Raw genomic sequence first — 56,677 nt, 5'->3', positions numbered from 1 at the left:
CGGTGTCGCGAAACTGCGCGTAAGGCGCTGGCTTGAAGCAGATGACGATTTCCGTGTCGCGCACGCTCATGCGCTTGCCGGTACGCAGGTAAAACGGCACGCCGACCCAACGCCAGTTGTCGATCATGACCTTCAGGGCGACGTAGGTCTCGGTGCTGCTGTCAGGCGCCACGTTGGCCTCCTGGCGATAGCCATTCACCGCCTTGCCGCCGACCTCACCGGCCGTGTACTGGCCCCGTATGGAGTTGGCGCGCGCCTGCTCCACCGACCAGGGCCGAATCGCCCCGACGACCTTGGCCTTTTCTCCGCGCACGGCGTCGGCACCAAAGGCCGCTGGCGGCTCCATGGCCACCATCGCCAGCAGTTGGAAAAGATGATTGGGCACCATGTCCCGCAAGGCGCCGGTGTGTTCATAAAAGCTGCCACGGGTTTCCACGCCGACGGTTTCGGCGGCGGTGATTTGTACGTGGTCGATGTAGTGGTTGTTCCAGAACGCTTCGAACAGGCTGTTGGAGAAACGGCTGACCAGAATGTTCTGCACCGTTTCCTTACCCAGGTAATGGTCGATGCGATAGATCTGTTTCTCGCTCATGACCTTGAGCAGGCAGGCGTTCAGCGCTTCGGCGGTGTGCAGGTCGGAACCGAACGGTTTTTCGATCACCACGCGCCGAAAGGCCCCCTCCTGCTCCTGAAGCAGCCCGGCCGCACCGAGGCGGCTGACCACTTCACTGAAAAAGCGCGGCGCGGTCGCCAGGTAGAAAACCGCGTTGCCGGTGCCGCTGGCGGCGATTTTCGCCGCCAGCGCCTGGTAGGTGCCGTCATCGAGGAAATCACCCTGGACGTAACTGATGCCTCGGGCCAGCTTGGCCCACAGCAGCGGGTCGAGCGCACGGTTGGCATCACCGCCCTTGCTCGCCGCTTCGTTACGGATGAAGTCCTCGAGTTTCTTGGCAAAATCCACATCGCTGATAGCGTTGTGGTCAACCCCGATGATGCGCAGCCCATCGTCCAGCAGACCGTCGCGACTGAGGTGGTAAAGCGCCGGCATCAGCAGACGCTTGACCAGATCGCCATGGGCGCCGAACAGGAACAGCGTGGTCGGCGGCGCGGGTTCTGCCTTGGATTTGCTGCCGATCGAGGTCATTTTTTCGGTATCTCCACGTGGCCGCCAAAGCCGAAGCGCATGGCCGAGAGCATTTTGTCACCGTACGTGCTTTGCTGGCGTGAGCGGAAACGGGCAAACAGCGAACTGGACAGGACCGGAACCGGCACCGCTTGCTCGATGGCGGCTTCGATGGTCCAGCGCCCTTCGCCGCTGTCGGCGACTTCGCCGGAAAAACCGTCCAGTTTCGGATCGCTGGCCAGCGCATCGGCGGTCAAGTCCAGCAACCAGGACGACACCACGCTACCGCGACGCCAGACTTCGGCGATATCGGCCAGGTTCAGGTCGAAACGCTGCTCCGGTGGCAGGCTTTCGCTGGATTTGGTCTTGAGGATGTCAAAGCCCTCGGCAAAGGCCTGCATCATTCCGTATTCGATCCCATTGTGGATCATCTTCACGAAATGCCCCGAGCCGGCCGGACCTGCATGGATATAGCCACGTTCGGCGCGGTCATCGTCGGATTTGCGGTCACGGGTGCGCGGGATGTCGCCCATGCCCGGCGCCAGGCTATCGAACAACGGGTCCAGGCGCTGGACCACTTCGGCATCACCGCCAATCATCATGCAGTAGCCGCGCTCCAAGCCCCAAACGCCGCCGGAGGTGCCAACGTCGATGTAGCTCAGGCCTTTTTCCGACAGGACCTGAGCGCGACGGATGTCGTCCTTGTAGTACGTGTTGCCGCCATCAATGATCACGTCGCCTGGCTCAAGCAGTTCACTGAGGTCATTGATGGTGTCTTCGGTGGGTGCGCCGGCCGGCAGCATGACCCAGACCGCCCGTGGTTTCTCCAGGCCGGCGACCAGCGCCGGCAGGTCCGCGACGCCTGTGGCGCCTTCCTGGCGCAGGTTTTCGACAAAAGCGGCATTGCGGTCATAAACGACGGTGGTGTGCCCATTGAGCATCAGGCGCCGCGCAATATTGCCGCCCATGCGGCCCAGTCCAATAATCCCGAGTTGCATGTGCTGATGCTCCCTACTACAAATAAAGGTGTGTCAAAGATGAAACGCTATCGACTAGTGGAGGTTAGTCCAGAGCATTGCCGCATAGTTTCCGGGTAATTCGAGCGATCACAAGGGATAACGCTCACGATCCGGCCAAAGACACAGCGACCATGAAAAATAAAAAAGTTCCAATCACAAGCAAAAGAAATCAGAATCGGCGCCGATAGTAGAGGTGTCGACCAAATACTGGCGACATCTCTATAGTTGATGTACGCCATTTGCGAGGTGAGCAATGGGCCCTGTCGTTACCGCACGTCCTCCCCAAACCCTTTATGTGACCATTCGTCGCGATGAATTGCGCCTACTCAAGGAAGAACGCGATCTGCTGCTCGATGAAGTGATGCAGTTGCGCATGCAACTGCAGCACGCACAACTGCCCCACCAAAGCCAGTCCCTGGCGCGGTAAGCGCCCCAGAGGCACAGCGCCAGCAAGTGACACTGGCATTCCGGTGTCACTCGCCTGTAGGCCCGCCATGCGTACTTGTGGCGAGGGTTCTATCCGCGGCAGCAAAGCTTGCCTGCGATAGCCGCCCGGCGGTCGAAAGGCTGAACTTGCGGCATCGTTCATCGCGGGCCAGCCTTGCTCCCACAGGGCTTGCTCTCAGGTGAATACACGTCACAAATACCTCCCTCGCCTGGGTGCATTCGCGCCAAGTTACCGATTTGTATCCGAAAAACTCACGAACTTTTCACAACCGCCTCGCAATACTCCCCGCCCTATAGGTTGTTCGGCGTAATGCCTGCGGTCGCCAATCCGGTGCCGGCAGCTTCGTCGATAAGGGCTGGAGCGCTTGATGAGCTTGTTCAAACGCAGCAAAACGACTGCGAAAGGTTTCGACTGGGCCGGACTCGGCTGGCTGTTTCTGTTCTTCTGGTACTTTTCGGGCATCACCCAACTGCTCATTCTGCTGAGCGACACCTCCGGCTTCACCGGCTTTCGCCAAGCGTTCGTGATGAGCGCGGTATGGCTGGCGCCTATGCTGCTCTTCCCCGCCCGTACACGCTTGCTCGCCGCATTGATCGGCGTGGTGCTGTGGGCCTGCTCCATGGCCAGCCTGGGCTATTTCTTCATCTATCAGCAAGAATTTTCCCAGAGCGTCATTTTCATCATGTTCGAATCGAACGTGTCTGAAGCTGGTGAGTACCTGACTCAGTATTTTGCCTGGTGGATGGTGGCGGCGTTCCTGGCCCACACCGCCGTCGGCTATTGGCTCTGGACCCGCCTGCGCCCGGTGTACCTGCCCCGGGGCCAGGCCCTGGTCGCAGCAGTCGCCATTGTCCTGGCCGTGGTCGGCTATCCGCTGATCAAGCAGACCCAGCGTACCGGCAGCTTCGCCGGTGGCCTGGAGAAGTTCGAAGATCGCATCGAGCCGGCGGTGCCGTGGCAGATGCTGGTGGCCTACCGTCGCTACGGTGAACAGCTGGAGAACATGCAAGGCATGCTCCACAGCGCCAGCAAGATCGCGCCACTGCGCAACCTCAAGGATGCCATGGCCGACCAGCCCGCGACCTTGGTGCTGGTGATCGGCGAGTCCACCAATCGCCAGCGCATGAGCCTCTACGGTTACCCAAGGGAAACCACACCGGAACTGGACAAGCTCAAGGACCAGCTTTCGGTGTTCGACAACGTCATCACCCCGCGCCCCTATACCATCGAAGCCTTGCAGCAGGTGCTGACGTTCGCCGACGAACAGAACCCGGACCTGTACCTGAGCACGCCGTCGCTGGTGAGCATGATGAAGCAGGCCGGCTACAAGACTTTCTGGATTACCAACCAGCAGACCATGACCAAGCGCAACACCATGCTTACGACCTTTTCCCAGCAGGCCGACGAGCAGGTGTACTTGAACAACAACCGTAACCAGAATGCCGCGCAATACGATGGTGATGTGATCGAACCGTTCAACAAGGCCTTGGCCGACAGCGCTCCGCGCAAGCTCATCGTGGTGCACCTGCTCGGCACCCACATGAGTTACCAGTATCGCTACCCGCCGACATTCAACAAGTTCACCGACCGTCAGGGCGTACCGGCGAGCTTGCGTGACGATCAGGTCCCGACCTACAACAGCTACGATAACGCGGTGCTGTACAACGACTTCGTCGTGTCCAGCCTGATCAAGGATTACGCCAAGACCGACCCCAACGGTTTTCTGCTGTACCTGTCGGACCATGGTGAGGACGTGTTCGACTCGCCAGGTCACGGCACGCTGGGCCGTAACGAAGGCAAGCCGACCGCGCCGATGTACACCATCCCCTTCATGGCCTGGGCCTCGCCCAAGTGGCGCGAAAGCCATGACTGGAACTTTGCCGGCGACCTGTCACGGCCCTACAGCAGCTCGCACCTGATTCACACCTGGGCCGACCTGGCGGGCTTGAGTTTTGATGAGCTGGACCGCAGCAAGAGCCTGGTCAGCGATGACTTCAAGGCCCGTCCGCTGCTGATCGGCAACCCCTATCAAGCCCCGCGCAAGGCCCTGATCGACTTCAGCCTGATGCAGCCCAAGGCGCCGTTGGCTGAAGTCGTGCAGAAATAACCGGAACCGACCAGATGCCCGCTTTTACAGGGGCTTGATCCAGAACTGCATCGTGCCGTGGGCCGGGTCGAACATGCCGGCGGCAAAACCGAACTTGGTATAACTGCCTTGCGCCACGGCATTACCCTCGAGCACTTCCAGGGTGATTTTGCAGCAGCCACGCTGACGGGCGATGTCCTCGACCTTCTGCAGCATCTTCTGGCTCAGGCCCAGGCCGCGAAACTCCTTCATGACTATCATGTCGTGGATATTCACCAGCGGCCGACAAGCGAAGGTTGAAAAACCCTCGAAACAATTGACCAACCCCGCCGGTTCGCCATTGACGAAAGCCAGCACACTAAAGGCATGGGGGCGCTTGGCCAGTTCTTCAGGAAGGTGCAGCAGCACCTCGGGAGGCAGTGAATGACCACCACCCATCGGGTCCTCGGCATAGCCATTGAGCACATGACAGATCGCTTCGGCGTGGACCGGGTTGGTGTAGCTGGCTTGCAGAACAAGAATGCCCTTGGCTTCTTCCATGACCTTCCATCTCACTTCGGTAGTACCGGCGACTCGATGCCGCCGGCAAGATACAGTCAGCCTTGCTGACCAAAACGTTGCATTTGCATTTCCTGGAGGCGACTGAGAGTACGGCGAAACGGGAATTGCAGATAGCCCTGGGTGTACAACTCATCCATCGGTACCGCGGCCGACAGGTACAACGGCACCTTGCGGTCATAGCATTCATCGACCAGGGCGATGAACCGCCGGACACCGTCGTCGTGGATCGACAGCTGCGGCAACTCGCGATCACCCGCCTCGACCCGCGCCACGCCGTCTTCCGTGCCACGGGCGATGCGCCCTTCACGCTGTTCGGCACTCAGGCAAGGCACGTCACTGAGCAAGATAACGTTGAAGCGGTCACACAGGGCCATGAAATCAACGGCCGATAAAGGCTGCTCGCAAAGATCCGGATAACGGCTCCAGAGCACCGTGTCGCTGGCCCCGACCGGCTGGAGCCGGCGATGCCCCACTTCGATCGGCCCGCTGGCCAGTGCCTGGCCAACGGTCAACTGACCGAAAACCTCGCCCAACGGATCCGGTTGCCCGGGATCACGCAGCCAGTAACGCTGCTGCAATCTGCCCGGATGCTGGCGATGATCCTGCCATCCGTTTACCGGCACGACCTGCATGTGCTGCTTGATCGCCGTGATGGTCGACAGAAACCGCTCACGGTTGTGGCCGTTGGCATAGAGCTCTTCCGGCGGCAGGTTGGACGTGCTCACCACCACCATGCCCAGTTCGAACATCACCTGGAACAGGCGCCCGAGGATCATGGCGTCGCCAATGTCGGTGACAAACAGCTCATCAAAACACAGCACCCGCACTTGCTGGCTCAACTCCCGGGCCAGGGCTTGCAAAGGATCCGGCGTGCCGGTGAGCTGGAACGAACGCTGATGCACCCACGCCATGAAATGATGGAAGTGTTGGCGACGGGCCGGCACCTTGAGGCTTTCATAGAAACGGTCCATCAGCCAGGTCTTGCCGCGTCCCACAGGGCCCCATAGATAAACGCCCTTGATTGACTTGCGCCCCTCGTGCAACGCCTTGTGGCATTGCTCCAGCGTCATGATGGCCAATTCCTGGGCCTCGTCCTGGACGAAGCCGTGGTGTTCGATGGCATGCTGCCAGGCACTCAAGGGGGAGTCGAAAGTCATACGGCCCGGGTCCGGAAAACGAAGGTGGGGAGTATGCCATGACGGGCGACAGGCGAAACACTGCGCAGAGCTGTCTGGACCGGGGAGATGATGCCCCCCTCTGTGGCGAGGGGATTTATCCCCGCTCGGCTGCGCAGCAGTCGCAAACCAACCGGCGCGGTCTACCTGATGCACCGCAGTGCCTTTTGGGGTTGCCGCGCAACCCAGCGGGGATAAATCCCCTCGCCACAACAGGGTTCACATTACAGGACGCGCAACGCTAAACCGAGATATCCAGCCGACTGATCTTGCCCTGCTCATCGAGCCGGAAGGTGTAGCGCAACTCCAACGGGCTGCCGGGGAACGTCCCGGAGATCAGGTTTTGCACCAGCACCTTGCCAGTACGTTGCTGCACATTGAGGACTTCCACCCGTGGCTGGAAACGTTGGGCGGTGTCTTCCATCCATTGGGCGATGGCCTGGGTGCCTACACGGTGCCGGCCTTCATCGAACACGTTGGCATCCTCGGCGAAGTAACGCGTCACCGCCGAACTGTCACGGGCATTGGCGGCCGCAATGTAGCCGGCGATGGCCGGGGCCAGGGAAGAGACGGGATTGGACATGACATGGCTCCTTGTTTTATCGATCTGGCTCCATGCTAGAACAGCACTGTGTCAGTTTTTGTCAGGAGTGAAACGCCCGGTTTCGTCCAACTTCATCAGGGCAAACCAGTCCCGCAGCAAATCACTGCGCCGCCCCGGATAGCGCTCGCCCTGCTCAGTGGCAGCGGCAATCCGGTCGGTGCGAAAAGTCCGATAGGCGCCGCGCAACTCACACCAGGCCACCACCACCCGCGCCTCATTGAAAAAGCCCAGCGCCAGGGGCCAGATCAAGCGTTGGCTCGGGGTCTTGTTCACGTCGGCGTAATCGATGTGCAGCTTGGCCTGGGCGCGAATGGCCTGGCGGTAGACATTCAGTTCCACGGTGTTCTGCGGATAGCCATAACCCGGTGGGCCGGGCAGTACCGTGGGGTTGCGCAAGGCGTCCCGCACATCGGGCGCCAGCACCGCGGCGACCTTCGCCAGGGCGTCGGCGGCAGCCTTGCCCAGCACCTCGTCGGCGCGCTGATCGACGTAGCGCAAACCCAGCACAATGGCCTCGATTTCATCGGCGGTGAACATCAGTGGCGGCAGGAACAGGCCACTGCGCAACACATAACCGATGCCTGCCTCGCCCTGGATCGGCGCACCGAGGGCCGTGAGTTCGGCGATGTCGCGGTACAAGGTGCGCTCGGAAACATTCAGTTCGCCCGCCAATGCCGCAGCAGTGACTGGGCAACGCTTGCCCCGCAAGACTTGCAGCAAAGTGAGCAGCCGAGTGGTACGCGACACGATGGACAGTCCGTAAGGAAAAAGTTGACGCAGATTAGCAGAGGCTGGTGTCAGAAACTGTCAGGAGCCTTGGTTCACGGTCACCCCAGCAACATACTGGCTTTGTGGCGAGGGGATTTATCCCCGCTGTGGCGCGAAGCGGCCCCAAAATGGATGATCTAGCCCGACTCGACTGGTTGGATTCAGATTTTTGGGACTGCTGCGCAGTCCAACGGGGATAAATCCCCTCGCCACAAGGGTTCGTTTTTTCATTCTTTGAGAGTCTATCCATGCGCAGAATCCTCGGCTTTTCCCTTCTCCTGATGCTGCTCAGCCTGAGCGCCTGCGCCCTCTTTCCTCACCGCGATCCGCTGAACATCAACGTGGTCGGCATCGAGCCGTTGCCCAACCAGGGCCTGGAGGTGCGTTTCGCCGTGAAACTGCGCGTGCAGAACCCCAACGAAACCGCCATCGACTACAACGGCGTGGCGCTGGACCTGGAGGTCAACGGCCGTACGCTAGCGACGGGAGTCAGTGACCAGTCCGGCTCCATCCCACGCTTTTCCGAGGCGATCGTGAGCGTCCCGGTGAGCATTTCGGCGTTTTCCGTGCTGCGCCAGACCCTGGGCCTGAGCCAGACCCAAAGCCTGGACAACCTGCCCTATGTGCTCAAGGGCAAGCTCGCCGGTGGTGTATTCGGTACCCTGCGCTTCGTCGACCGCGGCACCCTCGACCTGCCGGGTTCCGCGGCCAACTGGTGAATCAAGCGATGAAACGCACACCGGGCTTGGCGCGCTCGTCCACCACCAGTTCGAACACATCCGGCCTGGCGTAGTGCCCCACCACGTCATAGTCGTAGCGCGCCCGTACCAGCTCATCGGTGTCGATTTCGGCGGTCAGCAACCCGGCGATGTCTTTCAGCGGCCCGGCCAACACATCGCCCATGGGGCCGACGATCACACTGCCGCCAGCAATCAATGCACGCTCGGCCGGCCAGTTCGCAACCTCGATGCCCAATGCCTGTGGCGAGGCCTGGACCTGACAGGCGCTGACCACGAAGCAACGTCCTTCGTGGGCAATATGGCGCATGGTCACCTGCCACATCTCCCGCTCATCCACCGTCGGCGCACACCAGACCTCCACGCCTTTGGCGTACATCGCGGTGCGCAGCAGCGGCATCATGTTTTCCCAGCACACCGCCGCGCCAACCCGGCCGACCTGGCTGTCGATCACCGGCAAGGTCGAACCATCGCCCTTGCCCCAGATCAGCCGCTCGGTGCCGGTAGGCATCAGCTTGCGGTGCCTGGCCACCAGGCCCGCCTCCGGCTCGAAATACAGCGCGGTGCAATATAGGGTGCTGCCGGCCCGCTCGATGACGCCCAGCACCAGGCTCGCCCCGGTGCGCGCCGACAGCCCGGCCAACGCCTCGGTTTCAACGCCGGGCACGTCGATGGCATTGGCAAAGTAACGGGCAAACGCCTCACGTCCTTCCGGCAGGCGGTAACCCAATTGAGTGCCGAAGCCTTCGCCCTTGGGATAGCCACCGAGCAAGGCTTCGGGCATCACCACCAAGCGGGCATCGGCCTCGCGGATGGCGTTTTCATAGGAAAGGATCTGCGCCAGGGTCGCGTCCTTGCCACCCGGCAACGAACCGATCTGCAGGGCAGCCACAATGGATTTGGGCATGGTCTTTCAACTCCTTGATCATCAGGTATTGCTGATTCTCAAGGAGCGGTCGATCATGAATAAAGCCCCGAATGCTGCTAAATGATATGAGCCTCATGAATATCGCCGATATCGACCTCAATCTGCTCAAGACCTTCGAAGCCCTGCATGACGAATCCAGCGCCAGCCGTGCCGCCCTGCGCCTGGGCGTGACCCAGTCGGCCATCAGCGCGGCCCTGCGCAGGCTCCGCGGTTTGTATGACGATCAATTATTCGTGCGCACGGGCCGGGGCCTGGCGCCGACGCTGCGGGCCAATCAACTGAAACCGGTGATCAGCGAAGCCCTGGACAAATGTCGCCAGAGCCTGGCAATGGTCGATCCGGGTGCCAGCCACTATGAGGGCCGCTCGGTCATCGTCGGCCTGTCGGACGATTTCGAGATTGCCCATGGGCGCCGCCTGATCGACGAAGTGGCCCGACGTGCGCCGGGGTTGCGCTTGATTTTCCGCCAGACCCACAGCCAGATCGTCGGTCGGGCCCTGATGGAGCGCAGCCTTGACCTGGCGATCACCGCAGGTGGTTTCGCGCAGCGCTTGCTCAGCCGCCAGGTGTTGGGCGAAGGCGATTACGCCTGCCTCCTGGACCCGGCGAGCCTGGCGCAGGGCCAACAAACCCTCAGCCTGGAAGCGTTCGTGGCCCGTGAGCATTTGCTGGTGTCTTCAGGGGGCTTCATCGGCATCACCGATGAAGGGCTGGCCGGGCTTGGCCTGAGCCGGCGGGTCTGCGCCTCGACCACTCACTTTGCCGCGTTGCCGTTCCTGCTCAAGGGCAGCCAGGCAGTGGCGACCATCCCGACCCATGCCGCCCGGGCCATCGCGGGCCTCAGTGGCCTGGCCTTGCTGCCCTGCCCCCTGGCGCTGCCCCGCTACCCCATCGAGCTGGGATGGCGAACCCACACACAAATGGACCCGGCAGTGCTCAAGGTTCGCGAAGCCATTGCGGCAACATTTGCCTAAGGCTTATTTGTTGGCAGCCATCAGTCGGTTGACTTCACTGCGCACCATGTTGGCGTATTCCGGCGGCGACATACCGTCCAGTTCGGCACGCACCCACTCGGCCCACTTGCCCTTGCGCTTGGAGCGCTCGCCGAACAGGCGGGCGGCATCGCCCTTGGCCTTGCCCAGGTTGTTTTGCCACAGTTCAAAGAGTCGGGATTTTTCGTCTTCCAGCGCGGCGCGCTCGGCCAGGGGCTTGTCAGCCAGATTGAAGCTCATGGGAATTACCTGTTGCGTAAATAGCCGCCATCTTACACCTTGCAGGGAAACGTCTTAACCACGATTTGTGTTGGGCTGCGCTGCCAAGGCCGAACGTGCAACTTTTGTGCAAGCGCAGCACTCCATTGTTCAACGCCATCTCAGCAAGGAGTACTTCAATGGCCCGTAAAAACACCGTGCAAGCGAATGGAGAGCAAATCAAGGATCAAGCTTTCAGCGAACTGAAGGCGTTGATCGAAGAGTCGGAGAAGCTGCTCAAAAGCAGTGCCTCGCTGGTAGGCGAAGACGCTGAGGACCTGCGGGGCCAGATCTCCCAGAAACTGCAGCAAGCGCTTGATTCGGTTGCCAGCGCGCGGGAACGCACCCGTCCCATGGTCGATGCCACCGAAGTCTACATCGGTGGCCACCCATGGCAGACCGTGGCGATTTCCGCCGGTTTCGGGCTGGTGGTGGGCTTGCTGCTGGGACGGCGTTGAGCAACAGCCCTCAGAACGCCCAAGAGATTTTCTGAGTGGTTAGTCCTGTGGGAGCGAGCCTGCTCGCGATAGCGATATGTCAGGCGACATTAGTTCTGCTGAACTACCGCTATCGCGAGCAGGCTCGCTCCCACAGGGGGGTGAGTAGGCATGCGATGTGTGCATACTCACAAGGCCTTGCCTCAGGCAGCAGGGTCCGCCCGCAGGATCGACGCATCCTCCCCTCGATACAACGCCTCGACTTTCCCTGCCCGCCACTGCAATACCGCCCGCTGGTTAATCGAGCCCTTGTCGGTGATTTCACCTCGATCAATGGACGCCGGTTCATCGAGCAAGGCAATCCACTCCATCCGACTGGCATTGCCGCTGGCTTGGCGGTTCAGGCGTTGCAACCAGTCGGCGAACCATTGGCGTACCGGTTCGCTGGCGAGAACCTCGGCATCGCTGGCATCCGCGCCCAGGCCTGAAAGACGTCGGCACTCAGCAAGCCGTGGAAACACCAGCGCGCCCAGGCACTCGCGATCCGGCGCGGTGATCACCAGGTCCTGGACGTAGGGCGTGCCCTCCAGCACCGCCCGGTTGCGCAGCGGCCCAACGCTGACGAACACACCGGAAGACAATTTGAAATCCTCGGCGATCCGCCCATCGAACATCAGTCCCAGTTGCGGATTGCCGGGATCGGCCAGCTTGATTGCATCCCCCGAGCAATAGAAACCGTCCTCGTCGAATACCTCAAGGGTCTGCTGCGGCGAGCGCCAGTAGCCAGGCATGATGTGCGGCCCGCGAAAGCGCCCTTCGAACTTGCCGTCCACCGGCACCAGGCGCACTTCGCAACCGGGGGCCGGAAGGCCAATGTAGCCGGCCATGGACAATGGCCCGGTGGTGAAGGTGCAGGACGGTGACGCCTCGGTCATGCCCAGGCCCGCCATCATGCGGATCCGTTCGCCGCAATGCTGCTCGGCAACCTTGTCGAGCCGGTCCCAGGTGCTTTGGGACAAACCTGCCGCGGCAAAGAAGAACAGGCTGATGCGCTTGAAAAAGCGCTCGCGCAACTCACCGTCCTGCTCCAGGGCGCTGACCAGTTCCTCCCAGCCCTTGGGCACGGTCAGGTAGGCAGTGGGCGAAATTTCCTTGAGGTTGCGCAGGGTTTCGGCGAAACCTTGGGCAGTGGGTTTGCCGTTGTCCAGGTAGAACGTGCCGCCGTTGTACAGCACGATGCCGACGTTATGACTGCCACCGAACGTGTGGTTCCACGGCAACCAGTCCACCAGCACCGGCGGCTCTTCGCCGAACACCGGAAAGGTTTGCAGAAGCATTTGCTGATTGGCGCAAAGCATACGCTGGGTGGTGATCACCGCCTTGGGCAACTTGGTGGAGCCAGAGGTAAACAAGAACTTGGCGATGCTGTCCGGGCCTGTGGCGGCGAACGCCTGCTCGGCCTCGACGCCGCCGGGTTGCGCCAGCAGGCTGGCGAAGCTTGTCCTGGACCGGCCGGCCATCTCGCCACGTACCGTAATCAAGGGAACATTCGCCGGCAGTACGGCAGTGATCGCACGTTCGAACGGTGCGGCTTCGCTGACAAACACCAGCCCCGGCTGCAATAGATCGCAGACGTGGCGCAGCTTGGCGAAATCCTGGGAGAGCAATGAATAAGCCGGCGATACCGGGCAATAGGGAATACCGGCGTACATCGCGCCGAGGGCCATTTGCAGGTGTTCGATGTCGTTGCCCGAGAGCAGCGCCAAGGGTTTTTCCGCCGACAAACCGTAACCGAGCAGGCTTTGGGCGATGGCCCGGACACTGTCGAGCATCTGCGCGTAGCTGACCCGGTGCCAGTCACCGCTGGCCTCACGGGCCGCGAGAAACGTCTGCTGTGGGCGCACCTCGGCCCAGTGCACCAGGCGTTCGAGCAAACGTGCCGGCAGCGGGGCCAGGGGCTCCAGGGAACGCATGTGCAAGATGCCACGTTCTTCTCGGACTTCGACGGCAGGATGACCAATCGACACCTGGCGATAGCGCCCGGCCTCGGGTCGGGAGGACGATCTGGACTCGGAACTCACGTACATTTCCTCCACCAAGGCACGCTCGGGTCGCGATACGAGCGGAGCGTGGCAGCGCTGGGCTGCGGCCTTGTCATTGTTATTCTGGCCTGCATCGGGGCGACGGCGTTCAAGGCTCGGCCCCCCAATGCGACGGATTTCAGATCGGGTAATGCCGGGGGCCGTTCTGCAAGGTCACCCAACGCAACTGGGTGAAATGCTCGATGGACGCCTTGCCGCCAAAGCTGCCGTAACCACTGGACTTGACCCCACCGAAGGGCATCTGCGCCTCGTCGTGCACGGTCGGCCCGTTGATGTGGCAAATGCCCGACTCGACCCGCTGGGCCAAGGCCAGCGCACGGCTCGTGTCGCGACTGAAGATGGCAGCCGACAGGCCGAACTCGGAATCGTTGGCCAGGCGCAGCAGCTCTTCATCGCCGTTACCGCGCAGCAACACTGCCACCGGCCCGAAGGACTCTTCGCGGTACAGGCGCATCTGCGCAGTGACGCCGTCGAGCAAGGTCGGTTGCAGGATGCTGCCTTCCAACTGCCCACCCGTAACCAGCCTTGCACCTTTGGCGAGGGCATCGTCGATCAGCCCCTTGATGCGCTGGCCGGCACTGGCATCGACCAACGAGCCCAGCACCGAATCACTGGCCGCCGGATCGCCAGCGCGCAGGGTGGCGATCTTGGCAGTCAGCCGGGCGACGAACTCATCCGCCACGCGGGCATCGACGATCAGTCGCTCGGTGGACATGCAGATCTGGCCCTGGTTGAAGTAAGCCCCGAAGGCCGCCGCTTGCACGGCGGCGTCCAGATCGGCGTCGTCCAGCACCAACAGCGGCGCCTTGCCGCCCAGTTCCAGCAAGGCCGGCTTGAGATGGCGCGCCGACAGTTCGCCGACAATGCGCCCGACGTGGGTCGAGCCGGTGAAATTGACCCGGCGTACCGCCGGGTTGGCGATCAACCGTTCGACAATGGCCGGCGCGTCCGCGGGTGCGTTACAGATCACGTTGACCACACCGTCACCCAGCCCCGCGTCCTGCAGTACCTGGCCGATCAACCGGTGCACCGCCGGGCTTATCTCGGAAGCCTTGAGCACCACGGTGTTACCGCAGGCCAGGGGCATGGCGATGGCCCGGGTGGCGAGAATCACCGGGGCGTTCCAGGGGGCGATGCCCAGCACCACACCGCAGGGCTGGCGCAGGGCCATGGCGAAACTGCCAGGCACGTCGGAAGGAATGATTTCGCCATTGATCTGGGTGGTCATCGACGCAGCTTCGCGGAGCATGTTCGCCGCAAGGTGCACGTTGAAACCGTACCAGTTGGCCATGGCGCCGGTCTCGCCGGCCGCGGCGATAAACTCACCGCTACGAGCCTGCAACTGCTCGGCCGCCCGCAACAGACGCGTGCGGCGCTCGTTGGGCGCCAGGGCGGCCCAGGTGGGAAACGCGGCTTGGGCCGCGGCCACGGCGGCGTCGGCATCTTCCAGGGTGGCGGCGGCCACGCGCGAGACCACTTCACCGGTCACCGGGTTGCAGCGCTCGAAGATCCGGCCGTCACGGGCGGGGCACGACTGACCGCCGATCAACAGGGGCACGTCCAGCATGGTGATTCCTCTTTATTGTCTTTATCGGGAATGCATCGCAGTGGTGTAACAGTAGCGTCAGGGCGACGCAGCGAACAGCGGGATGCGGCCCGCTATTCACTTGTCGACTCAGCGCTTATAGGTCTGCAAGCCAGGTTTGATGCTCTTGTCGTCGAGGAACTGCTTCATCCCCTGCTCGCGGCCACCCTCGGTGTCGAGCAGGCGCGACTGGTCGAGCTTGGCGTACAGGTAATCCTCGTTCTGCTCCCAGGTCAGTTCGCGGCAACGCTTGAAGCCATGCTTGGCGGCGCGCAGCACCACCGGGTTCTTTTCCAGCAGGTTGCGCGCCAGCTCCAGAGTGACTTCACGCAATTGCGCCAGGGGCACGCTTTCATTGACCAGGCCCATCTCGGCAGCTTTCTGCCCGCCGAAGGTCTTGCCGGTCATGATGTAGTACAGCGACTGGCGGTGGCCCACGGTGTCGGCCATGGCCTTGCTGACCAGGTTGCCGGGCGGGATGCCCCAGTTGATTTCCGAGAGACCGAAGGTCGCCTCATCGGCGCAGATCGCCAGGTCGCACGCCACCAACGGGCTGAAACCGCCACCGAAGCACCAGCCATTGACCATGGCGATGGTCGGCTTGGCGTACATGCGCAGCAGCTTCCATTGCCACTGCGAGGCTTCGCGACGGATTTTCTCCTGGAGGATTTCCGGCCCGGCGTCCACTTCGCGGAAATACTCCTTGAGGTCCATGCCGGCGGTCCAGGCATCACCGGCCCCGGTCAGCACCAATACGCCTGCGGCCGGATCCTGCTCCAGGGTCTCGAGCACATCGATCATCTCGCGGTTGAGGGTCGGGCTCATGGCGTTGCGTTTTTCCGGACGATTGAGGGTGACCCAGGCAATGCCCTCCTCGATATCGACCTTGACCGTTTTCCAGCGACCTTCGTAATTGCTCATGCTGCGTGCTCTCTTGTTCTGGGCTGTAGATGATCAAAAACTAAACCGGAAAATTAGTTATGTCAATTAACTATTAGCTAATTTACCTGTATTTCTTTCGCGGTCCTGGAGGAGCAGCAAATCAACAAATATGTGTTTCACCGTAGCCATGGCGCCCAAACCCCGGCAAACTGGATAGCCTTGTTAATTACTCACTTTGAGGATGCTTTCTGCGATGGCCAAGTCTTCCAAGCCTGCCGAACCCGCCGAACTCCTGGCTGCCGGCACCGAGGCGCAGGCGCCGCTGGACTCTGCGCTGGATGACCTGATCGGTTATGCCCTGCGCCGTGCCCAGTTGAAACTATTCCAGAACCTGATCGGCCGGCTCGCCGCCCACGATCTGCGGCCGGCCCAATTTTCGGCGTTGGCGATCATCGACCAGAACCCCGGCTTGATGCAGGCCGACCTGGCCAAGGCCCTGGCGATCGAACCGCCGCAAGTAGTGCCGCTGTTGAACAAACTCGAAAGCCGGGCCCTGGCCGTGCGGGTACGCTGCAAGCCAGACAAGCGCTCCTATGGGATATTCCTCAGCAAGACCGGCGAAACCTTGCTCAAGGAACTCAAGCAGATTGCCGCACAGAGCGACCTGGACTCCACGGCAGCCCTTTCGGGTGGCGAGCGGGAGGAGTTGCTGCGGTTGCTGAAGAAGGTTTATCAGCAGTAAGAGCCAGCGCGCTCAGGTCCTAAACTGTGCAACAGCCTCACGTAATTCATGTTCCAGACTCTCCAGGTCACCACACGCCAGCACCACCTGCTGATTAACTCCCGCGCAATGCTCGGCCTCGTTTCGCACCTGCCTGACATTGCGGCCCACCTCCTCGGCCACAACACTTTGCTGCTGAGCGCTGGCAGCGTTTTGCTGGTTCATCTGCTCGATGGTCGACACTGCACCGGCGATGCCACCCAATGCGGTACTCACCTGATCGGCAAGCGACACGGTGTCTGCCATCAAACGCCCGCACCCTTGGATCTGCTCGACGCTGTGCCGGGAAAGATGCTGTAAACCGGCGATCAGCGTCTCGATCTTGTGGGTCGATTCCTGGGTCCGTCGCGCCAGCGCACGTACTTCATCGGCGACCACGGCAAAACCGCGCCCCTGCTCCCCCGCCCGGGCGGCTTCGATTGCGGCATTGAGCGCTAGCAGGTTGGTCTGTTCGGCGATCGAGGTAATCACATCGACGACGGTACCGATACTCTCGACCTGCTGTTGCAAGGAGTGGATGGCCTGCTCGGAACGCACCATCTCAGCCGCTAAACGATCGATCTGCTCACTCGCCCGTTGCACGATCTGCTCGCCACGGCGCGCCTGGTTATCCGCTTCGTCGGCCGCTTGCGAGGCTTGCTCGGCGTTCTGTGCCACCTGCTGGACAGTGATCGTCATTTGTTGCATGGCCGTGGCCGCGTGCTCGGTCTCGACCCGTTGGCGTTGGGCAGCGCCATGACTCTGGGTACTGAATGCACCCAGCGTCGCGGTCGTTTGCCCAAGGCCTGCAACACTCGATCCGATGCGCGTGACCAGTTGGCGCAAATTGGCTGTCATGTCCTCCACCGCCGCCATCAACTCTCCCAACTCGTCTCGTCGTGCAGTCATGTTATTGGCTGCACCACTCAAGTCGCCGTGGGCAATACGCTGGGCAGCCTGCAACGCTTCGCGCAGGGGCACGACGATCAGATGACGGATAACCAGGGAGGCCAACAACGCCAGGACGACGATCACCACGGCCCCCACTGCTTGCAGCCGCATGACTGAATGGCCGCGTTCGCCCATCTGTACCTGCCTGTCGGCGGCGGCCTGTTCGACCTGGCTCAATACGGTTTGCGCCTGGGCGTCCATCTGCACGGCGGTTTGTTTGCTTAGCCCACGGCTCTCGCGATAGCGCGCAAACGCCTTGCGATATTCGACCAAAGCCGCCTTTGCCGCCGCCAGGGACGCCTCGGAGCTCTCATCCACCCGGCCCTGGAGCAACTCCAGGGCGTTGCTCATTTCCTCCACCAATTCGTCCCAGCGTTGGAGAGCAGCCGGTGCGCCCTCGCCCACATAGACAAACTCGTTATTGCGGGCGACCAGCAATTTTCGCAGCAGTGCCGAGGCCTGTTCTGCCAGGCTCAGCGGATCACCCTCCAGCGCCTGGCCGCTGTTCAATACGTCGCGTACCTGGTCGTACATATCCAGTTCGACAGTCTCGAACTGCAGGCGGGCCTGCTCAGCCTGTTCCTGCATATGACGCAACGCCTCTGCCGCCAGGCGTTGGTGATCGACAAACTGTGCGAACTGGCCTTGGTAATCCTCGATGGATCGCTGCATCGCGGTCAACAAGGGCACATCGGTGGCAGTTACCTGTGCCTGTACCGCCTGGAGCCGAGCGCCGAGTGTGCCTATCAGTTCCTTGACCTCGCGCATCGCCAGGGGCTCGGGATCCAGTGCGTAGGTTTTCTCGGCATTGCGCATCTGCAGCGTCAGGTGATTGATCTCCACCATGGTGCTGACCTGTAGGCTGTGTTCAAGCAGGCTGGCGGTGGCATACAGACCCTGGGCGATAGCGGCCACCGCGAGCAGGGAAACCAGGCCGAAACCGAGCAGCAGTTTCTGCCCCACCGAACAGTCGACGAGCAACCGGGCAGTTTTCTTCAGCATTGTTCTTATCCTTATGCCTGAAGGGAATTCAGCAGCATTGTTCTTATCCTTATGCCTGAAGGGAATTCAGCAGCATTGTTGGCGTATCCAGGCCGGGCAAGCCGCGTTGGCTTGCCCGGCCCGCCTCCATGGTTGCCAGCGTGCCGCCTGTCAGCCCTCTTCGACCGGCTGCAACGCGCTGGCAACCTCAGGCTTTTTTGCGAACAACCGTTTCGGCAACAGGAAGTACGCCAACGCCGGCAGCAGGATCAGCGCGCCAAGCATGTTCACCAGGAACATGAAGGCCAGCAGGATGCCCATGTCGGCCTGGAACTTGATCGGCGAGAAAGCCCAGGTCGCCACGGCGATGGCCAGGCTGATGCCGGTCAATAGCACCACCTTGCCGGTGAATAACAGCGCGCGGTAGTAGGCCTCGGACAGCGTGGCGCCAGCACGCATGTGCGTCAGGATGACGCTCAGCACGTAGAGCGCATAGTCGACACCAATGCCCACCCCCAGGGCGATCACTGGCAAGGTCGCCACCTTGACCCCCATGCCGAGGCCGACCATCAAGGCCTCGCAGAGAATCGAGGTGAGCATCAGCGGCAGCACGGCAGCGAGCACCGCACGCCAGGAACGGAAGGTCACCCAGCAGAGCAGGATCACCGCACCGTAGACCCAGAACAGCATCTCGCGCATGGCTTTCTTCACCACGATATTGGTCGCCGCCTCGATCCCGGCGCTCCCCGCGGCAAGCATGAACTTCACCTCCGGCAGGTGCTGTTGGGCGATAAACGCTTCGCTGGCCTGCACCACCCGTTCCAGGGTTTCGGCCTTATGGTCGGCCAGGTAAACGTAGAGCGAGAGCAGTGAACAGCCCTGGTTGAACAGTTCTCGTGGCGCGCGCGTCTGTACCGCGCCGAGAGCGCCGTCGTTGGGGATCAACTCGTACCACTTGAAGTTGCCCTCGTTATAACCGGCGGCGGCGATCTTGCTCAGGGCGGCCATGGAGTTGGTCGATTCGACGCCCGGCAATTGCTCGAGCTGCCAGGCCAGGGCGTCCACCGCCGCCAGGGTTGTGTAACGGGTGCATTGGTCTTCCGGGGTTTTCACCATGACCACGAAGATGTCCGAACTGGCCGCATAGTTTTGCGTCATGAAGGCTGCATCGCGGTTGTAGCGCGAGTCTGGGCGTAGCTCCGGGGCGCCGGGATCGAGGTCGCCGATCTTCAAGTGCAGGCTGATGGCGAAACCACCGATCGCCAGGGCCAGACCGGCCAGGCAAGCCACATAGGCCCAGGAGCGCCGGGTGAACAGATCGAGAAAACTCCAGAGCGGATGTTTGACGTTCGCTTTCAGCTCGGCGGTTTCCGCCCGCAAACTGCGCTCGGCCGCCTTGGCGCCGACGCCGATATAACTGAGCAAAATAGGCAGCAGGATCAGGTTGGTGAAGATCAGCACCGCCACGCCGATACTGGCGGTGATCGCCAGGTCCTGGATCACCCGGATCTTGATCACCATCAGCACGGCGAAGCCCACCGCATCGCAGAGCAACGCGGTCATGCCGGCGGCGAACAGCCGGCGGAAGGTATAGCGCGCAGCGACCACCCGGTGCGTGCCTCGACCGATGTCCTGCATGATGCCGTTCATCTTCTGCGCGCCGTGACTCATGCCGATGGCGAACACCAAAAAAGGCACCAGCGCCGAGTAAGGGTCAAGGTCGTAACCGAGGCTGGCGAGCAGGCCTATCTGCCAGAGCACCGCCACCAGCGAGCAGAGCACCACCAGCGACGTGCTGCGCGCGCAACGGGTATACCAGTAGAGCACCGCCACGGTCACCAGCACGGCAACCACGAAGAACAGCATGACCTGGACCAATCCGGCGATCAGGTCGCCGATGATCTTGGTGAATCCGGTGATGTGAATCTGGATTCGATCGCTCTGGTACTTGTCGCGCAAGGCCTCCAATTGCCGGGAGAACTCGCCAGCATCCAAGGCCTTGCCGGTCACCGGATTGAGTTCCAGCAGCGGCACGAATATCACGCTGGACTGGAAATTGCCGGCCACCAGTTGGCCGATCTCACCGGAGCGGGCCACATTGGTGCGTACCTGCTCCAGGCTCGCCGCAGAACCGTCGTAGGCGTCCGGGATCACCGTACCGCCATCGAGCCCCTCCTCCGTCACCGCGGTCCAGCGGGTCGTCGGCGTCCATAGCGACTTCATATAAGGTTTGTCGACGCCGGGCAGCAAATAGATCTCGTCGTTGAGCTTGGCCAGGACCTCGAGGTAGTCCTTGTCGAAGATACTGCCGTCCTTGATCTCCACCGCGATGCGAATCGAATTGCCCAAGCCGCTCAATTCGCTACGCCGCTCGAGAAAGTTGGCGACGTAAGGGTGAGAGGCCGGGATGGTCTTCTCGAAACTGGCGTTGAGGCCGATCTTGCTGGCCTGGAAACCCAGCACCAGGGTCACCAGCAAGCAGAGCAGAATCACCCAGGGCCGGTGGTTGAAAATCGCCCGCTCACCCAAGTTGCCGGAACGCGGATCGAAATCCTCCAGGCGGGCGATCACCACTTGCTGTTCAAGGGAGGGATTATGGTCGTTCACATCGGACTCCAAATTCGGCCGTGTAGGGCTCTGGCAGGTTGTTTCAGCGTTGGGCCGAGAAAAGGTCTTGGTTGAGACGGGTCGGGCCACTCATGCCGACGCAGATCAAACTGCCATCCGGGGCAGCCACTAAACCTGCAACCGAGGTGCCGGTCGGGCCGGCCAGGTGCCTAAAGCTGCTCCCTTGACTCGGACTGATCAGCAGATCGCCAGCCTGGCTGACCAGCACCAGCGCGCCGTCAGGCAGTTTGGTGGCCGCAGAAAACGCTACCTCCAAGCCGGTTTCGATGCGTCGCCAGCTGGCACCCTGGTCGTTCGACCAATAAGCGTTGCCACGCAGCCCGAAGGCCACCAACGTTCCACCGGCGCCGCCCTGCAGGCCAAAAAAACTGCCGTCATAGGGCGAGTCCAGCGCCTGGAAGCTGCGACCGTTATCGCTGGAACGCAGCAGCAGACCGCGCTCACCCACGATGAACAGCGCGCCGCCGGCGGCGCGAATACCGTACAGATTGAGGCCCTCGGGGTTATCCACCTGTTGCATCCATGGCTGCCAGTTGTCGCCACCGTCCACGGTGCGCAGAATCAGGCCGTAGGCGCCGACGGCATAGCCGTTACGGCGGTCGCTGAAGTACAGGTCGAGAAATGGCTTGTCCGGGCCATCGGCAACCAGTCGCTCGGCGTCTTTGAGCTGCTTGGCGTCGTTGCCCTGTTGCGCCGACACCAACGCCAGCTGCGCGGCGGCGACACCATCGAGTTGTTTGACCCAGGTTTCACCACCATCCGAGCTGTGAAGAATCACGCCCATATGGCCGACTGCCCAGCCCTGCTCGGCATCGACAAACTGCACCGCCGTCAGGCTGACGCTCACAGGCACGCGGGCTTGGCGCCAGTGTTTGCCGGAGTCATCAGAGAGCAGGACGATGCCGCGTTCGCCGACCGCCACCAGCCGTTCGCCGGCACGGGTTACCGCCAGCAGCACCGCATGGTCGGCCTTGGCACTTTGCAGCGCTGCCTGGTCGAGTAGCGAAATCCGCGGGCTGGCCGCGGCCCAACCTGGCACCAGCAATGCCGCCAGCAGCAAGGTCGCCGGCAGCACCCTCGTGAGTGAAAAGTTAACGATCATGTCTGCTCCAACCACCCATAGAGTTATCCAAACGCTAATTGCACAACGCGCCGAACCTGGGGTTCGGCGCCCTGGGCAATCCGTTAGCGCATGCTGTCGCTGGCCATGGCATCCGGGGTGAAAAACGCGGACGGCGGACGTGGATAGCTCTGGTACTGCACGCCCAGGTCGTTGGCCGATGAGTTCAGGAAGTAGGCGCCGGTCTCCAGGTTGTAGCTGCCCCACATCATTTGCGCGGTCAGCGCGGGCATTTCAGGCGCCAGCAGCGTCAGCGAATAGTTATGCCGGCCCAACTTGCCTTGCGCGTCATACCCGTCGAGCAGCAGCACCTGCCAGGAGTCCTCGTCCACGTAATAGGTGCGCTTGGGCACCACGTGACGCTTGCCGTCCTTGAGCGTCGCGCTCACCACCCACACCCGGTGTTTCTCCCAGCGCACCAGATCCGGGTTGAGGAAGCCCGGCTTGACCAGCTCGTCACTGGGTGCCGCCGCGGCGCGGTTGTTGTTGTAAGGCACCAGCAGCTCTTTCTTGCCGATCAGTTTGAGGTCGTGGCGGTCGGTCGGGCCGAAAATCATGAAGGCTTCGTCGAAAAAGCCGACGCCCGAGGTGACGAAGTCCGGCGTGTCATAGGCAATGTTCGGCGCACGCCGTACCCGACGTTGGCCAACCAGGTACTGCCAGGCGGCACGCTTGCCCGGATCCATGTCCCAATGGGTCATCAGCCCCTCGCCCGCCTTGGACGACGGGAGTTCCGTGGCCAGCTTGCCGATCAGAAACTTGCCATCAAAGGTATCCAGGCTGCCCTCTTTGAAGTAATAGGGATGCTGGTACCAGAAACGCGCGCGGGTGGCCTGGATCTTCTTGCCGCCAGCGGTCATCAGCCAGGTATCAAAAGGCGCATAGAAGGTGTCGCCACCCTGCCAGGACAGGCGGTAGTTCCACAACACCTCGGCACCGTTCTGCGGCAATGGGAAGGGAATCCCGCCATAAGCACCGCTGACTTTCTCGGTTTCCACCTCGAGGTTTGCACGGGTGGCGTTCTTCAGGGTGTTGTCATACACCCACTGCGGGGCAGCGGCACTGCGCCGGGTCGGATAGACGTCCAGGCGGTAGCCCGGATATTTCTGCAACAGGGCCTTGGTCCCCTCGGCCAACTGATCGGCGTACTGGGCCATGTTGGACGCGCTCACCGAATACAGCGGCTTGTCGGCAGCGAATGGGTCGGCACGCTTGTCGCCGTTCTTGTAGCCTGCCGGCGCTTTGGTGTAGCCACCGGTCCATTCGGGGATGCTGCCGTCTTTGTTACCGGCGCGCTCGGCGCCCATGGGTGTAAGGTCGGTATTAAGCCGTGCGGCCTGCTCAGGGGAAACCGCCGCCTGCACCAGGCCGGCGCTTAACAAGGCAATGGCCAGGGCCGAAATACGCAAGGAAAATTTGCTTTGCATAGCGGATGAAACCTCTTATTAGAATGTGGTTTTCACGTACATGGAGACGAAGTCACGGTCGGCCAGCGATTGCCCATAGCTGAAGTTGCCGTCTTCGCGCAGTCCCGCCTCCTTCTTGCCGAAGAAGTTCACGTAGTTCACGCCGAAGTCCCAGCGCTGCAAATAAGTGACCTTGAGTCCGACGCTCCAGTCGCCGGCATGGGTGTTGCCGAAACCGGCCTTGCTGACCGCCGAGGAACGCCCATCGAGTACCACTCCAAAGCCCACCGGTACGGTCAGGTCGAGGCCGTCGGCCACCTGGAAGTAGGCCGGCTCGGCCAGCACCCGCAGTGCGGTGGCGTCACGGGTGGTATTGGAGTCCAATGCCGCACGGTTCTCGGTAACGCTGAGGGTGCGGTTCCACGCCAGTTCGGCGAGTACCGAACCGCCGTCCCATAGTGCGTTGGGCGACAGCAGGTAAATGGTCGAGAGGTTGACGTGCGCGGTCTTGCCCTTGGCGTAGAGCGCGTTGTCGCTGTTGTCGGCCGCCATGCCGGGTGTCACCACCTGCAGGTTGCTCACCAGGGGCGCATCCCAACGCACCGAACTCTCGCCTGCGAAGTTGAACGGACCGTGAGCGGTGGAGAAGCTGACGCCGACGGTCTTGATGTCTTCGGCATAGACCTGGCGGTAGGAGCCGAGGATCGGCAGCCCGGTAGCGGCCGCCGCTGCACCATCCAGGTAGGCATAGAGCGCGCTCGGGGCCTTGTCGTGATACTTCGCGGCGTAGAAGCCCAGCTCAAGCTCCGTGCCTTCGGGCTTGTAGCGCAGTTGCATGCCGCCCTGCCCGCTATTTTTGGCTTCGATGTCAGAGGCATGAACGGTGGTGTTGCCAAACACCTCAGTCCAGTCGCCCGAACCTTTGCCGATGCCATCGTTATCGCTCAGGTAGCTGCCCGCACCCGGCAGGTTGGAACGCTCCCATTCGAACTGATAGTACGCACCCACCGACAACTGAGGGTTGATCTGCAACTGCCCGGACACTTGATTGACCGGCCGCAGGATTTCCTTGAACTGGGTACCTGGTACGCTGAGCAGCTTGACGATGTCGCTAGGCCCTTGGGCGGCGGCGATGCCGTTGCCACCGTAGAACAGGCTTTCGCCATAGATCAGGCTGTGTCGGCCGAGGCGCACGGTGCCCTGGCTTGCGTCACCGACATCGCCGCGCACGAACACGAAGGCGTCCAGCAACTCGGCGTCACGCCCGTGCAGTTCGCGGGTATCGTCGAGGAAGTGGCGCTGGTCGCTGCTGTCGGTGTCCTTGTTATAGACATCGTCGTACCAGGCCGCCCCGCTGAGGCGCAGGCCATAGTTTTCCCGACTCAGGTCCATTTCACTGAACAGGTCCAGGCGGTTGGAGACCAGGCCGCTGCTGAAGTTCTTGTCGCCCTGGCTTTGTATCGAGGGATACAAGCCTCCCGCCGTCGGCGCGTTGACCAGATTGTCGTCGGCGCCGTTGAGTCGCCAGGCCTGGCTGTATTTGATGGTGTTGTCCCAACGCAAACGCCATTCACTGTCGCCCAAGTCTATTTGTGCGGCTTGAGACTGGCCGGCCCAGCTCGCCAGACACACCGAGAGCGCCATGGCGGAACGCTTGAAGCCTGGATAGCAACGAGAGTTGTGCATGTTGTTCCTCATTATTCTTGTTGTTGGAAGCAGGTTTTATGAGCCGATCATTCGCTCGAAAACGACCGACAATGAATTGCGCGAAAAGGCGTGGCCCAAGGTTCCTCATTCAGACGTAAGTGGACGCCAGCCCCCCATCGACGGGCAGGTTGATGCCATTGACCCAGCGAGATTCGTCAGCGCACAGGAAGGCAATGGCGGCCGCCACCTCATCGGCGTAGGCCGGGCGTTTCATGCGGTGGGCGTCAGCGTCGATGCGCTCTTTACCGAGCATGGCGACGAAATCACCCAGGATTGGGGTGAACACCGGGCCCGGAGCCACGCAGTTCATGCGAACCGAGGTCTGCAAGAACCATGGCTGGGCCTGCAAAGCGTTCCAGACGATCAAGGCTTCTTTGAAGTACTGGTAGCAGCTCTCCGGAGGCACCGGGTGTTCGGCCAACCAGGCCTGGCCATCCGCAAAACTGTCGGTACGGGCCAAGGCCTTGTGCAAATCCACCCGCAGTGGCCACTCCGCGCCCAGGATCGAAGCGACGTTGACGATGCTGCCACCGGCCCGGATACGCGGCAGCAGCGCTGCGCAGAGATGGCGCAGCCCCAGATAATTGATCTGGGCAACCCGTTGTGGATCGGCGGTGCCCGGCACCCCGGCGATATTGCACAGGCCGTCGAGGGTGTCCGGTAACTGCCGCACCGCCGCGTCGATGGCATCCGGGTGGCTGAGGTCAGCCTGGATGAAATGATCCAGGCTCAGGTGGGGCTCATTGCGATCCATGCCGATGACGATGGCGCCGTGGGCACGCAGGATTCGGGCGGTTTCGGCGCCAATGCCCGAGGACACCCCGGTCACGACTATCCTTTTACTGGTCAGCTTCATACGGGTTCCCCGATTCGTGCTTGTGCTGCCCGCGTTAGGGCGACAGCCAAGCCATATTGTTATTCGCCGAATTAGTTAATGTCGGTAACTAGTTGTAGCAAGCGATATGCCATCTCTGGACAATGACGAGGAAACCGCTCAAGCACGCGGCATTCAGCCTGAATAGGGAAAAACAGCGACAGGAAGGCGGGATGGAGCGCGTTAGAAAAGTGATGATTTCAGCAATTTCATGCTGCACTATGCGGATTATGATTACTCAAATTAAGGGTTTCTGATGGCAGACAAGCTGATTTCCCTGGCCGAACTCTCTCGTGATGCACAAAAGAAACCCGGACGTGGCGCCAGCGAGCAATTGCCACCCGGCGCCGCCCCTACCCTGCAGGACCTGACCGAATGCCTGCTGTTCAGCCCGGGCGATGGGCGCATCTGGTTGAACGGCGCGCGCATGCTGCTGATGCACAACAGCGGCATCGGCGCACTGCGCCGGGAGCTGATTGAAAGCATGGGCCTGGCCCGCGCCCGAGGGATCATGCTGCGCACCGGCTACCATTGCGGTGCCCGGGACGCCGCGTTGATCAAGGAACGCTTTCCCGAGGCCGATATCCTGGCGCTGTTTGCCGCCGGCCCGATCATCCATGCGATTGAAGGGGCGGTGAAGGTCGAGCCGGTGCACTTCGAATTCGACATGAACCTGGGAACCTATTACGGAGAGTTCCTCTGGCACCACTCCAGCGAAGATGATGAGCACATCGCCCAGTACGGCATCGGCACCGAGCCGGCCTGCTGGATGCAAACAGGCTATGCCACCGGATACACCTCGGCGATGGTCGGCCGGTTGATCGTCTACCGCGAGGTCGAATGCCGCTCCACCGGCTCGAGCATTTGCCGGCTGATCGGAAAACCCGCCGAGGAATGGGACGACGCCGAAGCGGACCTGGCCGACCTCAACGCCGAACCCTTCGTCAGCACCGGTGGACGCAGCGCCACGGCACCCAACCGCAGCGATAAAGGCGCCCTGCCCACTGGCCTGCAAGCGGGTCCGACACCGGCGCAAGACACCGACATGGTCGGTATTTCTTCAGCCTTCAACGCCGCTTGCCACATGTTAAGGCGGGTCGCGCCAACCCAGGCCACGGTGCTGTTCACCGGTGAGTCCGGGGTCGGCAAGGAAATGTTCGCCAGGATGCTGCACCGCATCAGCCCGCGTCACGATGAGCCCTTCGTCGCCATCAACTGCGCGGCCATTCCGGAAAACCTGATGGAGTCGGAGCTGTTCGGCGTCGAGCGCGGCGCCTACACCGGTGCCACTCAATCGCGCGCCGGGCGCTTCGAGCGCGCCGATGGCGGCACGCTGTTCCTGGACGAAATCGCCACCCTCAGCCTGGTGGCCCAGGGCAAGCTGCTGCGCGCACTTCAGGAAGGCGAGGTCGAGCGGGTTGGCGGCAGTCGCACCTTGAAGGTCGATGTGCGGGTGGTCGCCGCGACCAACGTCGACCTGCGCGCTGCGGCGCAGCGTGGTGAGTTCCGTGAAGACCTGTTCTTTCGCTTGAACGTGTTCCCGATCCACCTGCCGCCGTTGCGCGAACGCAAGGAAGACATCCCGCTGCTGATGACGCATTTCCTGCATCGCTTCACCCAGCGCCACGGCCGCCAGATCAGCGGCTTCACCCCGCGCACGGCCGACACCCTGCTGGCCTATGACTTCCCGGGCAATATTCGCGAGTTGCAGAACCTGGTGGAGCGCGGCGTGATCAGTGCTCCGGACGGCGGCGCAATCGACCTGGCGCACCTGTTTACCAGCGGCGAACGCCTGGCCTTACCCATGTTCTCCATCGGCAAACGCGGCCAACTGGCCGCGGCACCGAACGACCAGGCACCCTCCCAGCGCACGACTGTCGCACCTACCGATACAGGCAATGAAGCGATCCAGGCGCTGTTCGGCGGCAAGGACCTGAGCCGGCTGTCGCTGCAAGAGATCGAGGACACGATGATCGACCACTGCCTGAGCGAGGTGAAAGGCAATGTCTCCGAAGCGGCCCGCCGTCTCGGCCTGACTCGCGCGCAGTTGTCCTATCGCCTGTCGCGGCGGCCGATCAGCGAGTAAAAGGTTGTGCGGGAGCGCTCAAGCCACTTATGGGAATGAAATCATCGTGGCGAGGGGATTTATCCCCGCTGGGCTGCAAAGCAGCCCCCAAACCAGGCAACCCGGTGAGTCAGGGAGATTGAGTTCGCTGCTTTAGGGCTGCTGCGCAGCCCGGCGGGGATAAATCCCCTCGCCACAGGGCGCATGCTGGATAAAACATCGACTGAACATGCCGAGGGCCACTTCGACCCGCCGTTCGATCTGCTCGTCGGACCAGCTCTGTTGCACCCCAAGGGTGAAGAGCTTGAGCGGTTGGGAAATCAACAACGCGTCGATCAGTTCGATGGCCGCCTCGACATCCTCGTTTGCCAACAGCCCCTTGCCCGCCGCCTTGCCCAGCCAGCCACGCAACAGGCCCAGGCAGCGTTCGGCACCTTCCTGATACCAGATCCGGGCAATGCCCGGCGCAGTCTCGCGCCCCTGCGCGGCCATGAGATAGAGACCCAGGGCCAATGGCGAAAGGGTCAGGCGCGCCCATAGGGTCAGGTACATGCGCAACTCGCTGAGCAGATCCTCGGCGCAGTCGATACCGCTTTCCAGGAGCAGTTCGAGGGTGGATAAGTCGCGGGCCACCAACTGTGAGAGCAACGCTTCCTTACTGGCCACCAGTAGATACACGGTCTTCTTCGAGATGCCGGCGGCGCGGGCGATGGCGTCCATGGTGACATTGGCGAAGTTGCCGCTGCCAAGCGCCTGCGCCGCCGCGTCCAGCAGCAAACGCATCTGCTCCTCACGGCTGCGCAACGGAGGACGACCGCGCTTGGCGGGCTGCGCAGTGGTTTCAGGCATTACGAGCCCGGTTGATTGGCATGGTGCACGAGTCCTGACAGTGATGGTTTGGCCAAGGTGCCCAGCCTAGCGCAATGGGCTGAAAACGCCTCGCGCAAAGAGTCCTCGATGAGTTGCCAGGCCTCCTGAGCCGAGTCATCCGGCCCCAGGTGGGTGAACATATGATCGCAGCCGGCGAACATCCGCTCATGCACCGCCACGCCGGCCTGACGCAGTTTCTCTGCGTAGGCCTCGCCCTCAACGCGCAGAATGTCGTACTCGGCGGTGATCAGCGTGGTGGCGGGCATGCCCTGCAACGCCTCGAGCGGCACCCGCAAGGGCGAGGCCAGAGGGTCGTGCGCGTGGGCCGGATCACTCAGGTAGCAACTATTGAAGAAGCGCATCAGGCCCGTGCCAAGCAGCGGTTTGTCGAGGGGCGAGTGCTTCTGTTCGGGATCCAGGGCCAAGTCCAGCGCCGCATAATCGATGATCTGATGCACCACCCGCAGCCGCTGGTGTCCCCGCGCCAGATTGGCCACGCCGGTGGCCAGGTTGCCACCGGCGCTGTGCCCGCCGACGGCGATACACTGTGGGTCGATCCCCAAGGCCGTGGCCTGTCCGGCCAGCCACTCCAGCACCTCGAAGCTCTGTCGCACACCTGCGGGAAAGGGATGCTCTGGGGCCAGGACATAATCCAGATTGACCACCAGGCAACCGAGATTGTGTGCAAGCCGCCGGCAATAGCTGTCGTCATGCTCCGGCACCCCGGCCACGAAACCACCGCCATGCAGGTTCAGATAGACCGGCAAGGGCTCCACGGACGGCGTATCGGGCCAATAGAACAGCGCCCGCGCCGGTCCCCAGGCCGTCGGGATGATTTTCTCTTCGACCGCGCGTAACGGATACGCCGCTGCGTCGTAGATGAACTTGGCTTTCATGCGCTTGGCAAAGGCCCGCAGCAGTTTGGCCTTGAAGGTTTGCATCGCGTTCATGGCCAGACTCCTTGGCGACTCAATGGGCCGTCAGCAATTGATCCAGCAGGCCGTGGATCATTGCGCCGTAGGGCGCGCGCATGGCCAGGTTGGACTCACCGATCGGGCTCTGCACCACGACCGCCTTGGCATGGCTGAAGGTACGGAAACCATAGACGCCATGATAGGCCCCCATGCCGGAGTGACCGACACCGCCGAACGGCAGCGCCTCGAACAGGACATGGCTAAAGACGTCATTGATCACCACGCCACCCGAGGTCGTGCGCTCCAGCACCTGCCTACGCTCATCGGCATCCTCGCCAAAGTAATAGGCCGCCAACGGTCGCGGCTGGTTGTTGACGTAATCAATCGCCGTGGCGAAATATCGGTAGGTTTTGATCGGTAACAGCGGCCCGAAAATCTCCTCGCGCAGTACCTGCATCTGCTCACGGGTGTCGAGCACCAGGGTTGGGGCAATCTTGCGGATCTCGCGATCGCTCAGATCCTCCTGCGCCGGGTTGATCTCGATCAGCCGCGCACCTCTGGTTTTGGCATCGACGAGATAGCCTTGCAGACGGTCGAAATTACGCGGGTTGATGATCGAGGTGTAATCAGGGTTGCTGCGCAAGGTGGGGTACATGGCACTGACGAAGCGCACGGCCTCGGCAACGAAGTCCTCCAGTAACTCTTCCGGCAGCAGCACATAGTCCGGGGCCAGGCAGATCTGCCCGGCGTTGAACGTCTTCACCGTCATGACCCGCTGCACCACGGTCGCGAGGTCGGCGCTACGGGAAACCAGTACCGGCGATTTGCCGCCCAGCTCCAGGGTCACCGGCACCAGGTTGTCCGAGGCAGCGCGCATGATGTGCCGGGCCACTGCGGTGCCCCCGGTAAAGATCAGATGGTCGAAGGGTTGCGCACTGAACAGCGCGCCGGCCTCAGCGTCACCGAGCACCGTGGTGAGTTCGTTCTCGTCGAAATAGCGGGCGATCAGTTCGGCGATCAACGCCGAGGTGCGCGGGGTCAGCTCCGAGGGTTTGAGCATGGCCCGGTTACCGGCGGCCAGGATGCTTGCCAGCGGCCCGAAGGCCAGCACGATGGGGAAATTCCACGGGCTGATCACACCGACCACGCCCAGCGGCTGGTAATCGACCCGCGCCTGGCAACCGGGAAACGGTGCCGGATGGGACTCTGATCGCATCCACTCGACCAAGTGCTCACGGCAATGCTTGAGGCTCGCCACAGAACCGGCAATATCCGACAGCAGGGTTTGCTCGCGACTGCGATTGCCGAAGTCTGCCGACACCGCAGCGACAATGGCTTCGCGATTATCCAGAAGCAAGGCAATGGCCCGGTCGAGGCGGTCGCGGCGTAATTCCGGGCTCGCCGGCCCTTCGTCCAGATGGGCCTGCTTCATTTTCGCCAGCGTCGCAGCGAGTTGTTCGGCGCAGACCGGCGCAGCATGATGACCGATGATGCTCATGGCGTGAATTCCTGCTGGTTGGATTGTTATTATTCAGCACTAATATTCGGCGAGCAGGCGCCTTTGCCGACTCGTTGCAGAGAAGTATGCCAAAAAACATGACAAAGGAAACCGTTAAGTTTCTTAATTTTTCAAGGCCGCGAAAGATAGAGAAACAGGTGGATATTGGAGAATAGCAAGCATAAATCGGATGAAACGCACCATAACGCTGGGCGCTTGAGCGGCGTTCAGCAATGAGCAAATAATTGGCAACTAATTAATTTTAATAACTAATTACCGCAGCAACCTCCCCCCGTTTGGTTCAAGCGCAGCGGTTCTGTGGAGAGTGGATTTATCTCCTCACCACAGATGAATTCCCTCGCCATGAGCCTCGCATCAGTCCATCACCAGATCGGCACACTGTAGGTCAGCAGAAACCGCGTCTGGTTTTCATCGCGAAACGCGGCCGCCCCGGGAAAGTCATTGCGGTAAATCGATTTACGCGCAAGCAGTCCGAGGTTCTTCAATGCGCCGCTCTGGATCACATACCCCAGTTCCATCTGGAACTCGCGCTCCTTGCGGTCTTCGGCATTGAGCGCCGCCAGTTCGATGTGGTCGCCGCGCACGTAGCGCAAACGGGTCCTCAGGCCCGGTACGCCGACTGCGGCAAAGTCATAATCATGGATCACCTGCCAGGTGCGCTCCTTGGCGTTGAGAAAATCCGAGCTCATGGTCATTTCACTCAGGCCCATCAACTCGGTGCCAGACACATATGGCGTGGCCGTATCGCCGCTGGCGTGCATGTAGCCCAGGCTTACCCGGTGACCGCCCAAGCGATACCCCACCAGCGCCGAAACATTGCGGTTATCCACCTTGCCGGCCTTGGCCGCGCCGTCTTCGTCGCTGAAAAAACTGCGCAGATCGGTAGTCAACACGCCGTCGCCCAACGGCAGGTTATGCAGCAGCGCCAGCGTATTCTGTCGGTACAAGTCCGCCACTTCGGCGTGGTAGGCCCGCAGGCTGAGGTCTTTGTTGACCTGATAATCGCCGCCCACGTAAGCCATATGAGACGCGGTCGCCGCGCCATTGAAGCGACGGTTGGGCGAGGCAATGCTCATCGGCTGGTAGTCGGTGGAGTCGCGCCGGTTGATGCGGTCGATGTAACCAGTATTCAACGTCAGCCCTTCAATGCCCTTGGCACTGAGGGTCGTGCCGCGAAAGGTCTGCGGCAACAACCGCGACGGGCTGGCGAAGGCAAACGGCAGGAAAATCGATACGTCCCCGGTCTTCACCGTGGTCTGGCCGATTCGCAGCTTGCCGGTCAACGCCAGACGCGAATACTCATCGGCGGCACGCTTGTCACTGCTGGAGACCGGCAACAACTCCGTACCACTGCGGTCCGGCGACGAGTCCAGCTTGATCCCCACCAGGCCCCGGGCATCCAGGCCGAAACCGACGGGACCTGGGGTAAACCCCGATTCCATATTCATGAACACACCTTGGGCCCATTCCCGAGCCGCGGTCTTGGCGCCGTCATCCTTGTAGTCGCGGTCCAGGTAGTAATTGCGCAGGGTCAAGGTTCCGTGGCTGTCGTCGATCAATCCCTCGGCGAGCACTGCGCTGGAAGCGAGGCTCAGCCCGAGGCAGGCCAGCAGACGGACGACAGGTGAAAGAGAAGGCGCCGCAACGGCGTCCCGGACAAAGTCAGGCATGTTCAACGTCCACTTATTGTTGTTGTTTTGGTCGGCCCGAGCTTTCGTAATAGCGGGCTATGCGGACTAAGAATGGAAATGGCGCGGGTGCTTCGTCAATCCAGACTGACCGATAATCGAACATTAATATAGTTAACCAATTTTTCAGTTCGTCCAAAATAACTCGTCAACCTATTGAATTTTATCGAAATATCACCTTAATCCACCGCCAGCTCGCGGCGATTCATTTTTTAGTTAGCTTTGTTAATCTTAATTCATCTGCCGGTTTCCCCCGTTACCGGTGCTCCACAGACAAAAACAATAAGAGGGATTTGCCATGAACAGTCCGGCGCGTCGTGCGACGCTGACCATCGCCTTGTGTTTTATCGTTGCGTTGATCGAGGGGTTCGATCTGCAATCGGCCGGCACTGCCGCCGCCGGTTTGCGACAGACGTTTGCCCTGGACCCGAAAATGATGGGCTGGGTATTCAGCGCCGGGATCATCGGCCTGCTGCCCGGGGCGTTCTTCGGTGGCTGGATTGCCGATCGCATCGGCCGCAAGAAGATCCTCATCGCTGCGGTCCTGCTGTTCGGCGTGTTTTCCCTCAGCACCGCGTATGTCGAACAGTTCTCCAGCCTGCTGCTGGTGCGCTTCATGACCGGCCTGGGCCTGGGCGCCGCCCTGCCCAACCTCATCGCATTGTGTGCCGAAGCCGTGGGCGAGCAACGGCGCGGCACGGCGATCAGTGTGATGTACGCGGGTGTGCCGTTGGGTGGCGCGCTGGCGGCGGTGGTTGCCATGCTGTTTGGCGAACACTGGCAAATGACCTTTTTCATCGGCGGGCTGGCGCCGCTGCTGGTGGTGCCGTTGATGTTGCTGTGGCTGCCCGAGTCCAGCGCCTTTCGCCAGGTGCAGGGCGCCAGCGCGCCACTGCGCGGCTCCACCGGCCAGGCGCTGTTTGGTGAAGGTCGGGGTCGCACGACCCTGGCGCTCTGGCTGAGTTATTTCTTCACCCTGACGGTGATGTACATGCTGCTCAACTGGTTACCATCGTTGTTGCTCGAACAAGGGTTCAGCAAGCCTCAAGCCGGCCTGGTGCAAATGCTGTTCAATATCGGCGGAACCCTTGGCTCATTGCTCGGGGGGCTGTTGCTGGACCGCTGCAACGGCATCAAGGTGGTGTTGTTCGTCTATGCCGGGCTACTGAGCGCATTGGCCGGCGTCGGGTTGTCAGTCGGTATCGTGCCGATGGCGATCGCCGGCTTTGCCGCCGGGTTGTTCGTCATGGCGGCGCAATTGGTACTCTACGCCTTGGCACCGCCCGCCTACCCTACGGCCGTACGTGCGACGGGAGTCGGCGCCGCGGTGGCTATCGGGCGCCTGGGATCGGTCGCCGGACCTTTGGCTGCGGGGCAGATTCTGGCCGCCGGAGCGGGGACGACTGGGGTGCTGCTCGCGACATCGCCGGGGCTGCTGATTGCGACTGTGGCAGCGATCAGCGTGATGGCGCGTGCGGTGCCGGTGGGTGAGGCGCAGGCTGCCCGCTGAGCATTACGGTTTCAATTGAACGACAAAGCCCCGCGCCGATACTCACTCGGCGTCTGGTTCATCTCGATGCGGAAATGTCGGTTGAAGTTGGACAGGTTGTTGTAGCCCACTTCAAAGCAGATATCAGTGACCGGCATTTCACTCTGCAACAGCAAGCGGCAGGCGCGCTGGACCCGCAGCTTGCGCATCAAGTCGATGAAGCCGTGTCCGGTGATGCGTTTGAAGAACCGCGAGAAGCCTGGTTCGCTCATGTCCAGTTGACGGGCGATCACCGACAGGCGCAGGTCGCCGGTGAGTTCGGCTTGCAGGTATTCGAAGGCTTTGTGAATGCGCTCGGAACTGCGCGCATCCAGCGTCGGTGCGTAGCAAGGGCTCGCCAGGCTCCAGGCTTCGTCGACAGGGGCTTGGTTGAGGGTGTGGAGCAGCTCCAAGAACAGCGTCAACCGCGCCAGTCCCTGGGCCGGGCCGATGGCTTGCAGCAGGTGCGCGGCTTGCAACGCCGTATCGCCGCCAAAGGCCAGGCCTCGGCGGGCGCGCTCGAACAGCCCCAGCAGATCCCCCAGTTCGGGCAGCGTTCGGCGCAAGGTCAGCAGCGTCGCGCCATCGAACTGCAACACCACGTCGCGCCCGGGCAGGTGCTCGCCCGGCGCCAGGTCCCCCATCCAGTCGTGGGGCAAATGCGGGCCAATCATCGCTACATGGCCTGGACCAAAGGGGCCAATGTAGTCGCCCGCCAACAGTCTGCCGCTTCCCTGGCGGATCAGGTGGATTTCAAATTCAGGGTGATGGTTCCAGCGCGCCATCGGGTACGGGTAGTCATGCTCGTACCAGCGAAAACTGTGTTCGGGCTCGGGCAGAATGACTTCCAGTTCGGCGGGTCGCTGCTCGAACAGGGGCGTTCGGTGATCAGGCATGTCGCGCCTCTTTTAGCGTTATGGCAGGCACCTTACGCCGAGTGCGCAGCCGTTCGCCAGTCTTGGCCTGACCGCCCGCCGATACTTTTTTAACCTGCGCCTGGCGCACTGACGAGCGTTAAAAAAGTATCAACTCGTGATCCTCCCTGCGTTTGTCGGCCTCCACGGGCGTTGGTGTAATCGGCTTGCCATTGCAGACAGGCAGCACCGCCCGACGCCACGGCTCCACAACAATAGGACAATCCCATGAAACGACTGGAAGGAAAAAGTGCCCTGGTAACCGGTGCCGCCCGTGGCATCGGCAGGACGTTCGCCCAGGCTTATATCAACGAAGGCGCCACGGTGGCGATTGCCGATATCGACCTCGAGCGGGCCCAGGCTACCGCAGTCGAGCTGGGCAACAGCGCCTATGCGGTCAAAATGGACGTGACGGACCAGGCCTCGATCGACCAGGCCATCGAGGCGGTGGTGGCCCGGGCAGGCAAGCTGGATATCCTGATCAACAACGCCGCGCTGTTCGACCTGGCGCCCATCGTGGAGATCACGCGCCAGAGCTACGAGCGGCTGTTTTCCATCAACGTCGCCGGCACGCTGTTCACCCTGCAGGCGGCGGCGCGGCAGATGATCCGCCAGGGCCATGGCGGCCGGATCATCAACATGGCCAGCCAGGCCGGCCGGCGTGGTGAAGCCTTGGTGGCAATCTATTGCGCCACCAAGGCGGCGGTGATCAGCCTGACCCAGTCCGCCGGGTTGGACTTGATCAAGCATCGGATCAACGTCAACGCCATCGCCCCCGGCGTGGTGGATGGCGAACATTGGGATGGCGTGGATGCGCTGTTCGCTCGCCACGAAAACCTGCCGCTGGGGGAAAAGAAGCGTCAGGTCGGGCAGCAAGTGCCGTATGGCCGGATGGGGACTGCGCAGGACCTCACCGGAATGGCGATTTTCCTGGCCTCGGCGGAGAGCGAATACGTAGTGGCGCAGACCTACAACGTCGATGGCGGTAACTGGATGAGCTGATAATCCGCGTTTTTATGGCCTTGAAAGGACGGAAATGGACTTATTCGCCGGAAAATTGATCCCACTACTTGAGGATCATCCCGAACGCTACCCAACGGTGCCGTTCCAAGGGATTTCAAGAGAGCGTGAATACCGTTGCCCCAGCGGGGCAAAAATTGCGCATCATAGGCGCCGTCCGCTCAAGGGAGATTTACATGCGTGCCATTTCATCCGTCATGGGTCTTGTCGTGCTGTCGCTGGGCCTGGTGTTCACCACCAGTGCCACAGCCACCGAAGAGACACAGCTGGTCGAGTCCATCAACCTTTACCGCAGCCAGTCCCAAAGCTGTGCCGGCCAGGCCTCGCTGGAGTTGCCACCGCTGGCGATGGATTCGCGGCTGATCCTGTCGGCCAATGGCATCGGCGACTTGCAGCAAGCGCTGGCGCGGGCGGCCTATCCAATGGTCAACGTGCAGGCCATCAGCCTGTCCGGGCCGCGCGACGCGCAATCGGCCATGAAAGCCGTCCAGGAAAGCTTTTGCCAGGTGGTGCTCGACCCGCAATTCGTCGACATTGGCGTTAGCCGCCTGGATCGCGAATGGCGCATCGTGCTGGCACGACCCCTATTGTCGGCGCGCCTGGGTGACTGGCAAACCGAGGGCCAGAAACTGCTGAAACTGATCAACAGCGCCCGTGCCCAGCCGCGCCGTTGCGGCACCGAAGCCTTCGCCGCCACCACACCGCTGGCCTGGAACGCCACCCTGGCCCTGGCCGCCGTGAATCACACCCGGGCCATGGCCAACAACAATTTCTTCGATCACAAGGACCGTGACAACCGCATGCCGGGCGACCGCGCCGAACTGGCGGGCTATCTCGGCCAGTTGATCGGCGAAAACATCGCCGCCGGGCAGGACACGGCCCTGAAAGTGGTGGACGGCTGGCTGGCCAGCCCCGGGCATTGCGCCAACCTGATGAACCCGCAGTTCCGCGAGTTGGGCGCCGGGTATGCGACCGATCCGAAAAGCGATGCAGGGATTTATTGGACGGCGATGTTTGGCACCCAATAGCGCGGTGGCAGAGCCGTCGCCATCGCGGGCAGGCTCGCCCCCACAAGTTTTTTTGGGTGTTCATGGGAACGATGCGGTACGCCATCGACCTCAATGCCGGTACTGGCGTCGTTGAGGTTTCGGCGATCAAGATGAAAGCGAAGCTGCCTGAAAGAAAGGTTCATGGCCGAATTCACAGAACAATCCTTCAGGCTTCCCCGGCTACTGGTGCTGCACCTGCACCATCGAGCTCACCTGCACCCGCGCCTGCATCTGCTCCGCACCACCGCCGCGGCGCATGCCGCGTACCGGGCAGGCGTCGAGGTAGTCCAGGCCGATCGCCAGCTTCAGGTGGCGGTCGGGAACAGTCAGGCGGTTGGTCACGTCGAAGCTGTACCAGCCGTCATCCAGCCAGGCTTCGGCCCAGGCATGGCTTGCCAGATGGCTTTCATCGTCGGTGCACAAATAGCCGGAAACATAGCGCGCGGGAATGCCCAGGCTGCGGGCGCAGGCCAGGAACGCATGAGTATGGTCCTGGCAGACCCCCGCCCCGCCGGCAAACGCCTCGGCGGCGGTACTGTTGACCGCTGTCGTGCCGGGACTGTAAGGCATCCGCGCCGCCAGCCCATTCATCAGATCGGTCAAGGCCGAACGATCGCGCCGGCCTGCGCATTGCTCGACGGCGAAGGCGCTGAGGGTCTCATCTGCCTGGGTGAGGCGGCTGGTGCGCAAAAACGGCAGTGGCGACTGGTTGTCCGGCTCCATCGCTATCGACTGATGGATTTCCACCTCGCCATAGGCCGTCAATACCAAAGCCCCATGGGGCTCGTCCATGGTCATCACGTGCAGGATGTTGCCGTAAGGGTCGATCTGGCTGCGCACCAGGCGCGGCAGCTCCAAGTGCCATTCAAGGATGCGCTGGCGCTGGCTGTCCTTGGGGGTCAGGCGCAGGAACTGGATGCTGGTGCAGACTTCATCGGCATAGCTGTAGGTGGTGTCGTGGCGTATGGACAGTTTCATACGACCTCCAGATAAGACTCATGAACGGTCTGGCCCAAGTGACGGATCTGGCCAATGAGGTCGGTCAACCATTGATGCAGGCCCGAGGCGAGGATCTCGTCGATCCCGGAATAGCGCAGGCGCGCATTCAGTTCGGCGGCCAGGCGTTGCGCCGGCCGACCGTTGTTGCCCGGCAGGCTGGCGAGGATATGGTCCAGTTCCTCGATACAGGCATGCAGCGAGCGCGGCACATCGGCGCGCAACAGCAACATCTCCGAGACCTGCTCGGCGTTGGGCGCATTGCGGTAGATCTCGTTGAACGCCTCGAACGAAGACAGCGCGCGCAATAAGGCACTCCACTGGTAATAACCGCGGGCCGAGTTGTCGCTGACCTCCTCCGATTCCTCGCCGAACATCTCATAACGCGCATCCAGCAGGCGCAGGGTGTTGTCCGCCCGCTCTATAAAGGTCCCCAGGCGAATGAAACAATAAGCGTCATTGCGCATGATCGTACCCGACGTCGCGCCACGGAACAGGTGCGAACGTTCCTTGACCCACTCGCAGAAATGGCTGATGCCGTAGCGGCCCAGGCCATTGCTGGCGATGTTGCGCATTTCCAGCCAGGTGGCGTTGATGTTCTCCCACATGTCGGCGGTGATGCGTCCGCGCACCGCGTGGGCATTGGTCCGCGCCGCCCGCAGGCAGCTGTAGATACTGCCAGGGTTGGTTTCATCCAGTGCGAAGAAATGCAGCATGCGCTCGGTGTTGAGCGCGTCATAACGGGCGTTGTAGTCGTCCAGCGTACCGGCGGCCAGCAGCGACATCGCCAGCTCGGCATGGCCGTCGCTGCGCCCGGCCTGGGGCATCAGCGACAGCGAATAGCTGACTTCAAGCATGCGCGCCAGGTTCTCGGCGCGCTCCAGGTAGCGGGACATCCAATAGAGGTCCGAAGCAGTTCTTGAAAGCATGTCTTAGTCCTCCACGACCCAAGTGTCTTTGGTGCCGCCGCCCTGGGACGAGTTCACCACCAGCGAGCCCTCGCGCAGCGCCACGCGGGTCAGCCCGCCAGGCACCAGGCGGGTTTCCTTGCCCGACAGCACGAACGGACGCAGGTCGATATGGCGCGGCGCGATGCCGCTCTCGACAAAGGTCGGGCACGTGGACAGGCTCAAGGTCGGCTGGGCGATATAGGCTTCGGGACGGGCCTTGAGGCGTGCGCGGAAATCTTCGATCTCCGCCGCGCTGGCGGCCGGCCCGACCAGCATGCCGTAGCCGCCGGAGCCCTGGGTTTCCTTGACCACCAGATCAGGCAGGTTGGCCAACACATGGGACAGGTCCTGGGGCTTGCGGCACTGCCAGGTGGGCACGTTCTTCAGGATCGGTTCTTCGGTGAGGTAGAAGCGGATCATCTCGTCGACGTACGGGTAGATCGACTTGTCATCGGCCACGCCGGTGCCGACCGCGTTCGCCAGCACCACATTGCCGGCACGGTACACGGCGATCAGCCCCGGCACGCCCAACATCGAATCGGGGTTGAACGACAGCGGGTCGAGGTAGGCATCGTCAAGGCGACGATAAATCACATCCACCTGCCGAGGGCCGGCGGTGGTACGCATGTAGACGTGGTCGTCACGCACGAACAGATCGGCACCTTCCACCAGCTCCACACCCATTTCGCGGGCGAGGAACGCATGTTCGAAATAGGCACTGTTGAAGCGCCCCGGGGTCAGCACCACAGCGGTGGGATTTTCGAGGGGGCTTGAGCTCTTGAGGGTGTCGAGCAACAGGTTCGGGTAATGATCGATAGGGGCCACGCGCTGGGCGGCGAAGAGCTCGGGGAACAGGCGCATCATCATCTTGCGGTCTTCGAGCATGTAGCTCACGCCGCTGGGTGTGCGCAGGTTGTCCTCCAGCACGTAGTAGCTGCCGTCACCGTCGCGAACCAGGTCGACGCCAGCGATATGGGCATAAATGCCCCGGTGCAGGTTCAGGCCCTGCATCGCGATCTGATAACCCTCGTTGGCGAGCACCTGCTCGGGAGGAATGATGCCTTCCTTGAGGATGTGTTGCCCGTGGTAGATGTCGGCCAGGAACATGTTCAGGGCCTGGACCCGCTGAATGCAGCCCCGCTCGACCATCTGCCATTCACTGGCCTTGATGCTGCGAGGAATGATGTCGAACGGAATCAACCGTTCAGTGCCCTGCTCGTCTCCGTAGAGGGTGAAAGTGATACCGGCTCGGTGGAACAGCAGGTCGGCTTCGCGGCGGCGTTGTTCAAGCAGTTCAAGCGGCGTGTCCGCCAACCAGCGTGAGAAAGCTTGGTAATGCGGGCGGCAGTCACCCTTCGCGTCATACATTTCATTAAAAAAAGCGTGGGGCATAGCCAACTCCCAGCCGCGTTCTACACGGCATTTCTTATCACTTCGTCATTCCAATGGTCCGGCCTTGCTTTGCTTTAATGAGCCCTGTTTCTCTGAGCACCTCGATAGGCATGGGTCTCTGGTCTGGCCTTTGCGTCTGGATGACGTGCGCCCCCTGGTTAAATTCGCGTGATGCATGGCTCCTATAGGTTGGGTTTCCTTGAAGCGGTAGCAAAGGCTGTGCCTAAGCGCAGCGAATCGGATCCAGCTTGGAAAAAACGCCTTAAAAGTGCGCCATGGCGAAATTTGTTTTCATTTCTGCGACAAAAGCCTCTTTAAAGGCTGAAACGTTTATTTCAGCTTTTCCCTACATGCCCCGGAACGGGTCGAATCGGTGCAAGAAGGTGGGTAGCCGCCGCCGGATGCCCTGAAATGGGGAAATTTATACCCATTCGCTGCAGATACACATTTCACCTGTGGCGAGGGGATTTATTCCCTCGCCACAAGAGCGAGCGCGTCGATCCCGCAGCAACCTCAGCACCTCCAGCCTTCCGTCGCCTCCCTTCGCACAAATTCAATAGCAGCACTTGCTTCGACAGTATTATGGTATACCATCATACGCATAGACTTATTCACCGCCCAGGAGCAGCCCATGAGTTTCGAAATCCGCAAGATCGTCAGCTATGTCGAAGAAACCTTTATCGAAGGCGGCAAGACCACTGACAAACCGGTGACCATGGTCGGGCTGGCGGTGGTGATGAAAAACCCTTGGCTGGGTCGCGGCTTCGTCGAAGACCTCAAGCCGGAAATCCGCGCCAACTGCTCCGACCTCGGCGCACTGATGGTCGAGCGCCTGGTGGGCATCATCGGTGGTGCGCAGAAGATCGAAGCCTATGGCAAAGCCGCCGTGGTGGGTGCCGACGGCGAAATCGAGCACGCCTCCGCCGTGATCCACACCCTGCGCTTTGGCAACCACTACCGTGAAGCGGTCAAGGCCAAGAGCTACCTGAGCTTCACCAACAAGCGCGGCGGCCCGGGCACGTCGATCCAGATCCCGATGATGCACAAGGACGACGAAGGCCTGCGCTCGCACTACATCACCCTGGAAATGCAGATTGTAGACGCCCCGCGTGCCGACGAAATCGTCGTGGTACTGGGCTGCGCCGATGGCGGCCGCCTGCACCCGCGTATCGGCAACCGCTACATCGACCTGGAAGAACTGGCCGCCGAGAATGCGCAGTGATCCAGCCTGGGCAACCACAATAAAAAAGGCATGCAGGAGCGCTCCATGATTCGGCTCACCGCTGAACTCACCCCGGCCGGCACCAGCTTCCTGGCAACCGGCCAAGGCCAACCCGTGGTCTTGATCCACGGCGTGGGCCTGAACAAAGAAATGTGGGGCGGCCAGGTCGTTGGCCTGGCCACGCAATACCAGGTGATTGCCTACGACATGCTCGGCCATGGCGCCAGCCCGCGTCCGCAAAGCGGTACCGGGCTGCAGGGCTACGCCGACCAGTTGCTGGAACTGCTCGATCATTTGCAACTGCCTCAAGCGACGGTGATCGGTTTCTCCATGGGCGGCCTGGTGGCCCGGGCGTTTGCCTTGCATTACCCACAGCGCTTGCAAGGCCTGGTGGTGCTCAACAGCGTGTTCAACCGCAGCGCCGAACAGCGCGCCGGGGTCATCGCCCGTACCGCCCAAGCCGCCGAACATGGCCCGGACGCCAATGCCGAGGCGGCGTTGTCGCGCTGGTTCAGCCGTGAATACCAGGCGGCCAACCCGGCGCAGATCGCCGCGCTGCGCCAGACCCTGGCAGGCAACGATCCCCAGGGCTACCTGACCACCTATGAACTGTTCGCCACCCAGGACATGTACCGCGCCGATGACCTGGGCGACATCCAGGTCCCGACGCTGATCGCCACCGGCGAACTGGACCCCGGCTCGACGCCGGAAATGGCCCGGCAGTTGGCCGAGCGAATTCCAGGCGCCACCGTTGCCGTGCTCGCCGAGCAGAGGCATATGATGCCGGTGGAATCGCCGCGCCTGGTCAACCAGCTGTTGCTGGAATTTCTCGACACAGCAAACGCCCGACAAAACCAAATAAAGGGGATCGTTGCATGACACTCGCACGCTTTTCGATGTGCATCGGCGGTGAATGGGTCGATGCCTTGTCCGGCAAAACCTTCGAAAGCCTGAATCCGGCCCTGGCCCAGCCCTGGGCCGAGCTGCCTGACGCCGACGAAGCCGATGTCGAGCGCGCCGTGCAGGCGGCGCAAACCGCTTTCGATAGCCCCGCCTGGCGCGGCCTGACCGCCACCGCTCGCGGCAAACTGCTGCGTCGCCTGGGTGATCTGATCGCCGAAAACAAAGAACAGCTGGCCCAGCTGGAAAGCCGCGACAACGGCAAGTTGATCCGCGAAACCCGTGGCCAGGTCGGCTATCTGCCGGAGTTTTTCCATTACACCGCCGGCCTGGCCGACAAGCTCGAAGGCGGCACCCTGCCGCTGGACAAGCCGGACCTGTTTGCCTACACCGTGCACGAAGCCATGGGTGTGGTCGCGGCGATCATTCCCTGGAACAGCCCGCTGTACCTGACAGCGATCAAGCTCGCCCCGGCGCTGGCGGCGGGCAATACCATCGTGATCAAACCGTCCGAGCACGCCTCGGCGACCATTCTGGAGCTGGCGCGCCTGGCCCTGGAAGCGGGCATCCCGCCGGGCGTGGTCAATGTCGTCACCGGTTACGGCCCGAGCACCGGCGCCGCCCTCACCCGCCATCCGCTGGTGCGCAAGATCGCCTTCACTGGCGGCGCTGCCACGGCCCGGCATGTGGTGCGCAGCAGCGCGGAAAACTTCGCCAAGCTGTCGCTGGAACTGGGCGGCAAATCACCGAACATTATCTTCGCCGACGCCGATCTCGACAGCGCCATCAACGGGGCGATTGCCGGGATTTATGCCGCATCCGGCCAGAGCTGCGTGTCCGGTTCGCGCTTGCTGGTGCAGGAGGAAATCTACGACGAATTCGTTGCGCGCCTGGTCGAACGGGCCCAGCGCATCCGCATTGGCAACCCGCAGGAAGACGCCAGCGAAATGGGCCCCATGGCCACCGCCCAGCAACTGGCCGTGGTCGAAAGCCTGGTGGCCGACGCCATCGCCGAAGGCGCCCGCCTGCGCCTGGGCGGCAAGCGTCCAAAGAGCCTGGGCGACGGCTGGTTCTATGAACCGACCCTGTTCGAATGCGACCGCAACTCGATGAAGATCATGCAGGAAGAGGTCTTCGGCCCGGTGGCCTCGGTCATCCGTTTCAAGGACGAAGCCGAAGCCCTGGCAATCGCCAACGACTCGCAGTTCGGCCTCGCCGCCGGTATCTGGACCCGCGACCTGGGCCGCGCCCATCGCCTGGCCCGGGACGTGCGCTCCGGGATCATCTGGGTCAACACCTATCGCGCGGTCTCGGCCATGGCGCCTATCGGCGGTTTCAAGAACAGCGGCTATGGACGCGAAAGCGGCATCGATTCGGTGCTGGCTTATACCGAACTGAAGACGGTGTGGATCAATCTTTCCCAGGCGCCAATGCCTGATCCGTTCGTGATGCGCTAGGAGTCCTGAGAAATGATCGAACCCGGCATCTACAAAGAAGTCATGAGCTCCTTCCCGTCCGGCGTCACAGTGGTCACCACCCTGGACCCGGACGGGAATATCGTCGGCATCACCGCCAGTGCGTTCAGCGCGCTGTCGATCGACCCGGCACTGGTGCTGTTCTGCCCCAACTACGCTTCCGACACCTACCCGATCCTGCGCGACAGCAAGCAGTTCGCGATTCATTTGCTCTCGGCTGACCAGACCGCCGAAGCCTACGCATTTGCAGGCAAAGGCAAGGACAAGGCCAAAGGTATCGACTGGCACCTCAGCGAACTGGGCAACCCGCTGCTTAGCAAGGCCACGGCGATTATCGAATGCGAACTGTGGCGCGAATACGATGGCGGCGACCACGCGATCATCGTTGGCGCGGTGAAGCACCTGATCCTGCCCGAGCAACCGGTCACACCGATGATCTACCACAAGGGCAAGCTGGGCCCGCTGCCGGCACTGGCCTGATGGCTATACACATCCCACAGGTTCATCCACTTTTTCAGGCAGCCCCATGAGCAACGACAAATACGAACAAGGCCTCAAGATCCGCACTCAGGTGCTGGGCGAGGCTTATGTGCAACGCTCCATCGAGAACGCCGACGACTTCACCCGCCCCTTGCAGGAAATGGTCACCGAATACTGCTGGGGCCATGTCTGGGGTCGAGAGGGTTTGTCCCTCAAGGAGCGCAGCATGATTAACCTGGCGATGATCTCGGCGCTCAATCGCCCCCATGAACTCAAGCTGCATGTGCGTGGCGCCTTGCGTAACGGCTTGAGTCGTGAGCAAATACGCGAAATTCTGCTTCAGGTCGGTATCTATTGCGGCGTCCCGGCTGCCGTGGACAGTTTCCGGCTTGCCCGTGAAGCCTTCGCCGAAGCCGACGCCGAGGCCTCCAGTCAACCCTCGGCTGTTTGATCTGAACGTGCACGGATGTTGCCCGTTTGGCATGGACAGCCATATTACAGAGCGGACCCCATGAAACGCCTGCCACTCGACGACAGCTTCAAGGTCAATCGCAACCCCGTTACCCTGCGCGAGATCGTGCTGGATAAGCTGCGAAGCGCCATCATGAACTTCCAGCTTCTGCCGGGCGATCGCCTGGTCGAGCGCGACCTGTGCGATCGCCTGGGCGTGAGCCGCACGTCGGTGCGCGAAGCGTTGCGCCACCTCGAATCCGAAGGCCTGGTGGAATTCGCCGATGCCAAGGGCCCACGGGTGGCGATCATCACCCTGGCCGATGCCGGCGACATCTATGAATTGCGTTGCGTGCTCGAAGGCTTGATCGTCCAGCTCTTCACCCTGCGGGCCAAGGCCAAGGACATCAAGGCCCTGGAAAAAGCCCTCGAGGAAAACCGCAAGGCCCTCAAGGATGGCGAGCTGCAACAAGTCATCGATTCGGTGCAAGGCTTCTACGACGTCTTGCTCGAAGGCTCCGGCAACCATGTTGCCGCCACCCAATTGCGTCAGTTGCAGGCCCGCATCAGTTACTTGCGGGCCACATCGGTGTCCCAGGAAAACCGTCGCGGCAGCAGCAACCAGGAAATGGAACGCATGGTCGAGGCCATCAAGAGCGGCGATCCCCTGGCTGCCCACCAGGCGTGCGTCGACCATGTGCGCGCCGCTGCCAAGGTTGCCCTGGAGTACCTCAAGCGCCAGCAGGAAGAAACCGGCGATATCCCCGAAATCACGGCGCCCATCGCCCTGAAAGAACCCCGTATAGGTCGCTGAGATGTTCAGCCCGAGCTTTTGTCCAAAGTGTGGCGGCAGTGACCTGAGTCACCGCCTGCCAGCGGGCGATACCCATCAGCGACTGATGTGCGGCGGCTGCGGCTACATCCATTACGTCAACCCGAAGATCATTGCCGGCTGCATCATCGAGCAGGACGGCAAGTACCTGTTGTGCCAGCGCGCCATCCCACCGCGCCCCGGCACCTGGACCTTGCCGGCCGGCTTCATGGAGGGCGGCGAAACCACCGAGGACGCGGCGCTGCGGGAGGTCTGGGAAGAGACCGGCGTGCGCGCGGAAATTGTCTCGCCCTACTCGATCTTCAGCGTGCCGAAGATCAGCGAGGTGTACATCATCTTCCGCGCCACAGCCCTGGAGATCACTGGCCAGTACGGGCCGGAAACCCTCGACTACAAATTCTTCGCCCCCCAGGACATTCCCTGGGACAGCATCTATTACCCGGCCATCCGCCAGATCCTCGAACGTTATATCGAGGAACGCCAGGCCGGGGTCTATGGCATCTACATCGGCAACGACGACAGCGGCAAGATCCATTTCATCCGCTGACAGGCTTCAAGGCGCCACGCCCTCGACGATGATCACCTCGGCCCGTGCCACACCCTCGCGATGTTCCTTCGCCGCCTGATACTGCTCTGAGTGATAACAGGCCAGCGCCTGCTCGTATGAGTCGAACTCGATGACCACGCTGCGTTGTGGCGTAGCCCTGCCCTCCACCGCCTCGCTGCGCCCGCCCCGGGCCAGCATCCGACCACCGTACTGAGCAAACGCCGCTGGCGCCCGCTGGGTGTATTGGCTGTATTGATCGGGGTCGGTGACATCCACATGAGCAATCCAGTACGCCTTCATAGTGACCTCTCGGCTTGTTTCGTATTATGGTATACCACAACGACATTCCAGCAAGCCCCCATCCAAACAAAGAGAGCCCGACATGGCCTTTAATAGCATTCAGGAAATCATCGAAGACTATCGCCAGGGCAAGATGGTGTTGCTGGTCGATGACGAGGATCGGGAAAACGAAGGCGACCTACTACTCGCCGCCAACTGCTGCAACGCCCAGGCCATCAGCTTCATGGCCCGCGAAGCCCGTGGGCTGATCTGTCTGACCTTGACCGACGAACATTGCCAGCGCCTGGGGCTGGAGCAGATGGTGCCAAGCAACGGCAGTGCATTCAGCACAGCTTTCACCGTTTCCATCGAGGCCGCCACGGGCGTGACCACCGGTATTTCCGCCGCCGACCGGGCACGCACCGTCGCCGCCGCCGTGGCCGCCGATGCGGGGCCCAGCGATATCGTGCAGCCGGGGCATATCTTCCCATTGCGGGCCAAGGAAGGCGGCGTGCTGACCCGCGCCGGGCACACCGAAGCCGGGTGCGACCTGGCGCGCCTGGCGGGCTTCACACCGGCATCGGTGATCGTCGAAGTGATGAACGACGACGGCACCATGGCCCGCCGCCCGGACCTGGAGATTTTCGCCCGCAAGCACGGGATCAAGATCGGCACTATCGCCGACCTGATCCACTACCGCCTGAGCACCGAGCACACCGTGGTACGCATTGGTGAACGGGAACTGCCCACCGTGCACGGTACCTTCCGCTTGTTCACCTTCGAAGACCGTATCGAAGGCGGCGTACACATGGCGATGGTGATGGGCGACATTCGCCGGGAAGAACCGACCCTGGTGCGGGTGCATGTGATCGACCCGCTGCGGGACCTGGTGGGCGCCGAATATAACGGCCCTTCCAATTGGACGCTGTGGGCGGCCCTGCAACGGGTCGCCGAAGAAGGCAGCGGCGTGGTGGTGGTGCTGGCCAATCACGAGTCGTCCCAGGCGTTGCTCGAGCGTGTACCGCAGTTGACCCAGCCGCCACGACAGTTCAGCCGCTCGCAATCGCGCATCTATTCTGAAGTGGGCACCGGAGCGCAGATTCTCCAGGACCTGGGCGTCGGCAAGTTGCGACACCTGGGCCCGCCGCTCAAGTACGCGGGGTTGACCGGGTATGACCTGGAGGTGGTGGAAAGTATTCCCTTCACCGGATAAACCCGAGGCAACACACAACGCCTTGTGGGAGCGAGCAGGCTCGCTCCCACAAAAGATCGCGAAAAACCCGGCCGGACAGATAGCCGGTACGGCAAAATGCTTGCAGAAAGTTTGGAATACCATAATATGATATTCCATAGACCGAACACTTCAGCCAAGTGCCCCTCGACAGGGAAAGCACAAACAAAAGCCCTTGGCTCGGTCGCCTTTAAGGCCAGATGGACCTACTGCTCCCGATAGGCGGGCAACAAAAGCCCGCTCAAAAACACAACAATGAGGGCGTGAAAATGGTGTTGAAGAAAAGTGCAGCCGCAGTACTGTTCGCAGGTTTGCTGGCCACGGTCAGTCATGTGGCAATGGCGGCGGAAAGCGTCAACTTCGTCAGTTGGGGCGGCAGCACCCAGGACGCGCAGAAACAGGCTTGGGCCGACCCGTTCAGCAAGGCCAGCGGCATCACCGTGGTCCAGGATGGCCCGACTGACTACGGCAAGCTCAAGGCCATGGTCGAAAGCGGTAACGTGCAATGGGACGTGGTCGACGTCGAGGCGGACTTCGCCTTGCGCGCCGCCGCTGAAGGCCTGCTCGAGCCCCTGGACTTCTCGGTCATCCAGCGCGACAAGATCGACCCACGCTTCGTCTCCGATCACGGCGTCGGTTCGTTCTATTTTTCGTTCGTCCTCGGCTACAACGAAGGCAAGCTCGGTTCCGGCAAGCCCCAGGACTGGAGCGCACTGTTCGACACCAAGACCTACCCCGGCAAACGCGCCCTGTACAAATGGCCAAGCCCTGGCGTGCTTGAGCTGGCCTTGCTGGCCGACGGCGTAACGGCCGACAAGCTCTACCCGCTGGACCTGGACCGCGCCTTCAAAAAACTCGACACCATCAAGAAAGACATTGTCTGGTGGGGCGGCGGTGCCCAGTCCCAGCAGTTGCTCGCCTCCGGCGAAGCCAGCATCGGGCAGTTCTGGAACGGGCGCATCTATGCCTTGCAACAGGATGGCGCTCCCGTCGGCGTAAGCTGGAAGCAGAACCTGGTCATGGCCGACATCCTGGTCATTCCAAAGGGTTCGAAGAACAAGGCCGCGGCCATGAAGTTCCTGGCCCACGCCAGCAGCGCCAAGGGTCAGGCCGATTTTTCCAACCTGACCGCCTATGCCCCGGTCAACGTCGACAGCGTCGCGCGCCTGGATTCGGTGCTCGCTCCCAACCTGCCGACCGCCTACGCCAAGGACCAGATCACACTTGATTTCGCGTACTGGGCCAAGAACGGTCAGGACATCGCGACACGGTGGAACGAATGGCTGGTCAAATGAAAATAGCGGCACCGGCAACCCAGCACACCGCTGGCGCTGCCGGTGTGACAATCGCCAAGACCGTTGCCCCGCAAACCCCGTCGCTGGCCCAGCGCTGGCGCGGGAGCGGCAATCTGCTTCCCGCCCTGCTGTTCCTCGGACTGTTCTTCCTGGCGCCGCTGATTGGCCTGTTGTTGCGCGGCGTGCTGGAACCGGTGCCCGGCCTGGGTAATTACGAGCAACTGTTCGCCAACTCGGCCTATGCCCGGGTGTTGATCAACACCTTTTCGGTGGCCGGGCTGGTGACGCTGTTCAGCCTGTTGCTGGGTTTCCCCCTGGCCTGGGCCATCACCCTGGTGCCCCGTGGCTGGGGCCGTTGGATGCTGAACATCGTGCTGCTGTCGATGTGGACCAGCCTGCTGGCCCGCACCTACTCCTGGCTGGTGTTGCTGCAAGCCTCCGGGGTGATCAACAAGGCGTTGATGGCCATGGGCATCATCGACCAACCGTTGGAGATGGTGCACAACCTCACCGGCGTGGTGATCGGCATGAGCTACATCATGATCCCGTTCATCGTCCTGCCGTTGCAGGCAACCATGCAGGCCATCGACCCGATGATCCTGCAGGCCGGCTCCATCTGTGGCGCCAGCCCCTGGACCAACTTCTTCCGGGTGTTCCTGCCGCTGTGCCGACCGGGGCTGTTCTCCGGCGGTCTGATGGTGTTCGTGATGTCCCTCGGTTACTACGTGACCCCGGCACTGCTGGGCGGCGCGCAGAACATGATGCTGCCGGAATTCATCATCCAGCAGGTGCAGTCGTTCCTCAATTGGGGCCTGGCCAGTGCCGGCGCCGCCTTGTTGGTGGCGATCGCCCTGGTGCTGTTCTACTTCTACCTGAAGCTCCAGCCGGAATCCCCGGTAGGTGCCAGCAACGCGAGGTAAGCCGTCATGCTCCTGACTCCCAATGCCATGAGCCGGCGCATGCGGTTCGGGCTGTACTTCACCACTGGCCTGATCGCGCTGTTCCTGCTGTTGCCGATCGTGTTCATCGTGCTGCTGTCGTTCGGTTCGTCCCAGTGGCTGGTGTTCCCGCCACCAGGCTGGACCTTGAAATGGTACGGCCAGTTCTTCTCCAACCCCGACTGGATGAGCGCGGCCCTGACCAGCCTCAAGGTCGCGGTACTGACCACCGTCTGCGCCGTGGCGCTGGGTTTGCCGACCGCGTTTGCCTTGGTCCGCGGGCGCTTTCCCGGTCGGGAAATGCTCTACGGCCTGTTCACCCTGCCGATGATCGTGCCGCTGGTGATCATCGCGGTGGCGGTGTACGCGTTGTTCCTGAAACTGGGTTACACCGGGACGATGTTCGCGTTCGTGGTCAGTCACGTAATCGTCGCACTGCCCTTCACCATTATCTCGATCATCAACTCGCTCAAGCTGTTCGACCAATCCATCGAGGATGCGGCGGTGATCTGCGGCGCCTCACGCCTGCAAGCAGTGTTCAAGGTGACCTTTCCGGCGATTCGCCCCGGCATGGTCGCCGGCGCCTTGTTCGCCTTCCTGGTGTCGTGGGACGAGGTGGTGCTGAGCGTGATGATGGCCAGCCCGACTCTGCAAACCCTGCCAGTAAAAATGTGGACCACCCTGCGCCAGGACCTGACGCCCGTGATCGCCGTCGCTTCGACGCTGCTGATCGGCCTCTCGGTGTTGGTGATGGTGATCGCCGCCGCCCTGCGCCGGCGCAATGAAATCAGCGCCTGAGCGCCTAGGAGAATACGATGAGTGCCGTCAAAGACCCCGCACAACAGCACAACAAGACCCTGGTCAGCCTGCGCAACCTGAACAAGCACTACGGCGACTTTGCCGCCGTGGACGACATCTCCCTGGACATCCAGGACGGTGAATTCCTGACCTTCCTCGGCTCCAGCGGCTCGGGCAAGAGCACCACACTGTCGATGCTGGCCGGGTTTGAAACGCCCAGCAGCGGCGAAATCCTGGTGGGCGGCAAATCCCTGGTCAACGTGCCACCGCACAAACGCGACATCGGCATGGTGTTCCAGCGTTACTCACTGTTCCCGCACCTGTCGGTGCGCGACAACATCGCCTTTCCCCTGGCGATTCGCAAACTGGCCAGCGCGGAACGCGAGCGCCGGGTCGATGCCATGCTCAAGCTGGTGCAACTGGGCGAGTTCGCCCATCGGCGTCCTTCGCAACTCTCTGGCGGCCAACAACAGCGTGTGGCGATCGCCCGGGCACTGGTCTATGAACCACGCATTCTGCTGATGGATGAACCACTCGGCGCCCTGGATAAAAAACTCCGCGAAGACCTGCAGGACGAACTGCGCCAATTGCATCGGCGCCTGGGCATCACCATCGTCTACGTCACCCATGACCAGGAAGAAGCCATGCGCCTGTCCCAGCGCATCGCCATTTTCAGCCACGGCAAGATCGTCGGCCTGGGCAGTGGCTATGACCTCTACCAGAACCCACCGAACGCGTTCGTGGCCTCGTTCCTGGGCAATTCCAACTTCCTCAAGCTCAAGGCCCAGGGCAACGCGGTAGCGTCCTTCGAAGGCCAGCCACTGTCTATCCGCCTGACCGCTGGCCTGCAAATCGAGCAGGACGTGCTGCTGATGGTGCGCCCGGAAAAAGCCCTCGCCTTGAGCGTCGAGCAAGCCGGCCAGGAACCCTTGGCGGCTGGCTGGAATGAAGTCTCGGCCAAGGTCGTCGAAGTGCTGTTCCTTGGTGAAAGCCAGACCTGCAGCGTGGTGACCTCGGGCGGAACCTCGATGACCGTCAAGGCGCTGTCCGCCGCCGGCATGCCGCTCAAGGCCGGCGACCCGGTGCGTGTGCGCTGGGCCACCGCCGATGCCTGCGTCTACACCCAATGGGCCGAGAGCGACCTGAACAAAGCCGCAGGTGCCCATTGATGAACATTGCGCGCCCACAACCGATAAAGCCCGAGGATCGTCCGATGATCGATGCCAGTGTCTACAAACAAGTCATGGGCTCGTTCCCGTCCGGGGTGACGGTGATCACCACGCTCGATGACGATGGGCAGATCGTCGGCCTCACCGCCAGCGCGTTCAGCTCGTTGTCGATGGACCCGGCCCTGGTGCTGTTCTGCCCCAACTACAGTTCCGACTCCTACCCGGTGCTGATCAAGAACCGCCGCTTCGCCATCCACGTGCTCTCCGGCGGTCAGCAGAACGAAGCCTATGCCTTCGCGCGCAAAGGCAAGGACAAGGCCCAGGGCATCGAATGGACCCTGAGCGAGCTGGGCAACCCGTTGCTGAGTAACGCCACCGCCATCATCGAATGCGAACTGTGGCGAGAATACGAAGGCGGCGACCACGCCATCATGGTCGGTGCCGTGAAGAATCTGATCGTGCCGCAACACACACCGGGGCCGCTGGTTTATTGCCACGGCAAGATGGGCGCCCTGCCCGTCCTCGCCTGAACCGATCGCCAACAACAAGAGAAAGCGCCATGAAATTTTCCCTGTTCGTACACATGGAGCGCTGGGACGAAAGCGTCAGCCATCGCCAGTTGTTCGAAGACCTGACCGAGCTGACCCTGCTGGCAGAGGCTGGCGGTTTCAGCACCGTGTGGATCGGCGAACACCACGCCATGGAATACACCATCTCGCCAAGCCCGATGCCGCTGCTGGCGTACCTGGCCGGCAAAACCACCACTATCCACCTGGGCGCGGGTACCATCATCGCGCCGTTCTGGCACCCGCTGCGGGTGGCCGGCGAATGCGCGCTGCTGGACGTGATCAGCAATGGCCGTATGGAAGTGGGCCTGGCCCGGGGCGCCTATCAAGTGGAGTTCGACCGCATGGCCGGCGGCATGCCGGCATCCTCCGGCGGCCAGGCGCTACGGGAAATGGTCCCGGTGGTGCGCGCCCTGTGGCAAGGCGACTACGCCCACGATGGCGAGATCTGGAAATTCCCCACCTCCACCAGCGTGCCCAAGCCGATCCGCAAACCCTACCCACCGATGTGGATCGCCGCCCGCGACCCGGACTCCCACAACTTCGCCGTCGCCAATGGCTGCAACGTGATGGTCACGCCGTTGATGAAGGGCGATGAGGAAGTCCTGGACCTGAAGAACAAGTTCCAGGCCGCCCTGGACAACAACCCCGACGTGCCACGCCCGCAATTGATGGTGCTGCGTCACACCCACGTGCATGCGGTGGATGATCCCGAAGGCTGGAAGGTTGGTGCCCAGGCGATCTCCAGGTTCTATCGCACCTTCGATGCCTGGTTCGGCAACAAGCAAGTACCGGTCAACGGTTTCCTCGCGCCAAGCCCGGAAGAAAAGTTCGCCGAGCGTCCGGAGTTCCAGCTGGAGAACATCCGCAAGAACACCATGATCGGCACGCCGCAGGAAATCATCGAACGCATCAAGTACTACCAGGAACTGGGAGTGGATGAGTTCAGCTTCTGGTGCGACAACAGTCTGCCCCATGCCGAGAAGAAGAAATCCCTGGAGTTGTTCATCCAGCAGGTGGTGCCGGTGTTTCGCTGATCGGTTATCTGGCCATCGCGAGCGGGCTCGCGATGGCCAGATAACTGAAACATAAGTGTCAAAAGTGACAATTGCCCCCACTACCCCGCCGCCGCTCCGCAAACCCCTGTTAACGGCTCGCAAAGCCACATAACGTACCGCGCAAACGGATCAACTCTGATTAAGGATGATGCGCGTGGGGGTTTATCGGTTGCTGTTGGCCCTGCTGGTGGCGGTTTCGCATATGGGCGTGACGTTCATGGGGTTCAACCCCGGCGTCGTTGCCGTGGTGTCCTTCCTGATCATCAGCGGTTTTGTGATGACCTCGTTGATCGAGAGAACCTACAACACCCCGGGGCAAATCGGCCTGTTCTACATGGATCGACTGCTGAGGCTGTACCCGCAGTTTTTGGTGTACTTCGTCCTGTCCTGCGCGGTGATCCATTTCCTGCTGCCGGGAACACCCCAGGCAGCAGCGCTGACCCTCGAAAACATCACCACCAGCCTGCCGATCGTGCCATTGGGTTTCTACATGTTCGGCATCACCGTGCCCGAAATCCTGCCACCCGGTTGGTCGCTGGGCCTGGAAATGTGTTTTTACCTGCTGATCCCGTTCCTGATCCTCTACAAGGCGCGGGGTATTGCTTTTGCGGTGTCCGTGACGGTGTTCATGCTCGCCTCGCTGGGCTACCTCGACACCGACATCTACGGCTATCGCCTGCTGCCCGGTGTGCTGTTCATTTTTCTTTGCGGCAGCTACCTGTATCGGGTCCGGGCCAAGGGGCTGTGGATCGTGTCCGTCACCCTGCTCGTTGCCGCGTTGATGTTCCTGAGCATTGTCGTGGGGATCATTCCCCGTCGGCCTTTCAACGCCGAGGTGACCCTGGGCATCGCCCTGGGCCTGCCGGCGGTGTTTTTGCTCAGCAAGCTGAAGCATCACCGACTGGATGAGTTCCTGGGCAATATCAGCTACGGCGTGTTCCTCAACCACTTTGTGGTGATGTACGTGTTGCGGGCATTCTGGCCGGTCGAATACAGCGCCCTGATCATCACCGCGGTGCTGGTGCTGTCGTTCGCCTTGAGTGGCGTGTCGTACTACGGGGTCGAGCGGCCGGCGCTGAAGCTTCGTCATGCTCTCAGGTCGGGCGTTAAATCCGCAGCCACACAGGCTCCCGTTGGCAGCACGGTGGCTTAGTCTCTGACCGCCGTACAAAAAATGCCCGGGACGCAGGTCCCGGGCATTTTGTGTTTCAGTGCGGCGGAATCAGAACGTCACGCTGGCGCTCAGCTTGGCGGTACGCGGCTCGCCGACGTTGACTTGCAACTGGCTGCCGGTGGAGGACGGGTAGTACTGCTTGTCGAACAGGTTGTCGACGTTCAGTTGCAGTGAGGTCTTGTGCCCGAACACCGGCGACTCCCAACGCAGGAAGGCGTCGGCGACGGTGTAGCTGCTGAGCCAGAAATCATTCGCGGCATTCGCGGCCCGCTCTCCAACATAACGCGCACCGGCGCCGGCGTGCCAGGCACCGAATTCAGCCGGCACGTTCAGGTGGTGGGTCAGGTAGAGGCTGGCGGTGTGCTTGGGTGCGTCGGGCAGGCGATGACCTTCGTTTTTCGGGTCATCCAATATCTCGGTATGGGTGTAGGCGTAAGTGCCTATCAAGTCCCAGCGGTCGGCCAAGCGACCGGTGATGTCCAACTCGAGACCTTGGGAGCCGACTTTGCCGGCGGCTTCGGAGACGTCGTCAACAGTGGTCACCACGTTCTTTTTAACGATGTCGAACAGGGCGAGGTTGATGTTCAAACCTGGCAATGGATCGTACTTGGCGCCGATTTCATAGCTGCGACCCTCTTCCGGTTTGAATGTACGACGATCCTTGTCGACCACGTCATTGGGTTTGAACGACCGGCTGTAGTTGCCGTACAGCGACAGGGTTTCGGTGGCTTTGTAGACCAACCCCAGGAATGGCACGAAGGCGTCACCGTTGTCATCGCGATTGACGTCATAATCCTTGCCTAAACCTTGATCGCTGTACTGGTCGTAGTGTTGATAACGACCTCCGAACACCAGAATCCAACGGTCATCCAGATGCCAGTTATCCTTCAAATAGATCGAACTGGAATTCAACTGGTTGCGCAGATCACTGTCGGTAGAGCTGACCAGGCTTGGCTCTGGCAGATTGCCGTAGACCGGTGAAGTGATATCGAAACCAGGCTGAACTTTCCCACGGTAAGTCTTGCCCCGGAACTGATCGGACACCTGATTATCAATGCCAACCAACAGGTCATGACGCTGGCCGAACAAGTCCTGCTTACCCATGAAATCCCAGCTGGCGTAACGGGTCTCATCATCGTAATGAGCGCCATTGGCCCGTCGGCTCAACATATTTCCAGTCAGGGTAACAGGCTGCGCAATCGAAAGACTGTACCGATCATTGTTCC

The 56,677-nt window shown here is 61.5% G+C and carries 52 protein-coding genes and 1 pseudogene (2 of these 53 only partly in view); 25 read left to right on the top strand and 28 right to left on the bottom strand.

Features of this window, described 5'->3' with window-relative positions; all coding sequences use genetic code 11:
• Both zwf and gnd read right to left on the bottom strand, forming a co-directional pair.
• On the bottom strand, positions 1–1,144 hold the 5' portion of the coding sequence (gene zwf / locus PSH86_RS14880) for a glucose-6-phosphate dehydrogenase (protein ID WP_109755353.1). It extends 377 nt beyond the left edge of the window; 1,144 of the gene's 1,521 nt are visible here — the first part of the coding sequence; the start codon lies at positions 1,142–1,144; its stop codon lies beyond the left edge, outside the window.
• Positions 1,141–2,121, bottom strand: coding sequence for a phosphogluconate dehydrogenase (NAD(+)-dependent, decarboxylating) (gnd, locus tag PSH86_RS14875; protein WP_305490322.1), 981 nt, complete (start codon positions 2,119–2,121; stop codon positions 1,141–1,143). The genes zwf and gnd overlap by 4 nt, the downstream gene beginning before the upstream one ends.
• A gap of 274 nt (positions 2,122–2,395) precedes the next feature.
• On the opposite strand from gnd, the gene PSH86_RS14870 reads away from it, so the two are divergent.
• Both PSH86_RS14870 and PSH86_RS14865 read left to right on the top strand, forming a co-directional pair.
• Positions 2,396–2,569 (top strand): DUF6026 family protein, encoded by a 174-nt coding sequence (locus PSH86_RS14870; RefSeq protein ID WP_018601582.1) that lies wholly within the window; start codon positions 2,396–2,398, stop codon positions 2,567–2,569.
• Between the two features lie 388 nt (positions 2,570–2,957).
• Entirely contained in the window at positions 2,958–4,697 is a 1,740-nt protein-coding gene (locus PSH86_RS14865; RefSeq protein ID WP_212802422.1) for a phosphoethanolamine transferase CptA, read from the top strand.
• A gap of 24 nt (positions 4,698–4,721) precedes the next feature.
• Here the strand turns inward: PSH86_RS14865 and PSH86_RS14860 are convergent, their stop codons facing one another.
• The 4 genes from PSH86_RS14860 to PSH86_RS14845 all read right to left on the bottom strand — a co-directional run bounded on the left by PSH86_RS14860 (position 4,722) and on the right by PSH86_RS14845 (position 7,763).
• A complete protein-coding gene (locus tag PSH86_RS14860; protein ID WP_163853763.1) occupies positions 4,722–5,216 on the bottom strand; it encodes a GNAT family N-acetyltransferase in 495 nt (164 codons plus the stop codon).
• 56 nt (positions 5,217–5,272) lie between these two features.
• Positions 5,273–6,394: a cell division protein ZapE gene (zapE, locus tag PSH86_RS14855; protein WP_109755349.1), complete on the bottom strand. Its 1,122-nt coding sequence runs from the start codon at positions 6,392–6,394 to the stop codon at positions 5,273–5,275.
• A 259-nt stretch (positions 6,395–6,653) separates the two neighbouring features.
• Entirely contained in the window at positions 6,654–6,995 is a 342-nt protein-coding gene (locus tag PSH86_RS14850) for a nuclear transport factor 2 family protein (RefSeq protein ID WP_305490321.1), read from the bottom strand.
• 51 nt (positions 6,996–7,046) lie between these two features.
• Positions 7,047–7,763: a YafY family protein gene (locus tag PSH86_RS14845; RefSeq protein ID WP_109755347.1), complete on the bottom strand. Its 717-nt coding sequence runs from the start codon at positions 7,761–7,763 to the stop codon at positions 7,047–7,049.
• A gap of 269 nt (positions 7,764–8,032) precedes the next feature.
• On the opposite strand from PSH86_RS14845, the gene PSH86_RS14840 reads away from it, so the two are divergent.
• The gene (locus PSH86_RS14840) at positions 8,033–8,503 is read left to right on the top strand and encodes an LEA type 2 family protein (RefSeq protein ID WP_109755346.1); all 471 of its coding nucleotides are present in this window, start codon (positions 8,033–8,035) and stop codon (positions 8,501–8,503) included.
• Between the two features lies 1 nt (position 8,504).
• On the opposite strand, the gene PSH86_RS14835 is transcribed toward PSH86_RS14840, so the two are convergent.
• A complete protein-coding gene (locus PSH86_RS14835; RefSeq protein ID WP_305490320.1) occupies positions 8,505–9,428 on the bottom strand; it encodes a carbon-nitrogen hydrolase family protein in 924 nt (307 codons plus the stop codon).
• Positions 9,429–9,514: 86 nt separating this feature from the next.
• Here PSH86_RS14835 and PSH86_RS14830 point away from each other — a divergent pair, with 86 nt between their 5' ends.
• Positions 9,515–10,423 (top strand): LysR substrate-binding domain-containing protein, encoded by a 909-nt coding sequence (locus PSH86_RS14830; protein WP_116832342.1) that lies wholly within the window; start codon positions 9,515–9,517, stop codon positions 10,421–10,423.
• Between the two features lie 3 nt (positions 10,424–10,426).
• Here PSH86_RS14830 and PSH86_RS14825 read toward each other — a convergent pair whose 3' ends face one another.
• Positions 10,427–10,681 (bottom strand): hypothetical protein, encoded by a 255-nt coding sequence (locus PSH86_RS14825; protein ID WP_003181187.1) that lies wholly within the window; start codon positions 10,679–10,681, stop codon positions 10,427–10,429.
• Between the two features lie 158 nt (positions 10,682–10,839).
• Here PSH86_RS14825 and PSH86_RS14820 point away from each other — a divergent pair, with 158 nt between their 5' ends.
• Entirely contained in the window at positions 10,840–11,157 is a 318-nt protein-coding gene (locus PSH86_RS14820; RefSeq protein ID WP_163853770.1) for a YqjD family protein, read from the top strand.
• Between the two features lie 182 nt (positions 11,158–11,339).
• Here the strand turns inward: PSH86_RS14820 and PSH86_RS14815 are convergent, their stop codons facing one another.
• The 3 genes from PSH86_RS14815 to PSH86_RS14805 form a co-directional block, all read right to left on the bottom strand.
• Positions 11,340–13,217 (bottom strand): feruloyl-CoA synthase, encoded by a 1,878-nt coding sequence (locus PSH86_RS14815; protein WP_305490319.1) that lies wholly within the window; start codon positions 13,215–13,217, stop codon positions 11,340–11,342.
• A 139-nt stretch (positions 13,218–13,356) separates the two neighbouring features.
• Positions 13,357–14,805 carry an aldehyde dehydrogenase gene (locus PSH86_RS14810; RefSeq protein ID WP_305490318.1) on the bottom strand — a complete coding sequence of 483 codons (1,449 nt, stop codon included), beginning with the start codon at positions 14,803–14,805 and terminating at the stop codon, positions 13,357–13,359.
• Between the two features lie 108 nt (positions 14,806–14,913).
• Entirely contained in the window at positions 14,914–15,744 is an 831-nt protein-coding gene (locus PSH86_RS14805) for a p-hydroxycinnamoyl CoA hydratase/lyase (RefSeq protein WP_109755341.1), read from the bottom strand.
• A 214-nt stretch (positions 15,745–15,958) separates the two neighbouring features.
• On the opposite strand from PSH86_RS14805, the gene PSH86_RS14800 reads away from it, so the two are divergent.
• Positions 15,959–16,447 (top strand): MarR family winged helix-turn-helix transcriptional regulator, encoded by a 489-nt coding sequence (locus PSH86_RS14800; RefSeq protein ID WP_109755340.1) that lies wholly within the window; start codon positions 15,959–15,961, stop codon positions 16,445–16,447.
• A gap of 12 nt (positions 16,448–16,459) precedes the next feature.
• Here the strand turns inward: PSH86_RS14800 and PSH86_RS30595 are convergent, their stop codons facing one another.
• The 7 genes and pseudogenes from PSH86_RS30595 to PSH86_RS14770 all read right to left on the bottom strand — a co-directional run bounded on the left by PSH86_RS30595 (position 16,460) and on the right by PSH86_RS14770 (position 26,114).
• Entirely contained in the window at positions 16,460–17,164 is a 705-nt protein-coding gene (locus PSH86_RS30595) for a methyl-accepting chemotaxis protein (protein WP_370873811.1), read from the bottom strand.
• Positions 17,165–17,362: 198 nt separating this feature from the next.
• Positions 17,363–18,262: pseudogene (locus tag PSH86_RS30590) on the bottom strand (methyl-accepting chemotaxis protein); the annotation flags it as partial.
• Between the two features lie 306 nt (positions 18,263–18,568).
• Complete coding sequence (locus PSH86_RS14790; RefSeq protein WP_109755338.1) at positions 18,569–21,004, bottom strand: RND family transporter; 2,436 nt, start codon at positions 21,002–21,004, stop codon at positions 18,569–18,571.
• A 43-nt stretch (positions 21,005–21,047) separates the two neighbouring features.
• The gene (locus PSH86_RS14785) at positions 21,048–22,127 is read right to left on the bottom strand and encodes a YCF48-related protein (RefSeq protein WP_109755337.1); all 1,080 of its coding nucleotides are present in this window, start codon (positions 22,125–22,127) and stop codon (positions 21,048–21,050) included.
• Positions 22,128–22,210: 83 nt separating this feature from the next.
• Positions 22,211–23,572 (bottom strand): DUF1329 domain-containing protein, encoded by a 1,362-nt coding sequence (locus tag PSH86_RS14780; protein WP_109755336.1) that lies wholly within the window; start codon positions 23,570–23,572, stop codon positions 22,211–22,213.
• A gap of 18 nt (positions 23,573–23,590) precedes the next feature.
• Positions 23,591–25,237 (bottom strand): DUF1302 domain-containing protein, encoded by a 1,647-nt coding sequence (locus tag PSH86_RS14775; RefSeq protein WP_305490316.1) that lies wholly within the window; start codon positions 25,235–25,237, stop codon positions 23,591–23,593.
• A gap of 109 nt (positions 25,238–25,346) precedes the next feature.
• Positions 25,347–26,114, bottom strand: a complete 768-nt coding sequence (locus tag PSH86_RS14770) for a coniferyl-alcohol dehydrogenase (protein WP_109755334.1) — start codon at positions 26,112–26,114, stop codon at positions 25,347–25,349.
• Positions 26,115–26,388: 274 nt separating this feature from the next.
• On the opposite strand from PSH86_RS14770, the gene PSH86_RS14765 reads away from it, so the two are divergent.
• Positions 26,389–28,218 (top strand): sigma-54-dependent Fis family transcriptional regulator, encoded by a 1,830-nt coding sequence (locus PSH86_RS14765; RefSeq protein ID WP_305490315.1) that lies wholly within the window; start codon positions 26,389–26,391, stop codon positions 28,216–28,218.
• A gap of 132 nt (positions 28,219–28,350) precedes the next feature.
• Here PSH86_RS14765 and PSH86_RS14760 read toward each other — a convergent pair whose 3' ends face one another.
• The 4 genes from PSH86_RS14760 to PSH86_RS14745 form a co-directional block, all read right to left on the bottom strand.
• The gene (locus tag PSH86_RS14760; protein ID WP_305490314.1) at positions 28,351–29,046 is read right to left on the bottom strand and encodes a TetR/AcrR family transcriptional regulator; all 696 of its coding nucleotides are present in this window, start codon (positions 29,044–29,046) and stop codon (positions 28,351–28,353) included.
• The gene (locus PSH86_RS14755; RefSeq protein ID WP_116832336.1) at positions 29,046–30,017 is read right to left on the bottom strand and encodes an alpha/beta hydrolase; all 972 of its coding nucleotides are present in this window, start codon (positions 30,015–30,017) and stop codon (positions 29,046–29,048) included. The genes PSH86_RS14760 and PSH86_RS14755 overlap by 1 nt, the downstream gene beginning before the upstream one ends.
• A 19-nt stretch (positions 30,018–30,036) precedes the next feature.
• Entirely contained in the window at positions 30,037–31,479 is a 1,443-nt protein-coding gene (locus tag PSH86_RS14750) for a coniferyl aldehyde dehydrogenase (protein WP_109755330.1), read from the bottom strand.
• 383 nt (positions 31,480–31,862) lie between these two features.
• Positions 31,863–33,170 carry an OprD family porin gene (locus PSH86_RS14745; protein ID WP_249016444.1) on the bottom strand — a complete coding sequence of 436 codons (1,308 nt, stop codon included), beginning with the start codon at positions 33,168–33,170 and terminating at the stop codon, positions 31,863–31,865.
• Between the two features lie 316 nt (positions 33,171–33,486).
• Between PSH86_RS14745 and mhpT the strand changes: the two genes are divergently transcribed.
• The gene (gene mhpT, locus PSH86_RS14740) at positions 33,487–34,698 is read left to right on the top strand and encodes a 3-(3-hydroxy-phenyl)propionate transporter MhpT (protein WP_116832334.1); all 1,212 of its coding nucleotides are present in this window, start codon (positions 33,487–33,489) and stop codon (positions 34,696–34,698) included.
• 11 nt (positions 34,699–34,709) lie between these two features.
• Here mhpT and PSH86_RS14735 read toward each other — a convergent pair whose 3' ends face one another.
• Entirely contained in the window at positions 34,710–35,612 is a 903-nt protein-coding gene (locus tag PSH86_RS14735) for an AraC family transcriptional regulator (protein WP_305490313.1), read from the bottom strand.
• 246 nt (positions 35,613–35,858) lie between these two features.
• On the opposite strand from PSH86_RS14735, the gene PSH86_RS14730 reads away from it, so the two are divergent.
• Positions 35,859–36,632, top strand: a complete 774-nt coding sequence (locus PSH86_RS14730; protein ID WP_305490312.1) for an L-iditol 2-dehydrogenase — start codon at positions 35,859–35,861, stop codon at positions 36,630–36,632.
• A 194-nt stretch (positions 36,633–36,826) separates the two neighbouring features.
• Entirely contained in the window at positions 36,827–37,678 is an 852-nt protein-coding gene (locus PSH86_RS14725; RefSeq protein ID WP_305490311.1) for a CAP domain-containing protein, read from the top strand.
• 201 nt (positions 37,679–37,879) lie between these two features.
• Here PSH86_RS14725 and PSH86_RS14720 read toward each other — a convergent pair whose 3' ends face one another.
• Genes PSH86_RS14720 through PSH86_RS14710 form a run of 3 tightly spaced genes read right to left on the bottom strand, consistent with a single transcriptional unit; the run spans position 37,880 to position 41,037 of the window.
• Positions 37,880–38,677 carry a transglutaminase family protein gene (locus PSH86_RS14720; protein WP_109755325.1) on the bottom strand — a complete coding sequence of 266 codons (798 nt, stop codon included), beginning with the start codon at positions 38,675–38,677 and terminating at the stop codon, positions 37,880–37,882.
• Positions 38,674–39,624: an alpha-E domain-containing protein gene (locus tag PSH86_RS14715; protein WP_003201699.1), complete on the bottom strand. Its 951-nt coding sequence runs from the start codon at positions 39,622–39,624 to the stop codon at positions 38,674–38,676. The genes PSH86_RS14720 and PSH86_RS14715 overlap by 4 nt, the downstream gene beginning before the upstream one ends.
• Positions 39,625–39,627: 3 nt before the next feature.
• Complete coding sequence (locus PSH86_RS14710) at positions 39,628–41,037, bottom strand: circularly permuted type 2 ATP-grasp protein (RefSeq protein WP_003201697.1); 1,410 nt, start codon at positions 41,035–41,037, stop codon at positions 39,628–39,630.
• 631 nt (positions 41,038–41,668) lie between these two features.
• Between PSH86_RS14710 and PSH86_RS14705 the strand changes: the two genes are divergently transcribed.
• The 7 genes from PSH86_RS14705 to PSH86_RS14675 are packed head-to-tail and all read left to right on the top strand — an operon-like array spanning position 41,669 to position 46,943.
• Positions 41,669–42,259, top strand: a complete 591-nt coding sequence (locus PSH86_RS14705) for an amino acid synthesis family protein (protein WP_305490310.1) — start codon at positions 41,669–41,671, stop codon at positions 42,257–42,259.
• A gap of 45 nt (positions 42,260–42,304) precedes the next feature.
• The gene (locus tag PSH86_RS14700) at positions 42,305–43,138 is read left to right on the top strand and encodes an alpha/beta fold hydrolase (protein WP_116832331.1); all 834 of its coding nucleotides are present in this window, start codon (positions 42,305–42,307) and stop codon (positions 43,136–43,138) included.
• The gene (locus PSH86_RS14695) at positions 43,135–44,616 is read left to right on the top strand and encodes an aldehyde dehydrogenase (RefSeq protein ID WP_305490309.1); all 1,482 of its coding nucleotides are present in this window, start codon (positions 43,135–43,137) and stop codon (positions 44,614–44,616) included. Before PSH86_RS14700 ends, PSH86_RS14695 begins: the two co-directional genes overlap by 4 nt.
• Before the next feature lie 12 nt (positions 44,617–44,628).
• The gene (locus tag PSH86_RS14690) at positions 44,629–45,114 is read left to right on the top strand and encodes a flavin reductase family protein (RefSeq protein ID WP_109755322.1); all 486 of its coding nucleotides are present in this window, start codon (positions 44,629–44,631) and stop codon (positions 45,112–45,114) included.
• A 46-nt stretch (positions 45,115–45,160) separates the two neighbouring features.
• Positions 45,161–45,565, top strand: a complete 405-nt coding sequence (locus PSH86_RS14685; RefSeq protein ID WP_109755321.1) for a carboxymuconolactone decarboxylase family protein — start codon at positions 45,161–45,163, stop codon at positions 45,563–45,565.
• A gap of 60 nt (positions 45,566–45,625) precedes the next feature.
• On the top strand, positions 45,626–46,378 hold the full coding sequence (locus PSH86_RS14680; protein WP_109755320.1) for a GntR family transcriptional regulator: 753 nt from the start codon (positions 45,626–45,628) through the stop codon (positions 46,376–46,378).
• A gap of 1 nt (position 46,379) precedes the next feature.
• Entirely contained in the window at positions 46,380–46,943 is a 564-nt protein-coding gene (locus PSH86_RS14675; RefSeq protein ID WP_109755319.1) for an NUDIX hydrolase, read from the top strand.
• A 6-nt stretch (positions 46,944–46,949) separates the two neighbouring features.
• Here PSH86_RS14675 and PSH86_RS14670 read toward each other — a convergent pair whose 3' ends face one another.
• Positions 46,950–47,243, bottom strand: coding sequence for a DUF1330 domain-containing protein (locus PSH86_RS14670; RefSeq protein WP_176687942.1), 294 nt, complete (start codon positions 47,241–47,243; stop codon positions 46,950–46,952).
• Positions 47,244–47,325: 82 nt separating this feature from the next.
• On the opposite strand from PSH86_RS14670, the gene ribBA reads away from it, so the two are divergent.
• The 8 genes from ribBA (at position 47,326) to PSH86_RS14630 (ending at position 55,430) form a co-directional block, all read left to right on the top strand.
• On the top strand, positions 47,326–48,435 hold the full coding sequence (gene ribBA, locus PSH86_RS14665; RefSeq protein WP_116832327.1) for a bifunctional 3,4-dihydroxy-2-butanone-4-phosphate synthase/GTP cyclohydrolase II: 1,110 nt from the start codon (positions 47,326–47,328) through the stop codon (positions 48,433–48,435).
• 287 nt (positions 48,436–48,722) lie between these two features.
• Positions 48,723–49,748 carry an ABC transporter substrate-binding protein gene (locus PSH86_RS14660; protein ID WP_109755316.1) on the top strand — a complete coding sequence of 342 codons (1,026 nt, stop codon included), beginning with the start codon at positions 48,723–48,725 and terminating at the stop codon, positions 49,746–49,748.
• Complete coding sequence (locus tag PSH86_RS14655) at positions 49,745–50,668, top strand: ABC transporter permease (protein WP_305490361.1); 924 nt, start codon at positions 49,745–49,747, stop codon at positions 50,666–50,668. Before PSH86_RS14660 ends, PSH86_RS14655 begins: the two co-directional genes overlap by 4 nt.
• 6 nt (positions 50,669–50,674) lie before the next feature.
• Entirely contained in the window at positions 50,675–51,484 is an 810-nt protein-coding gene (locus PSH86_RS14650; RefSeq protein WP_053125546.1) for an ABC transporter permease, read from the top strand.
• 17 nt (positions 51,485–51,501) lie between these two features.
• Positions 51,502–52,653 (top strand): ABC transporter ATP-binding protein, encoded by a 1,152-nt coding sequence (locus PSH86_RS14645; protein WP_109755313.1) that lies wholly within the window; start codon positions 51,502–51,504, stop codon positions 52,651–52,653.
• 44 nt (positions 52,654–52,697) lie between these two features.
• Entirely contained in the window at positions 52,698–53,183 is a 486-nt protein-coding gene (locus tag PSH86_RS14640) for a flavin reductase family protein (RefSeq protein ID WP_109755462.1), read from the top strand.
• A gap of 29 nt (positions 53,184–53,212) precedes the next feature.
• Positions 53,213–54,256, top strand: coding sequence for an LLM class flavin-dependent oxidoreductase (locus PSH86_RS14635; protein WP_109755312.1), 1,044 nt, complete (start codon positions 53,213–53,215; stop codon positions 54,254–54,256).
• A gap of 175 nt (positions 54,257–54,431) precedes the next feature.
• Complete coding sequence (locus PSH86_RS14630) at positions 54,432–55,430, top strand: acyltransferase (RefSeq protein WP_109755461.1); 999 nt, start codon at positions 54,432–54,434, stop codon at positions 55,428–55,430.
• Positions 55,431–55,499: 69 nt separating this feature from the next.
• On the opposite strand, the gene PSH86_RS14625 is transcribed toward PSH86_RS14630, so the two are convergent.
• A protein-coding gene (locus tag PSH86_RS14625; protein ID WP_176687945.1) for a TonB-dependent siderophore receptor crosses the window boundary here: on the bottom strand, positions 55,500–56,677 show its 3' portion. It continues 937 nt past the right edge of the window; only the last 1,178 of its 2,115 coding nucleotides appear in the window; its start codon lies off the right edge, out of view — the gene reads right to left on this strand; its stop codon occupies positions 55,500–55,502.

This window comes from Pseudomonas sp. FP2300 (assembly GCF_030687595.1).
In the GTDB taxonomy this organism is placed as follows: domain Bacteria; phylum Pseudomonadota; class Gammaproteobacteria; order Pseudomonadales; family Pseudomonadaceae; genus Aquipseudomonas; species Aquipseudomonas bijieensis.
The sequence above is the reverse complement of the archived record's forward strand: the minus strand, read 5'-3'. Positions and strand labels throughout refer to the sequence as shown.

Coding starts and splice junctions, on each gene's coding strand:
- PSH86_RS14695 (WP_305490309.1), top strand. CDS start 43,135: ATGACACTCGCACGCTTTTCGATGTGCATCGGCGGTGAATGGGTCGAT.
- PSH86_RS14715 (WP_003201699.1), bottom strand. CDS start 39,624: ATGCTTTCAAGAACTGCTTCGGACCTCTATTGGATGTCCCGCTACCTG.
- PSH86_RS14700 (WP_116832331.1), top strand. CDS start 42,305: ATGATTCGGCTCACCGCTGAACTCACCCCGGCCGGCACCAGCTTCCTG.
- PSH86_RS14870 (WP_018601582.1), top strand. CDS start 2,396: ATGGGCCCTGTCGTTACCGCACGTCCTCCCCAAACCCTTTATGTGACC.
- PSH86_RS14810 (WP_305490318.1), bottom strand. CDS start 14,805: ATGCTGGACGTGCCCCTGTTGATCGGCGGTCAGTCGTGCCCCGCCCGT.
- PSH86_RS14685 (WP_109755321.1), top strand. CDS start 45,161: ATGAGCAACGACAAATACGAACAAGGCCTCAAGATCCGCACTCAGGTG.
- PSH86_RS14825 (WP_003181187.1), bottom strand. CDS start 10,681: ATGAGCTTCAATCTGGCTGACAAGCCCCTGGCCGAGCGCGCCGCGCTG.
- PSH86_RS14640 (WP_109755462.1), top strand. CDS start 52,698: ATGATCGATGCCAGTGTCTACAAACAAGTCATGGGCTCGTTCCCGTCC.
- PSH86_RS14730 (WP_305490312.1), top strand. CDS start 35,859: ATGAAACGACTGGAAGGAAAAAGTGCCCTGGTAACCGGTGCCGCCCGT.
- PSH86_RS14645 (WP_109755313.1), top strand. CDS start 51,502: ATGAGTGCCGTCAAAGACCCCGCACAACAGCACAACAAGACCCTGGTC.
- PSH86_RS14785 (WP_109755337.1), bottom strand. CDS start 22,127: ATGATCGTTAACTTTTCACTCACGAGGGTGCTGCCGGCGACCTTGCTG.
- PSH86_RS14690 (WP_109755322.1), top strand. CDS start 44,629: ATGATCGAACCCGGCATCTACAAAGAAGTCATGAGCTCCTTCCCGTCC.
- PSH86_RS30595 (WP_370873811.1), bottom strand. CDS start 17,164: ATGACGATCACTGTCCAGCAGGTGGCACAGAACGCCGAGCAAGCCTCG.
- PSH86_RS14655 (WP_305490361.1), top strand. CDS start 49,745: ATGAAAATAGCGGCACCGGCAACCCAGCACACCGCTGGCGCTGCCGGT.
- PSH86_RS14755 (WP_116832336.1), bottom strand. CDS start 30,017: ATGAACGCGATGCAAACCTTCAAGGCCAAACTGCTGCGGGCCTTTGCC.
- PSH86_RS14745 (WP_249016444.1), bottom strand. CDS start 33,170: ATGCCTGACTTTGTCCGGGACGCCGTTGCGGCGCCTTCTCTTTCACCT.
- PSH86_RS14765 (WP_305490315.1), top strand. CDS start 26,389: ATGGCAGACAAGCTGATTTCCCTGGCCGAACTCTCTCGTGATGCACAA.
- PSH86_RS14850 (WP_305490321.1), bottom strand. CDS start 6,995: ATGTCCAATCCCGTCTCTTCCCTGGCCCCGGCCATCGCCGGCTACATT.
- PSH86_RS14705 (WP_305490310.1), top strand. CDS start 41,669: ATGAGTTTCGAAATCCGCAAGATCGTCAGCTATGTCGAAGAAACCTTT.
- PSH86_RS14840 (WP_109755346.1), top strand. CDS start 8,033: ATGCGCAGAATCCTCGGCTTTTCCCTTCTCCTGATGCTGCTCAGCCTG.
- PSH86_RS14675 (WP_109755319.1), top strand. CDS start 46,380: ATGTTCAGCCCGAGCTTTTGTCCAAAGTGTGGCGGCAGTGACCTGAGT.
- ribBA (WP_116832327.1), top strand. CDS start 47,326: ATGGCCTTTAATAGCATTCAGGAAATCATCGAAGACTATCGCCAGGGC.
- gnd (WP_305490322.1), bottom strand. CDS start 2,121: ATGCAACTCGGGATTATTGGACTGGGCCGCATGGGCGGCAATATTGCG.
- zapE (WP_109755349.1), bottom strand. CDS start 6,394: ATGACTTTCGACTCCCCCTTGAGTGCCTGGCAGCATGCCATCGAACAC.
- PSH86_RS14660 (WP_109755316.1), top strand. CDS start 48,723: ATGGTGTTGAAGAAAAGTGCAGCCGCAGTACTGTTCGCAGGTTTGCTG.
- PSH86_RS14805 (WP_109755341.1), bottom strand. CDS start 15,744: ATGAGCAATTACGAAGGTCGCTGGAAAACGGTCAAGGTCGATATCGAG.
- PSH86_RS14865 (WP_212802422.1), top strand. CDS start 2,958: ATGAGCTTGTTCAAACGCAGCAAAACGACTGCGAAAGGTTTCGACTGG.
- PSH86_RS14835 (WP_305490320.1), bottom strand. CDS start 9,428: ATGCCCAAATCCATTGTGGCTGCCCTGCAGATCGGTTCGTTGCCGGGT.
- PSH86_RS14720 (WP_109755325.1), bottom strand. CDS start 38,677: ATGAAACTGTCCATACGCCACGACACCACCTACAGCTATGCCGATGAA.
- PSH86_RS14650 (WP_053125546.1), top strand. CDS start 50,675: ATGCTCCTGACTCCCAATGCCATGAGCCGGCGCATGCGGTTCGGGCTG.
- PSH86_RS14770 (WP_109755334.1), bottom strand. CDS start 26,114: ATGAAGCTGACCAGTAAAAGGATAGTCGTGACCGGGGTGTCCTCGGGC.
- PSH86_RS14635 (WP_109755312.1), top strand. CDS start 53,213: ATGAAATTTTCCCTGTTCGTACACATGGAGCGCTGGGACGAAAGCGTC.
- PSH86_RS14780 (WP_109755336.1), bottom strand. CDS start 23,572: ATGCAAAGCAAATTTTCCTTGCGTATTTCGGCCCTGGCCATTGCCTTG.
- PSH86_RS14710 (WP_003201697.1), bottom strand. CDS start 41,037: ATGCCCCACGCTTTTTTTAATGAAATGTATGACGCGAAGGGTGACTGC.
- PSH86_RS14820 (WP_163853770.1), top strand. CDS start 10,840: ATGGCCCGTAAAAACACCGTGCAAGCGAATGGAGAGCAAATCAAGGAT.
- PSH86_RS14860 (WP_163853763.1), bottom strand. CDS start 5,216: ATGGAAGAAGCCAAGGGCATTCTTGTTCTGCAAGCCAGCTACACCAAC.
- PSH86_RS14735 (WP_305490313.1), bottom strand. CDS start 35,612: ATGCCTGATCACCGAACGCCCCTGTTCGAGCAGCGACCCGCCGAACTG.
- PSH86_RS14680 (WP_109755320.1), top strand. CDS start 45,626: ATGAAACGCCTGCCACTCGACGACAGCTTCAAGGTCAATCGCAACCCC.
- mhpT (WP_116832334.1), top strand. CDS start 33,487: ATGAACAGTCCGGCGCGTCGTGCGACGCTGACCATCGCCTTGTGTTTT.
- PSH86_RS14760 (WP_305490314.1), bottom strand. CDS start 29,046: ATGCCTGAAACCACTGCGCAGCCCGCCAAGCGCGGTCGTCCTCCGTTG.
- PSH86_RS14775 (WP_305490316.1), bottom strand. CDS start 25,237: ATGCACAACTCTCGTTGCTATCCAGGCTTCAAGCGTTCCGCCATGGCG.
- PSH86_RS14670 (WP_176687942.1), bottom strand. CDS start 47,243: ATGAAGGCGTACTGGATTGCTCATGTGGATGTCACCGACCCCGATCAA.
- PSH86_RS14725 (WP_305490311.1), top strand. CDS start 36,827: ATGCGTGCCATTTCATCCGTCATGGGTCTTGTCGTGCTGTCGCTGGGC.
- PSH86_RS14830 (WP_116832342.1), top strand. CDS start 9,515: ATGAGCCTCATGAATATCGCCGATATCGACCTCAATCTGCTCAAGACC.
- PSH86_RS14750 (WP_109755330.1), bottom strand. CDS start 31,479: ATGAGCATCATCGGTCATCATGCTGCGCCGGTCTGCGCCGAACAACTC.
- PSH86_RS14800 (WP_109755340.1), top strand. CDS start 15,959: ATGGCCAAGTCTTCCAAGCCTGCCGAACCCGCCGAACTCCTGGCTGCC.